We start from the raw sequence: 55,428 nt of genomic DNA on the forward strand, positions 1-55,428 counted from the left end.
GAAAGCTCATCATCCTCGCAAACGCTCTCCTCAAGGCGCAGCGAAAATGGGCCCCTCAAACCCCTTGATCAAAACGGATACTTTAGATTCTTGTTTTGATGCACGTCGTTATCGCAAAACCGCTGCACACTTTTGCGCGACATGCATTAGCGGATCTCCGCCTGTTCCTCGGCCCGGAAATGGCTGGGCGGCGATCCGATGACCCGTTTGAAGGCGCGGCTGAAGGAGGCGTCGGATTCGTAGCCGAGGCGCGCCGCGACGACGGAAATCTTGAGCCGGTCGCGGACCAGCCATTGCCGCGCCTGGTGCATCCGCACCTGCGTGACGTACTTTGCCGGTGTTTCGCCGACAATGGTGGCGAAGCGATCGGCGAAACCCGATCGCGAGGCACCCATCATCTTCGCCAGAGCGTCCACCGTCCAGTCACGGTTCGGTTCCAGGTGGATCGCGGCCAGCACCCGGCCGATCTCGCGATCCCTGACCGCCGCGATCCATCCGGAAGAGTCGCCGCAGCCGCGCTCGACCCATGAGCGGATGACGGTCGCGGCAAGCACATCGGCCAGCCGCGCCAGGATACCGCCGGAGCCGACGCGCTCCATCGTCACCTCGCGGGCCATCGCTTCCAGCAAATGTGGGATACCTGGTTCATAGGCTTCCAACTCATGTGCGCGCATCACATCCGGCATCATGCCGAGCAAGGGGTGCAAGCCATCGAGATTAAAATACATGCTGCCGAAAAACAGCAAGGTCCCCGGACGGCAGCCGGGCACGCCGTCATTCGACATGCAATAGACATTCTTGCAGATTTCCTCGACCTCATAGCCGTGGATCGGCGCCGCCTCGATACCCGGCTCGCTCGCCAGCGTGTGAGCTGAGCCGCGCGGCAACAAGGCAGCGTCGCCCGCCTTGAGCTCGACCCATTCGCCGGACGGCTGCAGCAACCAGCAGCCTTTGCGGCCGATGAAATGAAACCGTGCCGCCGCCTGAGCCGGAAAATGGATGCCCCAAGGCTCCTTCATCTCGCAACGGCCGTAATCGACGCCTTCGAGGCGCAATCCGCGCAATATGTCCGTCAGCGGATCGCCGGTTACGGGGATTTTGGACGAACGGTCAAACATAATGGTGTTTCTAGCATGGAAACTCCAGCTAGTCACTCCTTATGTTGCATTGCAGCCAAATGCTGCGCTGCAACAGACCGGAGATCCCTCATGACCGAACCCGCGACAGGCGTCATGGACGCCGTTCTCGATCCATCGGAAACTGGCGAACGATCCGAGCCCGCATGGGGGGCGGTGGTTTCCCTGGCGCTCGGAGTCTTCGGCCTGGTGACCGCAGAATTTCTGCCGGCCAGCCTGCTGACGCCGCTTGCGCAGGATCTCGGCATCACCGAAGGCGCCGCCGGGCAGGCGGTAACGGCAACGGCCGTCATTGGCGCGATTGCGGCGCCGACCATGGCTATTGTCACCAAGCGGCTGGACCGCAGGCTGGTCATGTTGGCGCTGACGGTGCTGCTTGTGCTATCAAACCTGGTGGCCGCGTTTGCGTCGTCGCTTCCTGTTCTTCTGATCGCCCGCATCATGCTCGGGATCAGTCTCGGCGGCTTCTGGTCGATGTCGGCGGCCATGGCGATGCGGCTTGTCCCAATGCGGCTGATGCCGCGCGCCATGTCGATCATCCTCACCGGCGTTTCGGTGGCGACGGTCTGCGCTGCTCCGGTCGGCGCCTATGTCGGCGACATCTGGGGATGGCGGACGGCCTTCATGATCGCCGCCGTGGTCGGCGCGCTGGCGCTTCTGGTACAGGTGGCTACCATCCCGCGACTGCCGCCGGCAGGTACAGCAGGTTTTCGCACGCTGCTGGAGGTGATGAAGCGGCCGATGATCAGAGTAGCGCTGCTGGTGGTGTTGCTGGTCGCCTCGGGACACTTTGCCGGCTTCACCTATGTCCGCCCGTTTCTCGAGAAGGTGCCCGCACTGGACATCGAGACGATCTCGCTTGTGCTGCTCGCCTACGGCATTGGTGGTTTCTTCGGCAATTTTGCCGGCGGCTTCATTGCCGAGCGCAGCCTCAAGGCAGCCGTCACTCTGGCGCCTCTGCTGATCGCGTCTTCAGCGCTCCTGCTGCTGGTGGTCGGAGGCTCACCCGTCGTGGCTGCAATAGCAGTGGCCAGCTGGGGCTTTGCCTTCGGCGCGGTGCCGGTCGGGCTGCAGACCTGGCTCGTGCGAGCCGCCCCCGATCAGGCGGAAAGCGCCGGCGGGCTGATGGTCATGACGTTCCAGGTCGCCATCGCGTTGGGCGCCGTGTTCGGCGGCCTGCTGGTCGACAATACCGGCGTTGCCAGCGCCTTCGCCTATTGCGCGGCTGCGACGTTGCTTGCGGCACTGGCGGCGTTCTTCCTTGGCCCCAAGCCGATCGACGATCCCAAGGCCTAAACGGAACGGCCGTCGAAGTCGAAGACCGGCACGGCGTCGACGTTCAACGCCTCAATACAATGAATATTGATATAGGCACTTCGCCCGCTCCCTTCGCCGACATCCTCGGCGAAGGGGTGAATGCCGCAGCTGCGGCAGAAGCGGTGCGCGATGACATGGTTGCCGAAGCTGTAGCGGCCGAGATCATCGCCCCAGGCAAGCACCCGCATGCTTCCATGCGGCACTGCCCATAGCAGTGCACCCTTGCGCGAGCAGATCGAGCAATTGCACCGTACGGCTCCGGTCAGCTCGCCTTCGACCTCGAACGCGACCTTGCCGCAGTGGCAACTGCCTTGGTAGAGCATCGGGCCTTCCTCCTTCGGTTCGACAGGTGCAAATCCGACCGTGCCGGGCTATGTCTCCTGCGGCAGTTGGGGCTGCTATCTTAGGACGTTCCAAGCGTGCGGAGTCCGACACCGAAAATGCAATCAGCCCGTGATAGCCTCGAAGCAATTCTTTCGCGTCTCGCCGTTCGCGTCGACGATGAAAGCGTTTTCGTAAAGCTCTACCCGGAAGCCGCACGGGCGGCGGCCGACGCCGCCGATGCGCGGCGAAAAGCCGGCGTCACGCTCGGGCCGCTCGATGGGGCGATCGTCTCGATCAAGGATCTGTTCGATGTCGCTGGCGAGCCGACCACGGCGGGCTCTCTGCTGCTCGCCACCGCAGCGCCGGCGCTGCGGGATGCCATTGTCGTGCGACGGCTGCGTCAGGCCGGTGCAGTCATCCTCGGCAAGACCAACATGACCGAGTTCGCCTTCACCGCGATCGGCGTCAATCCACATTACGGCACCCCCGGCAATGCAAGCGATGCCACCCGTATTCCGGGCGGCTCGTCCTCAGGCGCCGCCGTTTCGGTCGGCGAAGGCACCAGCCAAATCTCCATCGGTTCCGATACGGGTGGTTCGGTGCGCATTCCGGCATCGCTGAATGGCGTCGTCGGTTTCAAGCCGACCGCACGGCGCGTGCCGCTCGCGGGTGCGTTTCCGCTGTCGGCCACACTGGACTCGATCGGTCCGCTGGCCCGCACCGTCGCCGAATGTGCGGCGGCCGATGCAGTGATGTCGGGCGAAGACCTGGCGGCACTGTTGCCGCTTCCACTGGACGGCCTGCGCATCGGCATTGCGCGCGGCGTGCTGTTCGATGATACGCAGGAAGAGGTCGCGACGACGTTCGACTGGTGTCTTCGCAAGATGGAGCTTAGCGGCGCACGGCTTGCGGAACTGTCGATCGACGACCTGCTTGCCGAGCTGCGCGCGGCAACCAAGCGCGCCTCGATCGCGGCGATGGAAGGGGCGGAGATCCATGCCGACTGGCTGGCGACGGGAGCGGCGACGCCGGTCGACCCGCGGGTAAGCGGACCATTGTCGCGCGCCGCCGCCATTCCGGCTACGATCTATATCAGGGCAATGCGCCGCCGCGCGGCGCTGGCCGCCGCAATGGATGAGCGGCTGGCAGGGGTAGACGTGCTGGCGCTGCCGACCACGCCGGTAACGGCGCCGACGGTCGTCTCGATGACCGGCGACGAGGCCCTCTGCAACAGGATCGAGGGTCTTCTGCTGCGCAACACGCAGGTCGCCAACCAGTTCGATCTGTCAGCAATCTCGCTGCCCATGCCGGGAAAGGCCCGCCCGGCCGGGCTGATGCTGGTGGCGCGCAATGGTCATGACCACCACCTGCTGCGCATCGCAGCCGGCGTGGAGGCGCTGCTTGCAAATTGATCCGACAGCGCGTGTCAGCGCGACGAGCAGTGGCCGCGTTCGCTGTCCTTGGCGGCGCGTTCGATGCTGGTGGCAACCAGTCAAGGCAGGGTGTACCGCTTGCCGTTGAAGGTCCGGGTGCGGTTCTCGATCGATCCGACAACAACGACCTCGCCGGCATAGAGCTTGTCCGAAAGATCGAGGGCTTTGTCTTGCTGCGGCAGGCGATCGATGTCGATTGAAACGCCTTTGATGAGCTTACCAGCGAGATCGAGTGCGCTGTTCGATGGACAGGGTGCCGCCACGCAGCGCAAGCCGTTGTCGCAGAACACGTAGCTGCCCTGTCCGTTGGCGAAGACTTGCGCCGTCGCCACGCAGAAGCCAGCGGTCAGCAGGAATTTTGTGACGTTACCATGCCGGCACCATCGCCGGCGAGTTCGGGAAAATTGAGGCGCTCAGAGATCGACAGGGAACCGCCGCCGGTAGTGCTCGACCACTTCCGGGTTGCGCAGATTGACCGGTAATCTGTTGGCCAGCACCAGCAGGGCTTCGCCAGCCGCGCCGACGCCCATGCGCATCATCGACTGCTCGGTGATCCCAGCCATGTGCGGGGTGACGATGACGTTGTCGAAGCCGAAATAGGGATGGTTGGGCGGCAGCGGTTGTGTTGCAAAAACATCGAGTGCGGCGCCGCCGATGCGGCCCTTCTGCAAGGCCTCGATCAGCGCGTCGTCGTCGATCACCGGCCCGCGCGAAACATTGATCAGCAGCGCATCCGGCTTCATCCGGTCAATGCGCTCGCGGCTGATCAGCCCCCGTGTTTCGGGCGTCAGCGGGCAGCACAGAACGATGATGTCGCTCTGTTCGATCAGCGCATCGATCGACAGGAAGCCGACCCTGTCCGGCGCCGGCCGCATGCTGCGCGTCGTCGCCACCACATTCAGATCGAACCCATGTGCCGCGATGTGGCCAACCGCCTGGCCGATCGCGCCGAGGCCGACAATGCCGATCGTCTTGCCCGCTAGCTCGCTGGCCACCACCGTGTGTTCGCGGCCGGCCAGCCAGCCCTTCGCACGCAGGTCGCGGTCCAACACACGAAAGCGCCTAAGCAGCGCCAGCGCCGCGAACATCACGTATTCGGCGACGGATCGCGCGTTCACCCCCGGTACGTTCGCCACCAGCACGCCGGCCGCATTGGCCGCTTCCATAGGTACCATGTCCAGCCCGGCGCCGTGGCGGATCGCGGCCCTGAGCCTCCTCGCTCCTTCGAAAAGCGACGCAGGCAAGGGAGCGCGAACGATGATGACATCGGCGTCCCTTGCCTCGGCGGCAAGCGTATGCGCATCGAGGGCGGAAGCAACGACGAGTTCGCCGGCCCCTGTCAACATGGAAGAGGCACGGGGGTGCAGTCTGTGTGTCGACAGGATCTTGGGCATTTCAGGCCTTTTCGAGCGCTGGGCTTTGCGGTTCCGCCCCACGCCCCTCGATCAGCCCCTTCCAGTAGCTTTCGGCGCCTTGCAGATGGGCGCTCATCAGCGCCTGGGCGAGATTGCCGTCGCGGCGCAGCAGCGCCTCGTAGATCTGGATATGCTCGGCATGGGAGCGCACGCTGCGTTCGGGATCGTTGAAATAGATCGGCAGGCGCAGCTCACCCATCATGTAGTAGACGCTGCAGATATTGTGGAAGACGCTGTTCTTGGTCGCCCGCACGATCTCGAGGTGGAACTCGCGGTCTTCCCGGGCAAGGCCTTTACCGGCGGCGATGCGATCCTCGGAGGCCTTCAGGATCTCGCGCAGCCGCTCGAAATTCTCCTCGGTGGCGCGTGAACAGGCCAGTTCGGCGGCCTTGATCTCGTGGATCTTGCGCAACTCGACCGTCTCGTAGATCTGGACGGGATCGAGCGGCAGGCCCGCGCGGGCGAACAGCGCCATCGCCTCGACGCTCGCCTGCTTCGTATCGATGTAGATGCCGGATTTCGCCCGTCGCTCGACGATGCGCATCGCCTCGAGAATGGCCAGCGCCTCGCGGATCTGTCCGCGGCTGACGCTGAAATGCTCTGCCAGTTCGCGCTCCGACGGCGTGCGGCCCGTCTCCTTGTCGGAATGGGAGAACAGATAGGCGGCGAGTTCCGCGAGAAGGTTCTTTTCTTTCATGTCAGCCGTGCTGCGCGTGCGCCTCCAGGAACCGCTCCGAAATGGTGAATCCCAGCCCGGGTCTATCAGGGATCGCTACCATACCGTCCTTTGCTTCGACAGTCTCTTCGATCAGATCGTGGATCATCGGGTTGGCGCCGAGCGAATATTCGACGGTGAAGCTCGCCGGCGAAGCGGCGCAGACATGCAGCCCGGCAAAGAAGCAGGGCGCGCCGGCCCAAAGATGCGGCGCAAAGCGCAGATTGAAGGCGCTGGCGATGGTGCCGATCTTCATCGCCTCGCTGATGCCACCGCAAAAGGCCGGATCCGGCTGGAAGATATCGGCGGATTTGAGCACGGCGAGGTCGCGGAAGGCATAGCGTGTCGCCTCGCTTTCGCCGGTGGCGATCGGGATCGAACCGCAGGCGCGCACCTCGGCCATGCCGGGCTTGTCGTCGGCGATCACCGGCTCCTCGAACCAGGCGAGATCGAGGTCGCCGGCGAGATGGATGAAGCGCTTGGCTTCGGCCACCGTGTAAGTGCCGTGCGCGTCTACCATCAGGTCGATATCGGGACCGAGCGCCTGTCTTGCGGCGCGGACGCGAGCGGCCGAGATATGTGGGGCGCCGTCCATCGCGCCGACGCGCATCTTCAGCGCCTTGAAGCCGCCCTTGGCGATGTAGGACTGCAGCTGGTCGCCGATGGCTTCCGCGGTGGCCCAGCCGCCGGAAGCATAGGCCGGCATGCGGTCCAGCTTGCGGCCGCCGAGCAGCCGCCAGACCGGAACGCCGAGCGATTTGCCGAGAATGTCCCACAATGCGATGTCGACGGCGCTGATGGCAGCGATGCTCATGCCCCGTCGTGCCAGTTGCGGCATGGCATGGCCGGCGCGAGCGGCACTGTCGTGGCGCGTGCCATTATAGAGCATCTCCCAGATGACGCCGATGTCGGCCGGGTCGCGGCCGACCAGCTGCGGGCCGACCTCGTAGTTCAGCAAATGAACGAGAGCACTGTAACTGCCGGCGCTGCCGGCGGCATTCTTGCCTTCGCCCCAGCCGACCAGCCCGTCGTCGGTTTCGATGCGCAGGATAGCGGCGTCGAACGTCGCTACCTGACCGAAGTCGCTGCGGTGCTGCTTCGCGACTTCGATCGGTATGCGGACCCACCAGGCTTGGACCGTTTTGATGCGCATGTTCATCCTCGGCCCCGCCGCGGTGAGGCGGAAGGGCTCTTTCCAAACGGCTCGGCTACTTGATCAGCGGCAGCAGCGTTTCCGCGTTGATGCGCATCTGGTCGGTGTAGAATTTCTCCGTGAGCACGCTGGAGCCGTGGTCCTGAATGAACTTCAGCTGCTCCGGCGAGATGTCGACGGGGTTGCGTTCGACCATGTCGGGATAGGGAGCAGCCGGCGTGCGGTCGACGGGGGCGACGAATTCATTGGTCAGCGCGCCGTCATAGCCGATCTCCTTCAGCGTGCCGACGATTTTCGGCCAGTCGATCTGCCCGAGGCCGGCGGCGAAGCGGTTGTTGTCGGCGACATGGAAGTCGTAGAGGCGCTTGCCGACCTGCCGGATCGCGTCGTAGACGTTAAATTCTTCCATGTGGATGTGGTAGGCGTCGAGGCAGACGCCGCATTCGGGGCTGACCGCATCGGCCAGGGCCAGTGCCTGGGCGCCGCGGTTGAACAGATAAGTCTCGAAGCGGTTGAGCGGCTCAACCGCGATCTTGACGCCGACTTTCTTGGCGTGGGTGAAGCATTCCCGGGTGGCGTCGACCACCCATTTCCATTCCTCTTCCTCGGTGCCGTCCGGCACGACCTTGCCGACAGTGGCGGGAACCAGCGTGATAATCTCGCCGTCGAGCTCGCTGACCATGGTCAGCACGTCCTTGACGTACTGCACCGAGCGCTCGCGTTGGCCCTGGTCCTTGGCGGCGAGATTGCGCTCGCCCAGCATCAGCGTCACCGCTCCCCAGCAGCGAATGCCGTACTCGTTCAACAGTGCGCGCGTCTCCTTGGGCTTGTACTGTTCGGGTTCGCCCGAAATCTCGATCGACTCATAGCCGAATTTCTTGATGCGCTTGAGCGTCGTTTCCAGCGGCTCCGCCCGCATCCAATTGTGCGTCGAAAGATGCATGGTCTATCCTTCCCAGAATCGCCTGTACCAGTTTGCCTGCGGCGCACTCTGCCGAAGCCGCCGCATGATTCCTCCCCAAGGCGCCCCAGCATTTTTTTGCAAACTGGTTCGACCAATTGGGCTTGATGGGAGGTCTACAGTAATTTCATCTGGACGGCAAGAAGTGCTGCCATCAAGCGTTGGCTCCTGTCTATGCTATTGATTATACTTAAACATGTGGCTTAACTCGGCATGGTTGCAGGACTGCGGCAGCGCGTCAAATAGCTTGACCAGATTTCGGCATTTGGTAATACCAGAATAGTCGCGCTGAGCGCGCTGTGCAAAGAGACCAAAGACGCTGGCCCTGTTTTCAATCGGCGCTATGCTTGGTCGTGAAACATAGGGAGATGCCGATGCCGACGACGATGAAGGGGCCTGGTCTGTTCCTGGCGCAGTTTGCGGGCGACGCCGCGCCGTTCAATTCGCTGGCCTCGATCACCAAATGGGCGGCTGGTCTGGGCTACAAGGGCGTGCAGATCCCGACATGGGACGCCCGATTGTTCGATCTCGAGAAGGCAGCCTCCTCCAAGGCCTATTGCGACGAGGTGAAGGGCATCTGCGCCGATGCCGGCGTCGAGATCACCGAACTGTCGACGCATCTGCAGGGGCAATTGGTGGCGGTGCATCCCGCCTATGACGCGCAGTTCGACGGCTTCGCGCCGGCTGCGGTGCACAACAATCCAAAAGCCAGGCAACAATGGGCGGTCGAACAGATGAAGTTCGCCGCCAAGGCGTCGAAGAATCTCGGGCTTAAGGCGTCGGTGTCGTTTTGCGGAGCGTTGGCCTTCCCATACCTCTACCCCTGGCCGCAGCGGCCGGCGGGATTGATCGAGGAGGCATTTGCCGAACTCGGCAAACGCTGGACGCCGATCCTCGACGTTTATGACGAAAACGGCGTCGATGTCGGCTACGAAATTCATCCAGGCGAGGACGTGTTCGACGGCGCGACATTCGAGATGTTCCTCGATTCGGTCGGCGGCCACAAGCGCTGCAACATCAACTATGACCCGTCGCACTTCCTGCTGCAGCAGCTCGATTATCTCGACTTTATCGACATCTACCACGAGCGGATCAAGGCGTTCCACGTCAAGGATGCCGAATTCAATCCGACCGGGCGGCAAGGCGTCTATTCCGGTTACCAGAGCTGGACCAACCGTGCCGGGCGTTTCCGCTCGCTCGGCGACGGGCAGGTGGATTTCGGCGGCATCTTCTCCAAGCTCACCCAATACAATTACGATTCATGGGCGGTGCTGGAATGGGAATGCTGCCTCAAGCACCCGGAGGATGGTGCGGCCGAAGGCGCTCCCTTCATCCAGCACCACATCATCAGGGTGACGGAAAAAGCATTCGACGACTTCGCCGGCGGCACGACCGATAAAAAGGTGCTGCGCGGCATGATGGGGATCTAGCACAGATATTCCCTCCCCTCGAGGGGAGGGTCGATCCGCGCAGCGGATCGGGGTGGGGTCGCTGGGCGTAGGACTCGGCATGAACCGACCCCACCCGGCCCTGCGGGCCACCTTCCTCTCAAGGGGAGGGGTATTTCAATGACGAGGGAGAAAATCGTGGTTGGCGCATCGAAGACGGAAACGGGAGGCGGTCCGATCCGCTACGGCATGGTTGGCGGCGGACAAGGCGCCTTTATCGGCGCGGTGCACCGCATCGCGGCACGCATGGATAACGAGTTCGTGCTGGTTGCCGGCGCCCTCTCGTCGAATCCGGAGCGCGCCAAGGCCTCGGCGGCCGAGCTTGGGCTCGATCCGGCACGCAGCTACGGCTCCTATGCCGAGATGGCCAAGGCGGAGGCCAAGCGGCCGGATGGCATCGAAGTGGTGGCCATCGTCACGCCGAACAATGTGCACGTGCCGGCCGCCAAAGCTTTTCTCGAGGCCGGCATCCACGTCATCTGCGACAAGCCACTGGCGACGACGCTAGCCGAGGCAAAGAGGCTGGCGGCGCTGGTCGAAAGGACCGGCAAGGTGTTCGTGCTGACGCATAACTACACCGCCTATCCGATGGTGCGGCAGGCACGCGAGATGGTCGCCAAGGGACAGCTCGGCGATATCCGCATCGTGCAGTCGGAATATCCGCAGGACTGGCTGACCGAAGACCTGGCCGCCACCGGCCAGAAGCAGGCTGCGTGGCGCTCTGACCCGAAGCAGGCGGGTGCCGGCGGTGCACTGGGCGATATCGGCACGCATGCCTACAACCTTGCCCGTTTCGTCTCCGGGCTGGAGCTCGATTCGTTGTCGGCCGATCTCGATGCCTTCGTGCCGGGGAGGCTGCTCGACGACAACATCAATGTGCTGCTGCGCTTCAAGCCGGTCGGCGGGTCGCACCCGGCCAAGGGAATGATCTGGGCAAGCCAGGTGGCGCCCGGCCACGAGAACGGGTTGAAATTGCGCATCTACGGCTCGAAGGGCGGCCTCGAATGGGTGCAGGCCGACCCGAACTATCTCTGGTACACGCCGTTCGGCCAGCCGAAGCAGTTGATCACCCGTAATGGCGCCGGCGCGCTCCCCGTCGCCGGGCGCGTCAGCCGCGTTCCGCCAGGGCATCCGGAAGGCTATCTCGAAGGTTTCGCCAACATCTATCAGGAAGCCGCGCGGGCTATTCGTGCAGCGCGCCGGAAGGGCGGGAAGCCGGCCAAGGATGTCGTCTTCCCGACCGTGCAGGACGGCGTCGAGGGCATGGCCTTCATCGAGGCCTGCGTGAAGTCGTCGAAGAAGAATGGGGCGTGGACGAAGCTCTGAAGGGTGGTGGTGATAGTCAGGTGAGACCGGCCTGCAAATGGCAGTTTCCTGCGCTTCCGGTGCTCATGTACCAAAAGCACGCTCCGCTCCGGTTCTCGGAGCCCACCATTTTCGGCTCGGCCTGATCTGAATCTCACCACCCCTCCGGCGATCGAGCGAATGAAGGGAGGGGCGTCGATGAAAATCGGCATGTGCATGTTGTTGTGGACGACGAGTGTCTCGAAAAAACACGAGCCGTTGTTGAAGGACATCAAGGCGACCGGCTTCGACGGCGTCGAAATACCGGTCTTCTCCGGCACGCCGGACAACTACAGGAAACTCGGCGAGATGCTCGACCGTATCGGGCTGCAACGCACCGCCGTCTCGGCGATGGGCGATCCGGCGATGAACCTGATCTCGCCGGATGCCTCGACGCGCAAGGCCGGTATCGACTACATGAAATCGGCGATCGACTGCGCTCAGGCGCTTGGCGCGAACACCTTGAGCGGCCCGCTCCATTCGACACTCGGGGCCTTCTCCGGCAGCGGGCCGACAGCGGCCGAGAAAAAACGTTCGATCGCTTCGCAACGCGCCATTGGCGACTATGCCGGCAACAAGAGCGTCACCATCGGGTTGGAGGCGCTCAACCGCTTCGAATGCTACCTGCTCAACACGATGGACGATTTGTCGGAGCATATCGACGCGATCGACCGGCCGCACATCAAGGCGATGTACGACACCTTCCATGCCAACATCGAAGAAGCCGACCCGATCGGCGCCTATACGCGCAACCGCAAGAACATCGTCCATATCCACATTTCGGAGAACGATCGCGGGGTGCCGGGCCGTGGCCATATTCCCTGGAAGGAGACTTTCTCCGCCATCCGCAAGAGCGGCTACGACGACTGGCTGACGATCGAGGCGTTCGGGCGTTCGCTGAAGGATTTGGCCGCGGCCACCAAGGTGTGGCGCGACTTTTCCGAAGGCCCGGAAGCTGTCTACCGCGACGGCTACAGGCACATTAAGAACGGGTGGAGGAAAGCTGCATAGCGATCGGCCAGCCCGATGCCGCACCCGTCACCCCTGCTCGGCCTGTATCCTGTTGTAGTCGTGGATCGTCCTGCTCAGCCGGCGGCGCAGGAAATTGGAAATGTTGTCGAAGATGAAAACGACGAGCAGGACCAAGAGCACCATGTAGAAGACATTGGCCCAGTTGGAGTTGGTGCGCATCGCCTCCCAAAGCTTCAGGCCGATGCCACCGGCACCGACGGCGCCGATGATCGTCGCGCCCCTGGTGTTGGATTCCCACTGATAGAGTGTCTGGCTGATGAAGACCGGGATCACTTCCGGCAGCACGCCATAACGCTGCACCAGCAAGCCGTTGGCGCCGGTCGACTGGATGCCCTCGCGCGGCTTGTCGTCGATGTTCTCGAGGCCTTCCGAATAGACTTTGCCGAGCGTGCCGATCTCGGTGAAGAAGATCGCGGCGCTGCCGGCCAGCGGGCCCGGGCCGAAGGCGCGGGTGAAGAACAGCGCCCAGATCAGCATGTCGACCGAACGCATGAAATCGAAGAACCGCTTGAGCACCTGGCTGAGCAGGCCGCTCGGGGTGATGTTGCGGGCCGCGAAAAAGGCGAGCGGGAAGGCAACGATGCCGCCGAGCAAGGTGCCGAGAAATGCCATGACGATGGTCTGAAACAGCTTCGTCCAGACGTCGCCATGCTGCCACTGGGCGTTGTTCCAGATATTGTCGGCGGCCAGCGCAATGTTTGATGTGCCCGGCTTGAGCTGGGGTCCGGACATCAGCAACGAGACCACCTCGCCGGGCGACTTGCCGAAGAAGGGCGAGCGTGTGTCGAAGACGAAATTCGCCCAGCCGAGGAAGCGCTTGCGGACCTTGACGCGATCGACGGTTATGCGAACCTCGCCGGCAAAGCCCATCCGGGCGACGATTTCATCGTCATGCGCGGTGATCCAGTCCGGCACCGGGCCGGTTATCACCGGCTTGCCGCTGGTCAACGACACCGGCACCGCCTGGCCATTGGCGACAAGCGTTGCCTCGGCCTTGTCGAAGGTGACGGATTTGGCTCGGCCGTCGATCAGAACGGTGTAGGAGCCGTTGGCATTGGCGATGACCCAGTCGGGATGCGGGTCTTCGCCAAGTGCAGAAAAACGCGGGTATTTGGGGGTGATCTGAGGCTGATCGAGACGGAATTCCGGCTGCAGATCGTAGCTGATCCATTGCGTCAGGAAGAGCGGCAGGCGCTCCCAGTGCGATTGCCTCAGCACTTGCGGCAGGCTGAAGAACCACAAGGCATAGACGAGGTAGAGCAGGATGCCGGCGAACAGCACCAGCGGGCCGAAGCGTTTGTACAAGGGCCGTCGGACTACTTGGGGAAAGCGCTCCTCTATCGCCTGCATCTCATCGGCGGTCATCGCGGCCATGGGCAGTCTTCTTGTTGATTTGCCATAATCTTTTCCAAAAACCGGAATCCACTTTTTGGGATCATGGTCAGGCGCCCATCATGAAGGCCTGCTCGCCGACGAGCTTGCGGCGAAGCCAGGCGGAGAACTGGTCGACGAGGAAGATGGTGGTGAACAACAGCAGCACCAGTGCCAGCGTCTTGGCGCCAAAGCCGCGTGAGATGGAGAGCTTCAGCTCCTCGCCGATGCCGCCTCCGCCGACCGCGCCGATGATGGTCGAGATACGGACATTGATCTCGATCCTGAGCAGCGCATAGGACATGAAATTGGGCAGCACCTGCGGCAGGCCGGCGAAGCGCACGCGCTCGAACCAGTTGGCGCCGACCGCGCGCAGGCCTTCTTCGGCGCGCATGTCGGTGTTTTCGTTGATCTCATAGAAGAGCTTGCCGAGGGCGCCGATCGAATGCAGGCCGATGGCGATGATGGCCGCGACCGGGCCAGTCGAGAGGATGGCTGCGAACAGGCCGGCAATGACGATCTCGGGGAAGGCGCGAAGCAGTTCCATGAAGCGCTTGACGACGAGCCTGAGCACCGGACTGGGTGTCAAATTGCGCGCGGCGATGAACGAGAACGGCACCGCAAAGACGAAGCCGATGAAAGTGGAAACCAGCGCCACGTTGAGCGTGGTGAGCATCAGCTCGAAATATTCGGGTAGGTAAAAACCGCCCCAGAGATAGACGCGGCCAAGCGGGAAGTTGAACTCCTGGCTGCCCTTGTCGTGCGGCGATGCGATGTCGAACAGCGCCCGCCAGACGTCGTTCCAGTCTTTGGGAACAAGCCAGCTAAGGAAATCCAGTATATGCGGCAGCCGATCGAAGAAATGTCCGGCATTGGCCTCGTCGGCGAACCACATGGCTGTGCATATGGCGACAAGCAGCAAACCGATGCCGAGCGCCGTGTAGAACCGGCGTAAGGATGTCTGGCGTCGCCAGGCCTCTGCCGTCTGCCGGATCGCGTCTGAACGAATTGTGGCTGACATGGTCATGATCGGCATGCAAAAAGGGCGGCGCGGGAAACGCCGCCCTTTTCAATTGTATTCAGCCGCCGATCGCGGCTTTGCGGGCTTCGACGATGACGCTGTAGAAGTCGGGCTTCACCGGAACGTAGCCGGTGAAGTCGCCGCCTTCGATGGCCTCGAAGCAAGGCTTGTCCTTGGCCGGCAGGCTGGTGAAGAAGTTGGCGAGCTTGGCGCTCATATCGCCGCCGAGTGCGGTGCGCACGACCAGCGGGCCGTTCGGGATCAAGCCGGAGCGCCAGACTTCGACGAAATCGTTGGGGTCGACGGCGCCCTTGGCGACTTCCTTGTGGAAGGTGCCGGAGGTGTAGCCGTTCTTGAAGTCGCCAATGCCCGAGGAGTCGTCAACCGCAACATCGACCTTGCCGTCGCGAACGGCGAGGAGGTTGTTCTCGTGGCCGCCATTGAACTGGGTCGAGGCGAAGAAGGTTTCGTTCGAGGCGCCGGTGTCCTTCGGGATCTGGGTCAGCGGGATCAGATAACCGGAGGTCGAATCCGGGTCGGCATAGCCGAGCTTCTTGCCCTTTGCCGACTTGATGTCGGTGATGCCGGACGACTTCAGCGCCAGGCCGATCGAATAATAGCCGGTCGCGCCGTCGGTCTGCTGGGTGGCGAGGATCGGGGTCACGGCGTTCGGATCCTTGAGGTAGACGCTGGCATAGCCTGACGCGCCAAGCTCGGCGAAATCGAGGGTGCCGCCGAGCAGGCCCTGGATCACCCCGTCATAGTCGGCGGCCGGGAACAGCGAGACCTTCTCGAAGCCGAATTCGGACTTCAGGTGATCGGCGAGGCACTGAAAGTTGCGCAGCCGGTCCGCTTCATTTTCACCACCAAGGATGCCGATGCGAAATTCCTTGATATCCTGGGCGTGAGCGGCACTTGTTGCGATGGCGAGCAATGAAACCGCGCCAAAAACCATCTTCCTGAACATTATCTCTCTCCTGTTGGTTCCGGCTTCGCGCCGGAGCGTTCGAACTTTTGACGAGTGCCTTTGACGCGGGCGGGCGATCAGGCCGTTCTCAGTAGCCAGGGAATACGGGCTCGAGCGGTCCGGCGGATGCAGCGATTTTCTGTTTGATGGCGACGCTGGTCGAGGTGATGGCCTCGGAGATTTCGCCGCCATTGCTGTCGGCGCCGTAGACCATGCGCACGGCCTCGCGGTTGAGGTCTTCGGGCGGGCCGTCGAAGACAACCTTGCCGGCGGCCATGCCGATGATACGGCTGCAATAGTTGCGGGCCGTATCAAGCGTATGCAGATTTGTGATGACGGTGATGCCTTCGCGCAAATTGATGTCCTGCAGCGAGTCCATCACCACCTTGGCGTTGAGCGGATCGAGCGAGGCGATCGGCTCGTCCGCCAACAGCACCTTCGGCTGCTGCATCATGGCACGCGCAATAGCAACGCGCTGCTGCTGGCCGCCGGAAAGCGTGCCGGCGGGCTGCAGTACGGTGCGGGCGATGTCGAGACGCTCAAGGGCGGCAACAGCCTCGGCGCATTCACTGCGCGAGAACATGCCGAAGAGGTTGGACAGCGTCGAGCGGTGGTTGAGCCGGCCGAGCAGCACATTGGTCAGCACGTCCAGGCGCGGCACCAGATTGAACTGCTGGAAGATCATGGCGCAGTCGCGCTGCCAACGCCGGAGCGGCGAGCCGCGCAACCCGGAAACCTCGACGCCGTCGAACAGGATGGATCCCTGGCTGGGATCGATGAGGCGGTTGATCATGCGCAGAAGCGTCGATTTGCCGGCGCCGGAACGGCCGATGATGCCGACCATCTGACCGTGCGGGATCGCGATATCGACATTGCTGACGGCGGTGTTCTTGCCGAACCGGCGGGTGACGCCGCGGATTTCGAGCGTAGCTGACATGGTGCAGGCTCCAGTCCAATCGCAATTGAAGGTCTGTTAACCCTCGCTAGCGCAGCCGCATGAACCTGCGGTGTCGGAACGATGTCAGTTTTGTTACTGCCCACAGCCTGGAGCGGCGCGGCCAATCCAGCACGAGAGGCTCGAATGGTGAATGGTGATAAGAAAGGCTTTCCTGAGCCTCGAAACCTGTCCGCTGCCCCATTCACTAGTCACCATTTCACGACCGTTAGCCGCCATACTCCTCCAGGAAGGCCTCCGCTGACAGTTCCCGAAAATCATCGAGCGCGGCGCGTAGCCTTGCATGGTCCCAGTCCCACCAGGCGAGCGCCTGGTAGCGCTCCGCCGTGCGGCGGTCGAAGCGCTCGCGGATCGGCTTGGCCGGCACGCCGCCGACGATGGTGTAGGGCGCGACGTCCTTCGACACCACGGCACCCGCACCGACCGCGGCGCCATCGCCGACGGTGACGCCCGGCAGGATAGTCGAGCCGTGGCCGAGCCAGGTGTCGTGGCCGATGGTGACGCGCTTGGCGCGGCGCTGGGCGAAGAATTCGCTCTCGTGCTCGGCGTCGTCCCAATAGTCCGAGGCGCGATAGGTGAAATGGTGCAGCGTCGGCCGCCAGGTCGGATGGTTGGTGGCGTTGATGCGCACATTGGCGGCGATGTTGGCGAATTTGCCGATCGTCGCGCACCAGACGCCGCAGTCCTGCATCATGTAGGAATAGTCGCCGAGCGTGCTTTCGGAAACCCGGCAGCGCTCGGCGATCTCGGTCCAGCGGCCAAGCGTCGAGTTCTCAACTTGCGCCGTCTCGTGGATCAGCGGTGCCTCCGACAGTTTCCTCGTCATGCGGCGATTTTTCCGGCGGCGAAGGCGGTCACGTCGATGATACGGTCGGCCACCGCCTCGCGCACGTCGTGGTCGTGGAAGATGCCGAGCAAGGCGACGCCCGCCGCCTTCTTGGCGGCGATCAGGGAAATCACCACGTCGCGGTTCCGTTCGTCGAGCGAGGCGGTCGGCTCGTCTAGCAGCAGGATCGGATGCTCGGTGATGAAGCCGCGCGCGATGTTGACGCGCTGCTGTTCGCCGCCGGAGAACGTCGCCGGCGGCAGCGCCCAGAGTTTTTCCGGCAGGTTCAGCTGCGCCAGCAAGGCACGTGCCTTGCCGCGCGCGACCTCACGCTCCTCGCCGCGCTCGACCAGCGGCTCGGCGACGACATCGAGCGCCGAGACACGCGGCACGGTGCGCAGGAACTGGCTGACATAGCCGATGGTAAGCCGGCGGACGGCAAGCACGGTGCGCGGGCTGGCAGTTGCGAGATCGATGAGCCCGCCCTCGTGCTGGACGATGATCTGGCCTTCATCGGCGGCATAATTGCCGTAGAGCATTTTCAGGATCGAGCTCTTGCCGGCGCCGGACGGGCCGCCGAGCACCGAGCATTCGCCGGCCCTGATCGCGAACGAGACGCCGGCGACCACCGGCAGTTTGATGCCGTCGCGCAGATGCATGGTGAAGCTTTTGGCGACGTCGGAGACAACGAGCGGGGTTGCCATAGTCACACCTGCAGAATGGAAGAAACGAGAAGCTGGGTGTAGGGCGCGCGCGGGTCGTCGAGCACCCGGTCGGTGAGGCCGCTTTCGACGACGCGGCCGTCCTTCATCACCATCATGCGCTGCGACAGCAGACGTGCCACCGCAAGGTCGTGCGTGACGACGATGGCCGCCAGACCGAGGTCGGTGACCAGGCCGCGCAGCAGGTCGAGCAGGCGCGCCTGCACCGAGACGTCGAGGCCGCCGGTCGGCTCGTCCATGAACACCAGCCGCGGCCCGGTGACGAGGTTGCGGGCGATCTGCAGGCGCTGGCGCATGCCGCCGGAAAAGGCGCGCGGCTCGTCGTCGATGCGGCCCTCGTCGATCTCGACGCGCGACAGCCAGTCGACCGCCGTGGCTCGGATTTTTCCGTAGTGGCGGTCGCCGACCGCCATCAGCCGCTCGCCGACATTGGCGCCGGCCGACACTGTCATGCGCAGACCATCGGCGGGGTTCTGGTGGACAAAGCCCCAGTCGGTGCGCATCAAAAAGCGGCGCTCGGCCTCGCTCATGCGGTAGAGCTCGCGGAATTGGCCATCGCGCATGCGGTAGCTGGCGGTGCCGGAGCTGGGCAGTAGCCTTGTCGACAGGCAGTTGAGCAAAGTCGTCTTGCCGGACCCGGATTCGCCGACGACAGCCAGCACTTCGCCCGGCCACAGATCGAAGGTGACGTTCTCGCAGCCGACGCGCGAGCCGTAGAATTTGGACAGCGCAGAGACGCGCAGCAGCGGTTCGTCGGTCATTGCGCCGGCTCCGTTTTTTCCAGGGCAAGAGGGGTTTCAGGCGCAAGGTGGCCGCGATGGCCTTGCTCGCGCCGCTTCTCGCAGTGGTCGGTGTCGGAACAAACGAACATGTGGCGGCCATGGTCGTCGAGGATAACTTCGTCAAGATAGACGTTCTCGGCCGCGCACAGCGCGCAGGGCTGGTCGAAGGTCTGCACCTCGAACGGATGGTCCTCGAAGTCGAGGCTGACCACGTCGGTGAAGGGCGGCAGTGCATAAATGCGCTTTTCGCGGCCGGCGCCGAACAATTGCAAAGCCGGCGAACGGTGCATTTTCGGGTTGTCGAATTTCGGCGTCGGCGACGGGTCCATCACATAGCGGCCCTCGACCTTGACCGGATAGGCATAGGTGGTGGCGATACGGCCATGTTTGGCGATGTCCTCGTAGAGTTTTACATGCATCAGGCCATATTCCTCCAGCGCATGCATTTTGCGCGTCTCGGTCTCGCGTGGCTCGAGGAAGCGCAGCGGCTCGGGGATCGGCACCTGATAGACCAGCACCTGACCCGCGCTCAGCGGATGCTCGGGGATGCGGTGGCGAGTCTGGATGATGGTCGCCTTCGCCGTCTCAGTGGTGACAGCGACATTGGCGACCTTCTTGAAGAAGGCGCGGATCGAGACGGCATTGGTGGTGTCGTCGGCGCCCTGGTCGATGACCTTGAGCACATCGAGGGGGCCAATGATCGAAGCGGTGACCTGCACACCGCCGGTGCCCCAGCCATAGGGCATCGGCATTTCGCGCGAGGCGAACGGCACCTGATAGCCAGGGATGGCGATGCCCTTGAGGATCGCCCGGCGGATCATCCGCTTGGTCTGCTCGTCGAGATAGGCGAAGTTGTAGGTGGCGATGTCGGTTGGTTGTGCGGTCATTCCGCGGCCTCTCTCTTCTCTTCGGCCTTGCCGGCGTTCTCGCGGGCGTCGTGCTCGGCGCGCATGCGGCGCACGAGGTCGAGCTCGGCCTGGAAATCGACATAATGCGGCAGCTTCAGATGCTCGACGAAGCCGGTCGCCTGGACATTGTCGGAATGCGAGATGACGAACTCCTCGTCCTGGGCGGCGGCGACGACATCCTCACCCAACTCCGCCGCCCGCAGCGCGCGGTCGCATAGCGCCATGGCCATCGCCTTGCGCTCGCTCTGGCCGAAGACGAGGCCGTAGCCGCGGGTGAATTGCGGCGGCGCCTTGGCCGAGCCCTTGAACTGGTTGACCATCTGGCACTCGGTGACGCGGATACTGCCGAGCGGCACTGCGAAAGGCAGTTCCGGCACGTCGAGCTCCAGCTCGACCTCACCGATACGGACCTCGCCGACGAAGGGATGGTTGCGCGCATAGCCGCGCTGGGTGGAATAGCCGAGCGCCAATAAAAACCCCTCATCGCCGCGCGACAACGCCTGCAGGCGGATGTCGCGCGCCATCGGGAATTCGAGCGGCTCGCGGGTGATGTCGCCGGGGACATGGTCTTCAGGCATGTCGCCGTCGGATTCGATCAGGCCCTCGCGGGCGAGGATGGCCGACACGCGCGGCATGGCTTCCGGCTCGCCGGCACGCTGCTCCGGCTCGGCGACTTCGCCGCCTGCGGCAAGCTCGGGATCGAGCAGCCGGTGGGTGTAGTCGAAAGTCGGGCCGAGCAACTGGCCGCCGGGCAGGTCCTTGTAGGTCGCCGACACCCGCCGCTCGACCAGCATCGTGCCGGTGTCGACCGCCTTGGTGTAGCCGAAGCGCGGCAGCGTGGTGCGATAGGCGCGAACGAGGAAGATCGCCTCGATCATGTCGCCGCGCGCCTGGACGATGGCAAGTGCCGCCAATTCCCTGTCGTAGAGCGAACCTTCACTCATCACCCGGTCGACGCCGAGCGCCAGCTGCTCGACGATCTGGTTGAGGCGAAGTGCGGGCACGGAACGATCGCCGCGCCGGCGGTCGGCAAGCAGTTTGTGGGCGTTGCGAATGGCCGCTTCGCCACCCTTTACCGCGACATACATCCTATGCCTCCATCGTCTTGATGCGCGTCGTGCGCGGCAGGCAGGCAATTGCTTCGGATGTGGCGAGGATGATGTCGACGCCACGCGGAAAGCGCTGGTTGTTCTGCTTCCATTGCTCGACGAAATGGCGCGGCATCTGCGCCGGCGCGATCGTCGCCGTCTTCTCGATGCCCGGGCCTTCGAGCAGCAGCGGAGCGCCGGAGACAAGATCGCTGACCTCGAGGATCAGCGTCGTGGAGCGATCGGGATAATCCTGGGTGCCTTGCGAAAACCCGTCGAGCGCCATCATCTCGGCCGGCGTGGCGATCAGCGCGAAATGCGCGTCGGCCGGGGTGTTGGCCAGCGGCGCGCCGGTATGGAAGCCAAGCCAGGATTTCACCGTCGCCGAAGCCTGCAAGGCGGGGTCGAGCCAGAGCGGCGTGTCGTTATCGCACAGCGCCAGCGCAATGGCGCCCGCGGTGGCTGACAGCGGCGTCGGTGGACGGGTAAAGACCGGCAGGGGCTGCAGTGTGCCCGGCCGCGCCATCGCGTCCATCACTGCGCGGAAGACCGTCTGGGCGTCGAACACCGGATCGGCAAAGCCGCCTTCGATCGCTTGGGTTACGATGTCCATCAGTCTTCTCCGCGTACCATGGTGAAGAAATCGACCTTGGTCGCCGCCGTCTCAGCGCGGCGCTGGTCACGGGCCTCGGCCAGTGCCGCCCGCAAGGGCGCGACGAGCCTGGTCTCGACCTCGTTGCGGTGAGCCAGGTCCTGCCACAGCGCATCGGCGATTGCCGCCAGCCTTGCCTTCTGCTTGTCGCGGCCGAGCGCATAGCAGTGGCCGACCTGTCCGGAGGCGAGCCGGACGGTGGCGCGGGTGACCGTCGCCTCGCCAACGTTGAACGGCGCGCCGCCGCCACCGATGCGGCCACGCACTGTGACCAGGCCGGTTTCGGGGCCGCGCAGGAGTTCCGCCTCAAAAGGCAGGCCGGCTTCGTTCCACAGACGGACGATATCGTCGCCGGCCGATTGCGCCAGCGTTGCCATAACGGCCTTGCGCTCAGCCTGATCGCGCGCTTCCTGTCCTCGCATGGTTAACACTCCCTTGCATCGAAATTTGTCTATTGATATAGACAATTATACAAATTACACCTATTATCTAATGCGTGTCTATGACGGGTGCATGACAAGGGCGAGAAGAGAGGGGCGCAAAGGTTGGGCAGAAAATGATCGGACAAGCCAACAGCATCGAGCGGCGCAGCGGTGTCGCGCTGTGGCGGCAGATCGCCGATCAGATCCTGCATTCGATTGCCGTCGGCGATTTTCCCGAAAATGCGGCGTTGCCGCCGGAGGTGGCACTTGCCGAGCGCTATGGCGTCAACCGCCACACCGTCCGCAGCGCCATTGCAGCGCTGGTGCAGGAGGGTGTGCTCAGGGCAGAGCAGGGGCGGGGCACCTTTGTGCTGTCGCGCAGGCGGCTGTCATATCCGATCGGCGCCCGCACCCGCTTTTCGGAGGGATTGCAAGGACAGGCGTCCGAGCGGCATATCACCTTGCTTGCGTCATCGGTCGAGCCTGCCAACCGTCGTGTCGCAGAGAGCTTAGGCCTTGCAAAGGGGGCCGACGTGATACGCCTGGAAACGCGCGGCGAAGCCGATGGAATGCCAGTGTCCCGCGCTGCCGGCTGGTTCGATGCCAGGCGCTTTGCCGGCATCGATGCTGCCATGGCGGAAACCGGTTCGATCACCGCATCGCTGGCACGCTTCGGCATTGACGACTATCTGCGGCAATCGACGGTGCTGTCGGCGCGCCATGCGGATGCGGCCGACCTTGCAGACCTCGACCTGCAGCCCGGCGCCATCGTGCTGGTGACGGTCGCCGTCAACGTCACGCCCGACGGTCAGCCGATCCAGTTTTCGGAGTCGCGCTTCCCGGCCGAGCGGATCGAGCTCAAACTATCGGCGCTCTGAGATGCGCCAGCCTTGGCATCATCCGACCTGAATGACAGCCTTGATCAGGCCGGACTTCTCATGCGCCCAGCGGGCAAGATCGTGCGGCGTTTTGCCAAGCGTCGTGCGGTGCGTGACGAGCTTTGCCAACGGCACCGCGCCGTTGCGGATCGAGGCGGCGACATGGTCGAAATCGGCACGCAGCGCGTTGCGGCTGCCGATCAGCATCATCTCGCGCTTGTGGAATTCGGGATCGGAAAAGGCGATGTCGTCCTTGACGACGCTGACCAGGACCAGCGCCCCGCCATGCGCGACATGGGCGAAGGCCGACTGCACCGACTGGGTGTTACCGGTGGCATCGAAGACTATGTCAAAACCGTCGCCGTCGGTTGCTTGCCGCACCAGGTCCGCAGCAGCGCCCTGCGAGCCGTCGAGGGTCGCGAAGCCGAGTTCGCTTTGGGCGAAACCCAGCCTCTCCGCACTCATGTCGAGCAGCGTCACGTCGAGCCCGGCGATGCGGGCGAACAGCGCCGTGCCGAGCCCGATCGGGCCGGCGCCGATGACCAGCGTGCGCGCACCTGGATCAGCCAGCGAGCGCCGCACGGCATGGGCGCCGATCGCCAGGAATTCGACGGCAGCAGCATCGGCCAGCGACAGGCCGTTTGCCGGGTAAAGATTTTGCGCCGGCACCAGGATTTGCTCGCACATGGCGCCGTCGCGGTGGACGCCGAGCACCTCGATCCTGACGCAGCAATTCGGCTTGCCTTGCCGGCAGGCGATGCATTTGCCGCAGGCGAGATAGGGATTGACGACCACCGGTTCGCCGATTGCCAGATCGACGCCCTCCCCAACCTCGATCACGGTGCCGGAAACTTCGTGGCCCATGATGCGGGGATAGGCGAGGAACGGGTGCTTGCCTTCGAAGATGTGATAGTCGGTGCCGCAGATGCCGACATGGCTGACGGCGACCAGCGCCCAGCCGGCGGGCGGCGCGCCAGGCGCCGGACGATCTTCGAGGACAAGTTCGCCGGGCGAGCGGCAGACGACGGCTTTCATGCTTCAATCCAGTCGGTTCATTGCACCGCCGGCTCTGCTGTCGCGAGGCCGGCGGTTGTGGGGAGGCGGTCTATTTGCCGCGGCGGCGCAGCCCGTCGAAATAGACGATGACGATGATCAGCACACCGGTGATGATGCGCTGCCAGAAGGCGTTGACGTTGAGCAGATTGGCGCCGTTGTTGATGGTGGCAAGGATGAAGGCGCCGAGCAGCGGCCCGTGCACTGAGCCGACAGCGCCGAACAGCGAGGTGCCGCCGATCACCGAGGAGGCGATCGCCTGCAATTCCCAGCCCTCGGCCTGTGTCGGATTGCCGATGCCGATGCGCGAGGCAAGCAGCACGCCAACGAAGGCCGCGCACAGCCCCGACAGCGTGTAGGCCATGTAGATGGTGCGCTGGACGTTGACGCCTGACAGGCGCGACGCCTCGGCGTTGGAGCCGACCGAGAACAGATAGCGGCCCCAGCGGCTGTGGTGCAGGAAAATGTAGGCCGGGATGCCGACCAGGATCACCATCCAGAACAGATTGGGGACGCCGACGAAGGAACTGCGCGAGAACGTCTGGAAGGCGTCGTTGTTGATCGAGATCGAGTTGCCGTTGGTCATCAACAGACCGATGCCGCGCAGCGAGGTCAGCGTCGCCAGAGTGATGATGAAGGGTGGCAGGCCCATCTTGACGATGCCGAAGCCGTGGAACATGCCGATGGCGACGCCGACCAGCAAGGTAATCAGGATGGCCAGGAAAACCGGTGTTCCGGCGTTGATCAGCATCGCGACGATCACGGTAGCGAAGCCGACCACGGCGCCGACGGAAAGGTCGATGCCGCCGGTGATGATGACGAAGGTCTGGCCGACCGCCAGGATGGCGATCATCGACCCTTGCCGCAACAGGTTCGAGATGTTGTTGGCCGAGGCGAAGCTCGGCGTCGCCACCGACAGGATGACCCACAAAAGAACCAGCAGCGCCAGCAGTGTCAGCCCGAACAGGGCGTTGTAGTTGCGTTTCGGCCTTTCGGCAGCGATCGCCTCGGTGCTCATATCCGTCCTCCCGGTCTTTCTTGTTTCTCGGCCAGCGCCTGGGTGAGGATCTCCTCGTGATCAGCGGTCCGAAACCCGTGCGTAGCCACCAGTTTGCCGCGCCGGAACACATGCAGCGTGTCGGCGAGTTCATAGACCTCGGGCAGGTAGGACGAGATCAGGATGATGCCGGCTCCTTTGGAGAGCAGCGCGCCGAACAGGCGGTAGATCTCGGCCTTGGTGCCGACATCGACGCCAACGGTAGGCTCGTCGAAGATGAACAGCTTGGCGCCGTGGGCGAGCCATTTGCCGATGACGATCTTCTGCTGGTTGCCGCCGGACAGGCTGGAGGCCAGGGCGCTGCGTGTCGGCGTCTTGATGCGCAGGTCGGCGATCTGGCGATCGGCTTGCGCCTTTTCCTGCGCGCGCGAGATCAGCAGATTGCTCGAGATGCGCTTGTAGATCGGCAGATTGAGGTTGAGCCCGACCGGCAGGTTGAGGCAGAGGCCCTGGTCGCGGCGGCTTTCGGGGGCCAGCGCCATGCCGAGCCTGATCGCGTCATGTTCGGAATTGACCTTGACCTCCTTGCCCTCCCAGAGGATCTGGCCGGCCGATTTGCGGTGGCGGCCATAGAGCGTGGTGACGAACTCGCTGCGTCCGGCGCCGATCAGGCCATAGAGGCCGACGATCTCACCGGCACGGACGGACATCGAGACATTTTCGAAGCCCTTGCCCGACAGGTTCCTGGCTTCGACGATGGTCGCGCCGAAGGTGAAATGCTCCTTGTGGTAGACCTGTTCGATCGAGCGGTTGATCATCATCTTGACCAGCTCGGCGTCATTGGTCTCGGCAATGTTCCTGGTGCCGACCAGCGTGCCGTCGCGCAGCACCGAGACGCGGTCGGCGAGCTCGAACACTTCTTCCATGCGATGGCTGATGTAGATGATGGTGACGCCTTCGCCCTTCAGCCGGCGGATCAGCGTGAACAGCTGGTCGGCCTCCTTGCGGGTGAGATAGGCGGTCGGTTCGTCGAAGATCAGGAATTTGGTGCCGCGCACGGTGGCGCGGGCGGCGGCGATCAGCTGCTGTTGGCCGATGGTCAGGTCACCCAGCATGACATGCGCGGGCAGGTCGAAGCCTAGGTCGTCGATGATCTTCTGCGCCTGCCTGACCATCGCCCGCTGCTGCAGGATGCCGAAACGTGCATCCTCCTCGCCGAGGAACATGTTGGCGGCGACGGTGAGATGGCGGCACAGGACCACTTCCTGATGCACGGCATTGATGCCGAGCGCCATCGCCTCATGCGGCGTTGCCAATGCGGCAGGCTTGCCCTCCCAGATGACGTCGCCGGAGGTGCGCGGCATGACGCCGGTCAGAAGCTTGATCAGGGTGGATTTGCCGGCGCCGTTCTCGCCGACGATGGCGTGGATCTCGCCGGCTTTGAAGGCAAGGTCGACCGGCTTCAGCGCGTGGGTGCCGGGATAGCGTTTTTCCAGGCCGCGGAGTTCGAGGATGGTCCTGCCCGGTTCCAGCGTTGGGGCCGGATGGAGTTCCTGCGCCGTCGACATCATGACAATCCTCCCAGATTGGCCCGCCAGATGGTCTGACGATTGGCGCGAGTGGGATGTTTCCGGGGCAAAGGCCCCGGAAACAGTTCACTTGTGGCGATGCTCAGTCGAGCTTGGGGTTGAGCAGCGCGTCGATCTTCGGATCCTTCATGTTGGCTTTGGTGACCAGGTTGGCGCCGGTGTCGACATTGGCCTCGACCTTCTCGCCCTTCGAGGCGGCGAGCGCCGTCTTGATGCCGTCATAGCCCATCCGGTACGGATCCTGAACGACGAGAGCCGAAATGACGCCGTCATTGAGGAACTTGATCAGCTTCTCGTCGCTGTCGAAACCGACCAGCGCGACCTTGCCGGCAAGATTGTTCTCGGCGATCGCCTGACCGACGCCCTGCGCCATGATCAGATTGGAGGCAAAGATGCCCTTGAGGTTGGGGTTGGCGGTGATCAGGTCGGTGGCGATGTTGAGGCCGGTGGTGGCCTGGCCGTCGGCGTATTTGTCGGCGACCAGCTTGAGGCCGGGATATTTGGCGGCGAGCTGTTCCTTAAAACCCTGGGCGCGCTGTTCGAGCGAGCCGGCGCCCGGAAGCGCGGTGATCAGGGCGACGTCGCCCTCGACCTTGCCGCCATTGGCTTCGCCGATGGCTGCGGCAAGGCCGTCAGCGGCGACACGGCCGCCCTGGATGTTGTCGGTGGTCAGGAACGAGGTGAAGGCCTTGGAGTCGGCACCGGAGTCGATACCGATGATCTTGACCTTGGTGGCGGCCTCATCGATCGGCTTGCCGAGCGCCTTGGCTTCGGTCGGCGCGATCACGACGGCCGCCGGGTTGCCGGCGACGGCATTTTCAAGGATCGAGATCTGGCCGTTGACGTCTGTCTCGGCCTGGGCGCCGAGCTCCGGCACGTTGACGCCGAGATCCTTGCCGGCCTTGCGGGCGCCGGCCAGAACGATCTGCCAGTAGAAGGACGTGGTGTCCTTGACGATGATCGGAATGGTTACGTCGGCCGCGGATGCCGGAGCCGAATGCATCACGCCGGCAAGCATCGAGGCGGCTGCGAGTGCCACGAAGGCGCGGCGGTTGAGAATGCTGGTCACGAATTTCATTAGGAGTCCTCCCTAAGTCGCCCGGTGAATGTTACGGAAGCTCCATTCGGATGGCGCGGCCCAAACGGAACTTTATCAATAAAAAACATTTACCGTATTTTGATAGTGCATCATCTCGGTCGGCGCAAGCGCTGTTTGATGGCCGCTTCGAATGGCTGGATGGAAGATTTTTTCTGTCGGAACTCCGCTGCCAATCTGCTTCAATATCTCTCATGGAATATTAATTCCATCAACCAGTCAATATGGAATGTACATTCGTTTTTGGCGGTGTACGAACTGTGACACCTGGCGCTCACGTCAGGTGCTTGCGACTTCCCGGACGGTAAGGCCTAGAGCGTCGCGCCGAGATGCCACGGCACGAACTCGTTGTCGCCGTAGCCGAATTCCTCGCTCTTGGTCTTGCGGCCCGAAGCTGTCTCGACGATCATCTCGAAGATCTCGCGGCCCATACCGGCAATGGTCTTTTCGCCCGAGGCGATGACGCCGCAATTCACGTCCATGTCCTCTTCCATGGCGTGGTACATGGTCGAGTTGCTGGCGACCTTGATCGACGGCGTCGGCCGGCAGCCGAAGCAGGAGCCGCGGCCGGTAGTGAAGACGATGACGTTGGCGCCGCCCGCCACCTGGCCGGTGGCCGAGACCGGATCGTAGCCGGGCGTGTCCATGAACACCAGCCCGTGCCCGGTGACCTTTTCGGCATAGCCGAAGACGCCGTTGAGCGGCGTCTGGCCGCCCTTGGCGACCGCGCCGAGCGACTTTTCCAGGATGGTGGTCAGGCCGCCGCGCTTGTTGCCCGGTGAGGGATTGTTGTCGATGGATGCGCCATGCTTGGCGACGTGGTCTTCCCACCATTTCACATAGCCGTCGAGCTTGGCGGCGATCTCGGGGGTTGCGGCGCGATAGGCGAGCAGGTGCTCGGCGCCGTAGATCTCCGTCGTTTCGGAGAGGATGCCGATGCCGCCGACGCCGGCCAGGATGTCGACCGCGGCACCCAGCGCCGGATTGGCGGTGATGCCGGACATGCCGTCGGAGCCGCCGCATTGCAGGCCGACGACGATCTCGCTGACCGGGATCGGCTCACGCTGAAGCTTGCCGACCTCTTCGGCGATCTCGGCCAGCACGACCAGCGCGTTCTCGACCGATTTGCGCGAGCCGCCGGCTTCCTGGATGTTGAAATGACGTTTTCCCGCGGCAACGCCCTTCTGGCCATATAGGGTGAGCTGGTTGACCTCGCAGCCGAGCCCGACCATCAGCACGCCGCCGAAATTCGGATGACGGGCATAGCCGGCCAGCGTGCGATGCAGCACCATCATGCCGTCGCCGGTGGCGCTCATGCCGCAGCCCTGGCCGTGGACGATCGGGACGAAGCCGTCAATGCCGGGATATTGCGGCAGAAGCGTGCGGTTCGCCGCGTCAGCGATGGCGTGGCAGACGGTGGCCGAGCAATTGACGCTGGCGAGAATGCCGACGAAGTTGCGCGTGCCGGCGCGGCCGTCGGCGCGGCGGTAGCCCATGAAGGTGCGGGCGCGGTCGGCCTCGGTCGCATGCACCGCCTCGCTCGGCGGCACCACGGGCAAACGCCCGCTTTCGAAGACCAGATTATGCGAATGGACATGCTCGCCGGGCGCGATGTCCTGCGTGGCGCGGCCGATCGCCTGGGCATATTTGACCACGGCTTCGCCGGCCGCAATCGGCTTGATCGCCACTTTGTGGCCCGGCTCGATCAGCGCGGCGGCGACGGCGCCGCCCGGCAGCACGGTGCCGATCTCGATGCGGCCATTGGCGACCGCGACATTGTCGGCGGGAGACAGAAGAATGCTGTTTGCGGCGTTCACGGGAGCTTCCTGGGTGTGTTCCTGGGTGCGCGAGCGGATTGACACGCGGCTCTTAACATATAATGTCTTTTATCGTGAAAAAACATTTTTGCGTCAATTGTTTTTTCGCCAGAGCACGACGCGTCTTTTGGATGCGTAAAGTAGGCTCTACAACCAAAACTAGCGTTGCGCATGGTGTTTTGCGAAGCGATTCCGATTTCATGCGCGCGAAACGCTTCAAACCGGCCGCAATCGCCAATGCGCCACGGGGCAGGGGATGTCGAAGAGCAACAACGTTTACAAGGACGCTTATAATCGCGGTCTGAGGCTGCTCGACGAAACCAGGAGCCTGCCTTCGGAGCCGGAACTGGGTACGCTGCTCGGCGTCAGCCGCACGACGGTCCGCACTATCCTTGCGCGCATGGAAGAGACCGGGCTGATCGACTGGAACAAGCGCAGCAAGACCGTTCTGCGCGAGCCGCGGCCGGATGATTTCTTCCCCGAGGAAGAAACCGACACGCTGGCCGAGATCATAGAGCGTTCCTTCATGCGGCGGCTGCTTGCCAGCGGTGCCGAAGCCGGAATGCAGATCAACGAGCTCGAGCTGGCGCGCGAGATCGGCGTCGGCACCACCAGCGTGCGCGAATTCCTGATCCGCTTCTCGCGCTTTGGGCTGATCGAGAAGCGCCGCAACAGCCACTGGGTGCTGAAAGGCTTTACCCGCGCCTTCGCGCTGGAGTTGACCGAGATCCGCGAAATGTTCGAACTGCGCTCGGCCGCAGCCTTTGCCGCTCTGCCCGAGGACAGCCCGGTCTGGGCCGACCTCGACCGCCTGGAGAACGAGCATCGCCTGCTGGCGCGCGAGATCGCCGTGCGTTTCAACGAATTCTCCGAGCTCGACGAGCGCTTTCACCGGCTGATCCACCGGGCGTCGCACAACCGCTTCATCGTCGATTTCTACGACGTCATCGCCATGATCTTCCACTACCACTACCAGTGGAACAAGGCGCAGGAGCGCGAGCGCAACGAAGTCGCGGTCCAGGAGCATCTCGCCTATATCGCCGCGCTCAAATCGCGCGATCTCGCCAAGGTCGACGCCGCCTGCCGCAAGCACCTGAAATCGGCCCGCCACACGCTGCTGACGTCCATTCCCGAGGGCAGGCAGCCGCAACGCGCGTGATTGTGTTGCGTTGCCGCAGCAACGTTTTGGCGATTTTCCGGCCGCCGGCTCCGTGCTAGAGAGCTGACGTTGCTGCGTGAAGAGGCTGGTTCTTGACCATACGCCGGAGACGATGGAGCATGCCGGTCGCGTTCGTCGCGGCGTGGCTTTTCGTGCTCCAGTCGATGTTCGGCGCGTTTGCTTCAGGCGGCGAGCCGAACGCCTCGCAATTCGATGCTTTCGGCAACACGATCTGCACCCATGACGGTGCGGCGCAACTCCCCGCCGGCGATCCGCATCAGCAGCACATGCCGGCTTGCTGCATGCTTGGCTGCAACCTCGTTTCGGCGGTCTACGCGCCGCCCGATCCCGCCGGGAGCCTGGCTCGCAGCCTTTCCGTCGAAACCATCGCCTTTATCCTGCCGGCCTTCCGGCATCGCGATTTCGCCCGCGCCCGCACTCCGTCCAATCCGCGCGCACCACCGGCGACGGCCTGATCCGTTCAGGTTCGCGCCGCGTAACCCTTTGCCGGCGCGTTTATCGACATCGTTCGCGACCGGCCGTCGGCGCGGTCCCTTAAAATCCACGGAGCAATCATGTCTCACTCTTTTCGCGCTGCCGCATCCAGCCGCAGGCGCTTCGCACTGGGTCGTTTCGAGCAGCGTCTCGGCATCACCCTTTGCGTTCTTGCCTTCCTGTTCGCCAGCGCCCAGACGGTGTTGGCACACGAGTTCAAGCTTGGCGATCTTGAGATCGGGCACCCCTGGTCGCGCGCCACACCAGCCGGCGCCAAGGTGGCCGGCGGCTACTTCACCATCACCAACACCGGCAATGCGCCGGATCGCCTGCTGTCGATCACCTCCGACATTTCGGCCAAGGCCGAACTGCACGAGATGGGCGTCAGCAATGGCGTCATGACCATGCGGCCGGTCACCGGCGGCCTCGAAATCCCGGCTGGCGGCAAGGTCGCGCTGGCGCCCAACGGCTATCATTTGATGTTCATGGATTTGAAGCGGCAGCCCAAGGAGGGCGAAATGTTCTCCGCAACGCTGACCTTCGAAAAAGCCGGGCCCGTGCAGATTGAATTCGCCGTGCAAGGCATCGGCAGCGCGGCGCCGCAGGACGACCACTGACTTGGCCGCTTCGAGAGGTACCATCATGAAGAAATCTCTTTTGCCCGGCGTGTTTCTTGTCCTCGGGACCAGCGCGGCCTTTGCCCACATCACGCTCGAAACGCCGGAGGCGGCGGTAGGCTCGACCTACAAGGCGGTTCTTCGGGTGCCGCATGGCTGTGAGGGCAAGGCGACGACCGCCGTGCGCGTGCAGATTCCGGAAGGGGTGCTTTCGGTCAAACCGATGCCGAAGCCGGGTTGGACGCTGCAGGTCAAGAACGGCAAATACGAGAAGTCCTACCAGCTCTACGGCCAGGCAGTGACCAGCGGCGTCAAGGAGATCGACTGGAGCGCCGGCAGCCTGCCGGACGAATTCTACGACGAATTCGTCTTTCGCGCGACACTGGCATCCGACCTGCCGGCAGGCCAGATGCTGCATTTCCCGGTGGTGCAGGAATGTGACGGCGTTGCCGATCGCTGGATCGAGATTCCGGCGGCGGGGCAGGCTGAGGATGCGCTGGAATTTCCGGCGCCCGGCCTCAAGCTGCTGCCGCGGAAGTGAGCTCCGGCGGCGCGCCTTGGCGGAGGGGCGCGCCGCTGCTCTTGGCGGTGAGATGAGCGTGGCATCCTTCCTGCGGCAAGCTTGCATGGCCGGCAACTATTCTGGCCGGCTTGTGGCTGGCTTGCTGGCCGCCATCGTGCTGCTCGCCGCAATTGCCATGCCTGATCCCGCCTTCGCCCATGCGGCGCTGATCAAGGCCGAGCCGGCTGACGGTGCGGTGCTGGCGCAGAGCCCGTCGCAGCTGTCGCTGACCTTCAGCGAGCCGGTTTCGCCGCTGGTGCTGACGCTGGTGCGGCCCGACGGCACGTCGGTCCCGCTGAGCTCTTTCCGGCTCAGCGGCCAGACCGTCGAGATCGACAATCCGCAGGCGCTGAAATCGGGCACGCATGTGCTGGGCTGGCGGGTAATCTCCGCCGACGGGCATCCGGTCGGCGGCTCGGTGCTGTTCTCGGTCGGCACACCGAGTGCCGCGCCGGCCGCCTCCGATGCCGTCGACCGGGGGCTTCGAACGGCGATCTGGATCGGCAAGGTTTTTCTGTATATCGGCCTGTTTTTCGGTGTCGGCGGTGCCTTTGCGCAGGCCTGGCTGGCGCAAGGCGGCCGATCCGGCCACAACATGATCGCCTCTGCGATCCTGTGCGGGCTGGCCGCCGCACTCGTGTCGCTCGGTTTCCAGGGGCTGGATGCACTCGGTGCGCCGCTCGCCCGGCTGGCGCAGCCGGTCATCTGGCAGACCGGGCTCGGCACCAGCTTCGGCTGGACGGTGCTGATCGCGCTGATGGCGTTCGGCCTTGGCCTGTTGTCGCTGGTCGTGCCGCCCGCCGACGCGAAGCCGCTGGCCTTGGCCGGACTGGTTGGTGTCGGCGCAGCACTTGCCGCCAGCGGGCATGCCAGTGCCGCCGAGCCGCAATGGCTGACCCGGCCGATGGTGTTTCTGCACGGGACTGGTATCGCCGTCTGGGCCGGGGCGCTGGCGCCGCTCGGTCTTGCCTTGAAACGGCAGCCGGACAAAGCCGGGCCGTTGCTGCGCCGGTTTTCGCGAGCGATCCTGTTCGTCGTGGCCGTGCTTGCGGCAGCCGGCATCGTGCTCGCCGTTATCCAGGTGCAAACGCCGTCGGCGCTGGTCCATACCGCTTATGGCCGGCTGCTGCTGCTCAAGCTGGTGTTGCTCGTCTTTCTGTTCACGCTCGCCGCCGTCAATCGCTTCAAGCTTACGGCCCCGGCTGAAGCAGGAAATACGGAGGTCCAGCAGCGGCTGGCCCGCTCGATCTTTATCGAGCTGCTGATCGTGCTGGCGATCTTCGGCGTTGCCGCCGGCTGGCGCTTCACGCCGCCGCCGCGCGCGCTGGCGATCGCCGCGGCACAGCCCGCGTCGGTGCATATCCACACGCTGCAAGCGATGGCCGATCTCAGCATTGTGCCCGGCCATACCGGGCCTGTTGCCGCTTCGATCTTCATCATGACCGGCGATTTCGGCCCGCTCGACGCCAAGCAGGTGACGCTGGTCCTGTCAAAGCCCGATTCCGGTGTCGAGCCGATAAAACGCCCGGCGACGAAGCTTGGCGACGGCACCTGGCGCGTCGACGATCTCGTCATTCCGGTCGCCGGCCGGTGGACGGCGCGGCTCGATATCCTGGTCTCCGATTTCGAGATGGTGAAGATCGAGGCACCGATCGACATCAGGCCGAAGTGACGTGCTGATATTCAGGTGATGCCGGCCTGCAAATGGCGGTATCCTGCGCTTCCGGTGCTCACGTACTTAAGTACGCTCCGCTCCGGTTCTCGAAAACCACCATTTTCGGCGCGGCCTGACCTGAATCTCAGCACGCCTCACGCTGCAACACAATTCGGCGAGGCGGTTGACGCGGCCGCGAACCCCCGTCAATCATCGCCATCAAGAATGGGCGTCAACCCAATCGCGGGCTCAACCAACAAGATCCGAAAGCAGGGAAGAAACGATGGAAAAAGCCGAAATAGGCCTGATCGGCCTTGGCACGATGGGCTCCAACCTGGCGCTCAATATCGCCGAGAAGGGGCACCGCATCGCCGTCTTCAACCGCACGGCGGCGCGCACCGATGCCTTTGTCGAAAATGCCGGCGCGCTCAGGGATAGGGTGGTGCCCTGCTACAGCCTCGAGGAACTGGCCGCCGCGATCCGGCCGCCGCGGCCGATCATCATCATGGTGCTGGCCGGCAAGCCGGTCGACGAGCAGGTCGCAGCATTGCGCGGCGTGCTGTCGGCCAACGATATCGTCATCGACGCCGGCAACGCCAATTTCCGCGATACGATGCGGCGCTTCTCGGAGCTTACCGATTCGGGCCTGACCTTCATTGGCATGGGCGTGTCGGGCGGCGAGGAGGGCGCACGCCACGGTCCCTCGATCATGGTCGGCGGCACCGAAGAGTCCTGGAAGCGCGTCGAAAAGGTGCTGACCGCGATCTCAGCCAAGTTCAAGGACGAACCTTGCGCGGCGTGGCTTGGCACCGACGGCGCCGGCCATTTCGTCAAGACCATCCACAACGGCATCGAATATGCCGACATGCAGATGATCGCCGAGATCTACGGCATCTTGCGCGACGGCCTGGGCATGGGGCCGAAAGAGATCGCCGAGGTGTTTTCGCAGTGGAACACGGGCCGGCTCAATTCGTACCTGATCGAGATCACCGCCAAAGTGCTGGCCGCCGACGATCATAAGACCGGCAAATCGGTGGTCGACATCATCCTCGACCGCGCCGGCCAGAAGGGCACCGGCAAATGGTCGGTGATCGAGGCGCAGCAGCTCGGCATTCCGGCCACCGCGATCGAGGCGGCTGTGGCGGCCCGCGTGCTGTCGTCGATCAAGGACGAGCGGCTGACCGCCGAAAAGGTCTATGGCGGCGGCGTGAGCAGGATTTCCGGAGACAGGGACGCCCTGCTCGCCGATCTCGAGCTGGCGCTGTTTGCCGGCAAGATCGCCGCCTACGCGCAAGGCTTTGCGGTGATGAGCGGCGCGTCGAAGGAATTCAACTGGAACCTGCCGATGCCGGTCATCGCCAAGATCTGGCGGGCCGGCTGCATCATACGCTCGCAATTGCTGGATACGATGGCGGAGGCCTTCGGCGCCGGCGACGCGGCCACCAACCTGTTGATGGCGCCGGCTTTCGTCTCGTTGATGCAGGAGGCACATCCGTCGCTTCGCCGTGTCGTGGCAAGGGCGGCCGAAGCCGGCTCGCCGGTGCCGGCCCTGTCATCTGCACTTGCCTATTTCGACAGTTACCGGCAGGGCCGCGGCACTTCGAACCTGATCCAGGCGCAACGCGATTTCTTCGGCGCGCACGGCTTCGAGCGCATCGATGGGCAGGGTGCTTTCCATGGCCCGTGGGGGAGTGGGGCGGCGGGTTAGCGCCCGGTCTCGGCCGTAGAGATCGGCTTCGTAGTTTCTTGAAAGCGGACCTTGCTGGCGATCACGCTGGAGATCGTGGTTGCGCCATCAACGGACATTGATCGAGGGAACCCACGGGCATTTGCCCTCACAGCCAAAGCCTATGTCCTGACGAGAGCAAGCCGGCGATCCAAAGCTCTTTAGTCGGGAAGGCCAGCCTTGCGGTAGCCTTCGACGAAGCGCTGGAGCACTTCCTCGTCGTCGAATGGCTGCGATGTCGCCCAGTGCCTGATGCTGAAATGGGGATTGCTCATCATGAAGAACTCCGCCTCCTGACGGGCTTCATCCAGGCGTCCGAGCTGCGCGAGGGCTGCCGCAAGCATGCGCCGCGACGTGGTGCGGTAGGTTTCCGGCTTGCGTAAAGCCTCGACCGCGGATTGATAGTCGCCGAGCGCATAATAGGCTTGGCCCGCCATCCAATGGTACCACCCCGGAGGGCGCGGATTGAGCCGCAACGCCCGCTTCACGAATTCGACGCCCTTGACCGCATCGCCCCTCAAGGTGATGAGATCCGAGCGCATCGCCCAGGCATCGGCATGATTGGGATCGAGCTTGAAAGTCGCCTCGAACTCTGCATCCGATTCCGCGAAACGCCGTTCGTGACCAAGTATGATGCCCAGCACCCACCGGTTCCCGGCATCGTTAGGGTCGAGCGCCACTGCCTGCTGCGCTTCCGCGAGCGAGCGAGGTTGGTTGGTTTCCTTCGGCTCGTTCCAGAACAGCCAGCCGAGCCAAAGATTGAGGGCCAGCAAGCTATGCGCTTCGGCATAGTCGGGATCGAGTCTGATCGCCTTCTCCAGCAGCATGCGCGCTTCCTGCGCGCCTAACCCGGTCTGAAAACTGACGCCGCGGGCTTGTACACAGAGGTCATAGGCTTCGAGACTCGTCGGCCGTTTGCGCGCCGGCTGTCCGGCCAATCGGCCGACCAGGGCTTCGACGATCTTGGCCGTGACCTCGTCCTGCACTGCAAAGATATCCTCGAGGCTGCTGTCGTAGCGCTCGGCCCAGATATGATCGCCGCCGATCGCGTCGATCAGCTGCGCATTGATGCGCACGCGCCCCGCGGCGCGCCGGGCGCTGCCTTCAACCACATAGCGCACCCCAAGATCACGCGCGGCCAAACGCACATCGACCGACCGCCCTTTGTAAGCAAAGGTCGAGTTGCGTGCGATGACGAAGAGGCCGGCGCAGCGAGATAGGTCGGTGATCAGGTCTTCGGTCAAGCCGTCGACAAAGGTTTCCTGCTCCGGATCGTTGCTCATGTTGGTGAAAGGCAAGACCGCGATCGAGGGCTCGTCGGGCAATTCCAGCGATGCCAGTCGCCCGACCTGAGCGGCTCTCGGAAGCTGCAGGTTGACGCGATAGCAGTATATCGGCTCGGCTATGTTCTTCACCCGCTGCTCGCCCATAGGCTCGAACGCAAACGCCAGCTTCTGCCTGACCTCCTTGGACACCTTCTCCGAAACGCAGATGCCACCGGGCTCGGCGAGTTGTTGGAGGCGCGACGCTACATTCACGCCCTCGCCATAGCGATCGTCCCCTTCCACGATCACTTCCCCAAGGTTGATTCCGATCCGGACTTCGAAGCGCTGGTCTTCGGCGACGCTCGCGTTACGTTCCGTCATGCCGCGCTGAAGCGTGACCGCGCATTCGACCGCATCCACCACGCTACCGAACTCCGCCAGCAGGCCGTCTCCCATAAGCTTGAAGATTCGCCCGTGTCGCGTCGCGATTTCCGGCTCGAACAACTCTTTGCGGCCCCGTTTCAGCCGGTCGAAGGTGCCCGCTTCATCCACCTCCATGAGCGCCGAGTAACCGACAACATCAATGGCAAGGATGGCAGCGAGCTTCCGCTCCATGTTGAGCCTCAGTTCAGATTCGCGACACGCCAGGCGCAGGTCAGAGGCAGGTAGGACCGGCGCCTCCGGCGTGCCCTCACCGGCCTCTATACCACAGATCACGCTTCTTGAGAGTATGACTCGCGCGACGCCTTGGCTCTCCTGCGCAGCGCCACTGACGAGCGAGTCCCATCTATCCCTACCGCTTGTTCGCGGCAGTTGCCTCTCAACCGGACCCGTGACCGCTTCGGGTCAGGTCACGACGATGCCCACGCCGACCTAAATGTCCGCAATTAAAGATCTGCGGCCCGGAGCTGCCAATCCGCTTTCGGCCGCAAGGTTGACTGTCAGCAACGGGCCGCTAATTCGACCGTTCGCCTACGAACCCTTGCCGCGTGAAAGCCGACATCCCGTTGAGGACGTTAGGCGTTCCGGAACTACGGCAAGAGATCCGTCACAGCGCGCCCACTTCCGTCCATTGCCATAGGGAAGCTGGCATGTTCGTGGATGATTTTCCAAGAACCGCCGATGCGCCTTAGCACGATGGTTCGCCGGCTCCAGGAGTCGACCTCTGTGCCATCGGTCTTAATGCCAGTCATGCGCGACAGCCCGAAGGCCACTGCAAGATCGCCGTCGATCATGAGCTGCGGGTCAGCCATGTGAACGGTGACGCCGTTGCGCCAAGTTGCAAACCAAGCATTTATCCCTTCGATGTCGCGTGCCTGTTCGCCTCGATAGGCAAGCGGCGGCGGCAGATCGAAAACCACGACATCCGGGTCCATGGCATCGACGTTGGCGCGGGCGTCCCCCTTGGCAGTTGCGTCTTCCTGGCCCCGGATGACAGACAAGACTTCCTTTTCAGACATATCGTTGCTCCTTCATTTTCTGGAACGACGAGGTCGGGGCGATCAATCCGACATCGTCACTATTCGTAACAAATATGGCCGGTCCAAGCTGCTGTTGCATCGTGGTATTAAGAGTGATGAGCCCCTTAGTCCCGAAACGTGACTGCCGCGTGCTCCTACGGCCGCTCTATGGTGATCTCGTCCCCATATCGGACGGACAGCATTCGGTCCCAAGGTTGCCGTCGGCGGCGCGCATTTTCCAGCCAAGTGAAATCACTCGGCGTCGCAGAAATGCGGCTATGACAATAGATGGAGCGGGAGTTCAATTTGAACATACCCCGCCCTGGTCGGGGCGGCGATAGGCCTGGACTTCGCCCGGCTCGCTCAGGCTTTGCAGGGTGCCGGGGGCGGCGCCGCCGATCCAGCCCAGTACCGAGCGGGCGAGTTCGGCGCCGGCCAGCCGGAAGTTCTCGTTGACGACCAGCAATTCGCTGCGAAACAGGTGCAGAAGCTCCGACGATTGTTTGGACACCACATCGACATCGCGGCCGAGCTTGAGGCCGGCGTCTTCGATGCCGGCGACGATGGCGAGCGTCGCGGCGGCGGCGCTGCTGATGAAACCGTCCGGTCTGACATCGCGGCGCATCAACTGCGCCGTCCGCATTCTGATCTGCTCGATCGAATGATCGATCGAAACGGTGTTGAACGGGATCTCGCTGGCGCCGACCTCGCTCAGCGCATCGGCAAAGCCGGCGAGCGTGTGGCCGTGATAGGTCAGCTCGACCGGCGGCGCCAGCAGAGCCAGCCGGCGGCGGCCGAGGCCGGCCAGATGGCGCACTGCCTCGGCTGCGAAAGCGTAATTGTCGAAATCATGGTAGGGATGGATCAGCCCCATGTCGGTGCGGCCATGCGTGGCAAAGGGGATGCCGCGCTCCAGCATATATCGGGCCCTCGGATCGTTCGGCTGCGTGCGCGAAATGATGACGCCGTCGGCTGAACCGGTTTCCACGAGGTAACGGATCGGGTCGAGCGGATCCTGGGAGCGCGAATAGGGCGTCACGATCAAATGATAGGGCGTGTCGGCGATGACTTCCGAAACGCCGTAGATGATGTCCGAGACAAAGCTCATGATCTCGTGCTCGGTGTTGAGCACCAGGCTGATGACATTGGTCTTGCCGGTGCGCAGGCGTACGCCGGCACGGTTGGGCCGATAGCCGATCTGCTTGGCGACAAGCTGGACGCGCCGCCGGGTCTCGGCGCCGATCTCGGGGGCGTCCTTCAACGCACGCGACACGGTGGTGACGCCCAGCCCGGTCATGAAGGCGAGCGTCTTCAGTGTCGGCCGGCCCTGGCCCGACGCGTCGTCGGCCTTCTCTTTTTGATGCCTGTTCATTCGTCCCGCCCCGTCAGGCGCATAACAGTTGCCGGACAGCCCGGCAATCGGCCGGCCGCGGGTTCGCCGCGGGCCTTCACCGAATGAAACCGCTATATACTGAAACGTTACAGATTGTCACGACCATTGCCACATCACTGGTGACACGCGCGGAACGAGCGGCGCTGCAATCGGCGCAAAACCGTGATTGGAACGGACTTTTCCGATCTGTCTGGCGTCGCAGCATTGCATTTTGCAGTGCAACCTCCCTGGTTGCGATGCGGTAGGCCAGCGAGCCGCGCGATTTTATTCGCGCTTCGAAAAAACTTGATGCCACCTTCGCCTGAGGGGTTGCGCGCCTCAAGCAATTGCCGTATCGAAAATCTGTAACGTTTCAGATTCTGGGAGGAACGAAATGCGATACCAACTCATGACTGCTGCGCTGGCTGCGACGATCGCGCTGCAATTTGCCGGCCCGGCGGCCGCGACGGATCTGGAAGTCACCCATTGGTGGACCTCCGGCGGCGAGGCGGCAGCGGTCGCGGAACTTGCCAAGGCTTTCGACGCAACCGGCAATCATTGGGTGGACGGCGCTATCGCCGGTTCCGGCGGCACGGCGCGGCCGATCATGATCAGCCGCATCACCGGCGGCGACCCGATGGGCGCGACCCAGTTCAATCACGGCCGGCAGGCGGAAGAACTGGTGCAGGCCGGGCTGATGCGCGACCTCACCGATCTCGCCACCAAGGAAAAGTGGACGGAAATCGTGCAGCCGAAGAGCCTGCTCGACGGCTGTACCCTCGACGGCAAGATTTATTGCGTGCCGGTCAATATCCACTCCTGGCAGTGGCTGTGGCTGTCGAACGCCGCCTTCAAAAAGGCCGGCGTGCCGGTGCCGAAGAACTGGAATGAATATGTCGCTGCGGCGCCCGCGCTGGAAAAGGCAGGCATCCTGCCGCTTGCGGTCGGCGGCCAGCCCTGGCAGGCCTCCGGCGCTTTCGACGTGCTGCTTGCGGCGGTCGGCGGCACCGACGCCTTCCTCAAGGTCTACAAGGACAAGGACGCCGAATTCGCCGCCGGGCCCGAAGTCGCCAAGGTCTTCAAGGCCGCGGACGACGCCCGCAAGATGGCGAAGAACACCAATGTGCAGGACTGGAACCAGGCCACCAATCTGGTCATCACCGGCAAGGCGGGCGGCCAGATCATGGGTGACTGGGCGCAGGGCGAGTTCCAGGTTGCCGGCCAGACCGCCGGCAAGGACTATACTTGCCTTCCGGGCCTCGGTCTCAACGAGGTCATCGCCACCGGCGGCGACGCTTTCTACTTTCCGCTGCTGAAGGATCCCGAAAAATCGAAGGCACAGGAAGTGCTGGCCCACACGCTGCTCGATCCCAAGACGCAGGTCGCCTTCAATCTCAAGAAAGGTTCGCTGCCGGTGCGCGGCGACGTCGACCTCAAGGCGGCGAACGACTGCATGAAGAAGGGGCTCGAAATTCTCGCCAAGGGCAATGTCATGCCCTGGACCGACCAGTTGCTTTCGCAGGATACGCAGAAGCAGAAGGAGGATCTGTTCTCCGAGTTCTTCGCCAAGCAGGACATGACCGTGGAAGATGCGCAGAAGCGCTTCGCCGCCATTGTCGGTTCGGCCGATTGAGCGATCGACCAACCGCCTCACTCCCGCCCCTGCGAACGCAGGGTCGGGAGCTAGGGTCAAGGCCTCTTGACCCTCCGGCCCTTACCCGATCCAGCGCGGCTGTGCAGATGAGCAAGAGCGAACGCCCTAGCCAACTCTTTCGCAACCTCAATGCGAAAGTCGCTTCGATCCCGATGATCTTCACCGCGCTGGTGATTTTTGTCGGCGGCACCCTCTGGACGGTGCTGTATTCCTTCACAAATTCCAAGCTGCTGCCGCGGCTGCACGTCGTCGGTCTCGACCAGTACTATCGGCTGTGGGCGACGCCGCGCTGGCTGATCTCGATCGAGAACCTGCTGATCTACGGCGTGCTGTCGCTGGTGTTCTCGCTGGTCATCGGCTTCCTGCTTGCTGCCCTGCTCGACCAGAAGATTCGGTTCGAGGACACGTTCCGGACCATTTTCCTCTATCCCTTCGCCCTGTCCTTCATCGTCACCGGTCTGGTCTGGCAGTGGCTGCTCAACCCCGAATTCGGTGTCCAGGCAGTGGTGCGCAGCCTCGGCTGGACGAGCTTCAGCTTCAATCCGCTCTATGATTCCAGCATCGTCATCTACGGCATATTGATCGCCGCTCTCTGGCAAGGCACCGGGCTCATAATGTGCCTGATGCTGGCCGGCCTGCGCGGCATCGACGAGGATATCTGGAAGGCCGCGCGGGTCGACGGGATACCGACCTGGAAGACCTATCTGTTCATCATCATACCGATGATGCGGCCGGTCTTCATCACCACGCTGGTCATCGTCGCCTCCAACATCGTTCGCGTCTACGACCTTGTCGTCGCCCAGACCAGCGGTGGGCCCGGTATCGCCTCCGAAGTCCCGGCCAAATATGTCTATGATTACATGTTCTTCGCCCAGAACCTCGGCCAGGGGTTTGCCGCCTCGACGATGATGCTGCTGTCGGTGATCATCGTCATCGTGCCGTGGGCCTATCTCGAGTTCGGAGGCAAGAAGCGTGTCTGACCATACCGTTTCATTGCCCGCCATTGCCGGCGCCGGGGGGCTCGAAGGCTACGGGCCGAGCGGGCCGAAGCCGCGCCACACATTCTCGCGCCGCAACATCTTCCTCTACGGCACGCTGATCGTGGTGGCGCTCTACTATCTTTTACCGCTCTACGTGATGGTGGTGACATCGCTCAAGGGCATGCCCGAGATACGCCTCGGCAACATCTTCTCGCCGCCGATGGAGATCACCTTCGAGCCTTGGGTCAAGGCATGGTCGAGCGCCTGCACCGGGCTCAACTGCGACGGGCTGTCGCGTGGCTTCTGGAATTCGGTGCGCATCACCATCCCGTCGGTGATCCTGTCGATCGCGCTCGCCTCGGTGAACGGTTATGCACTTGCCAACTGGCGCTTCAAAGGCGCCGACACTTTCTTCATCATCCTGATCGTCGGCGCCTTCATCCCTTATCAGGTGATGATCTATCCGATCGTCATCATCCTGCGCGAAGTCGGCCTCTACGGCAGCCTCAGCGGCCTGGTGATCGTCCATTCCATCTTTGGCATGCCGATCCTCACACTTTTGTTCCGCAACTACTTTACCTCCATGCCGGAGGAGCTGTTCCGGGCAGCGCGTGTCGACGGCGCCGGCTTCTGGGGCATTTATTTCCGCATTATGCTGCCGATGTCGCTGCCGATCTTCGTCGTCGCCATCATCCTGCAGGTGACCGGCATCTGGAACGACTTCCTGTTCGGCGTCGTCTACACCCGCCCCGACACCTATCCGATGACGGTGCAGCTCAACAACATCGTCAATTCGGTGCAAGGCGTGAAGGAATACAACGTCAACATGGCAGCCACCATCCTGACCGGCCTCGTGCCGCTGATCGTCTATTTCCTGTCCGGAAAATTGTTTGTGCGCGGCATCGCCGCCGGCGCGGTGAAAGGATGATGGCGATGAACGCAAACGGCAGCGTTGCGGCAAACGGCAGCAAGGGGGCAAACGGCACCAGCGTCTCGATCCAGAACCTGTCACTGAATTTCGGCGCGATATCGGTGCTGCAGACGCTCAACCTCGATGTCGCCGAAGGCGAGTTCATCGTGCTGCTCGGCCCGTCCGGCTGCGGCAAGTCGACCTTGCTCAACTGCATTGCCGGGCTGCTCGACGTTTCCGAAGGCCGCATCTTCATCAAGGGCAAGAACGTCACCTGGGAAGAGCCCAAGGATCGCGGCATAGGCATGGTGTTCCAATCCTACGCGCTCTATCCGCAGATGACGGTGGAGAAGAACCTGTCGTTTGGGCTGCGCGTTGCCGGCCTCGCCAAGGACGAGATTGCCAAGCGCATCGCCCGGGCCGCCGAGATCCTGCAGATCGAACCGCTCTTGCATCGCAAGCCGGCGGCCCTGTCCGGCGGCCAGCGCCAGCGTGTGGCGATCGGGCGCGCACTTGTGCGCGACGTCGACGTCTTTCTGTTCGACGAGCCGCTCTCCAACCTCGACGCCAAACTGCGCGCGGAATTGCGCGTCGAGATCAAGCTACTGCATCGCAAGCTCGAGAACACCATGATCTACGTCACCCACGACCAGATCGAGGCGATGACGCTGGCCGACCGCATCGCGGTGATGAAGGGCGGCGTCATCCAGCAGCTCGATGCGCCGCAGACCATCTATAACCGGCCGGTCAACCGGTTTGTCGCTGGCTTCCTCGGCTCGCCGGCAATGAACTTTCTCGACGGCAGGCTGGAGCAGGCGGCAGGCGACTGGCACTTCGTCGCCGAGGATGTGCGGATACCGCTTGCCACCTATGCTTTCGAGAAGGACCCGGTGCCAGGGCCGGCCGTGTTCGGCATCCGCCCCGAGCACGTGGCGTTCAACAGCGGCACGGGATGGCCATTCGCAGCCACGGCAAATGTCGAGGTCGTCGAGCCCATGGGTTCCGACACGCTGGTCTGGCTGAAGCTCGCCGGCCAGAATTTCACGGTACGGGTGACAGCCGAGCGTACGCCAAACAACGCCGAGGCGGTCGGCATCGGTTTCGACCCGATGCGGGCCTCGCTGTTCGACGCCGCTACAGGTAACCGCCTCTAGAGCCTGATTTAGCCTCCCAAGACTTTTCCATTTCCCCCCAAGACTAACCATCCCCAAGAAACGGACAGAGACGATGAACTGGTCATTCCAACTTTACAGCGCGCGTAATTTCCAGCCCTGGGAGGGCGTGCTCAAAATGCTGGGCGAGCTTGGTTACAGCCAGGTCGAAGGGTTCGGCGGCGTCTATGACGATCCCAAGGCGTTCCGTGCCGAGCTCGACAAGAACGGCCTTGCCATGCCGACCGGGCATTTCTCGATCGACGCGCTCGAGAAGGATTTCGACGGCGTGCGCAGGACGGCCGATGCGCTCGGCATGACGCTGCTCATCTGCCCGTTCCTCAACGCCGAGTTCAGGCCGGCCGACGCGGCCGGCTGGCGCGGCTTCGGCGAACGCCTTGCCAAGGTCGGCGAGACGGCCAGGAAAGCCGGCTATGGTTTTGCCTGGCACAATCATGATTTCGAATTCAAGGCGCTCGCCGACGGCTCGGTGCCGCAGGACCATATCCTGTCTTCCGCGCCCGACATCGGCTGGGAGATGGACGTCGCCTGGGTGGTGCGCGGCGGCGTCGATCCGCTGCCCTGGATCGAGAAGCACGGCAAGCGCATCGTCGCCGTCCATGTCAAGGACTTGGCCAAGCCGGGCGAGGGCCTCGACGAGGACGGCTGGTCCGACGTCGGCCACGGCACCATCGACTGGCCCGGCCTGATCAAGGCGCTGCGCGCCAAAAGCGCTGCGAAATACTACGTCATGGAACAAGACAATCCCAACGACATCGAGCGCTTCGCCCGCCGCTCGATCGCAGCCGCCAAGACCTATTAGGAGCACATCAGCATGGCAACAAAACTTGGGATCGGCGTCATCGGCTGCGGCAACATCTCGAAGGCGTATTTCTCGCTGGCGCCGCTGTTTCGCGGCATCGAAATGCGCGCCTGCGCCGACATCAACATGGAAGCGGCGAAAGCCCGGGCAAAAGAGTTCAAGCTGCGCGCCGAGACCGTCGAGGGGCTGCTCAAGGCCGACGATATCGACATCATCGTCAACCTGACCATTCCGGCGGTGCATTACGAGGTGTCGAAGCAGATCCTCGACGCCGGCAAGCACGTCTATTCGGAGAAGCCCTTCGTGCTGTCGGTCAAGGAAGGGCTCGACCTGAAGAAACGTGCGGAAAGCAAGGGGCTGCGCATCGGCTCTGCCCCCGACACCTTCCTTGGCGGCGCGCACCAGCTTGTCCGCGACCTGATCGACACCGGCAGGCTCGGCAAGGTCACCAGCGGCACCTGTCATGTGATGAGCCATGGCATGGAGCATTGGCACCCCAATCCGGACTTCTTCTTCCAGCCGGGCGCCGGGCCGGTGCTCGATATCGGACCCTATTACATCACCAACCTGATCCAGCTGATCGGGCCGGTGAAGCGGGTCGCCGCCTTCGCTTCGATCCCGATGACGGAACGCATCATCAGCTCGAAGCCGCGCGCCGGCGAAAAGATACCGGTCTCCACGCCAACGACGATCCATGGCGTGCTGGAATTCGAGAACGGCGCCGTGGTGACGCTCAACACCAGCTGGGATGTCTGGAGCCACGGCCACGCGCCGATGGAGCTCTATGGCGAGGCGGGCACGGTGTTCGTGCCGGATCCGAACTTCTTCGGCGGCGAGGTGCGCTACACCGAAGCCGCCAAGCCGGTGAAGAAGCTGCCGAAATGGCCGCATCCGTTCGGCGTGCCCAACGAGATGCATTCGCAAGGCATGATGGCCAACTATCGCACCGCCGGTTTGGCCGACATGGCGATCGCGATCAGGGAAGGCCGGCCGCACCGCTGCTCGATGGAACTGGCGCTGCATGCCGTCGACGTCATGACCGGCCTGTTGCGTTCCGGCGAAACGGGAAAGTTCGTCGCCATGCAGACCAGCTGCGAGCGGCCCGCGGCACTCGGCGTCAAGGCGGCGAAGGAGCTGCTGGCGAAGAAGAAAACCAAGTAGTCGGCGCACCTCCCAAGCACCGCAAAAAGCCTCTCCCCGTTTGCGCGGGGAGAGGCTAAGGGTGGGCCGGCCTCGACTTGCCCGTCATCGCGGCGGCAGCTGTCGGCTCGTTTCGATATGAGGATTTCCCATGCCCTATGTTCCCGCCGAACACCGCTACGAAAAGATGGTCTACAATCGCTGCGGGCGGTCCGGCCTGAAGCTGCCGGCGATCTCGCTTGGGCTGTGGCACAATTTCGGCGACGACACGCCGCATAGAACCAAGCAGGCGATCACGCGCAGGGCCTTCGATCTGGGCATCACGCATTTCGATCTCGCCAACAATTACGGCCCGCCGCCCGGCTCGGCGGAGCGGGCGTTCGGCGAGATCTTGCGGACGGACTTTGCCGGTTATCGCGACGAGCTGATCATCTCGACCAAGGCCGGCTACGAAATGTGGGCAGGGCCTTATGGCGAATGGGGCGGCCGCAAATATGTGCTGGCCAGCCTCGACCAGAGCCTGAGGCGGATGGGGCTCGACTATGTCGACATCTTCTATTCGCACCGCTTCGACCCCGACACGCCGCTGGAAGAAACGATGGGCGCGCTCGATCACGCGGTGCGCTCGGGCAAAGCGCTCTATGCCGGCATTTCCTCCTATAATTCGCAGCGCACCCGCGAGGCCGCCGACATATTGAAGCAGCTCGGCACGCCTTGCGTGATCCATCAGCCGAGCTATTCGATGCTCAACCGCTGGGTCGAGGACGATGGCCTGCTCGATACGCTGGAGGGCCTTGGCGTCGGCTCGATCGTGTTCTCGCCGCTGGCGCAAGGCATGCTGACCGATAAATATCTCGGCGGCATCCCCGATGGCAGCCGCGCCAGCCAGGGCAAGTCGCTGCGCCCGGCATTCATCAACGACAAATCGATCGCCAATATCGAGGCGCTGAACGTCATCGCCCGTCGCCGCGGCCAGACGCTGGCGCAGATGGCGCTGGCCTGGGTGCTGCGCAGGGGCAGGGTCACATCGGCGCTGATCGGCGCCAGCCGGCCGGAACAGGTCGAGGATTGCGTCGGCGCGCTTGAGGCGCTCGACTTCAGCGATGCCGAGCTCGCCGAGATCGACACCTTTGCCCGCGAGTCGGACATCAACCTCTGGGCGGCATCGGCCGAGCGCAAGGGGCCGCCGAGGAAGTAGGCGACGACGGCATCCGGTGGCCGAAGGGCGACGGCTTCCGGGACGCTGAGCATGGAATGGCCGGGCAGCTGGATGGGTATTGCAAGAAGGTCGTTTCGTCCGATTCGGGGTTAGGCGATGAATCAGGAAACCCGGCTTTTTGGCGCTATTGCGGTCCGCCCCGCCATCCTAGCCCTCATACCCCAGTTCGAAACGGCCACAGGATTCACGGTTGCGGTCAGGTGGGAGCTCAATCCGACAGTAAAGAAGCAGATTGAAGCTGGGGAAGCTTTTGACCTCGTCATCACCAATCCGGACCTGGTTCAGGATCTGACTGCCTCGGGAAAGGTCAAGGCGGGGAGCCAGGTGGCGTTTGGCCGGATAGCAATGGGGGTGGCAGCCAAGGCGGGCAGTCGACCGCTCGATATCGGGTCCGTGGAAGCATTCGAACAGGCGTTGAAGAGCGCCAGATCGATCGCCTATGCCAGTGAAGGAACCAGCGGTGGCTACTTCTCCGGTTTGCTGGAACGCTTGGGGATAGCGGATGAGGTGAAGCCCAAGCTGGTGGCCATACCAGGAGGGCAGACAGCGCCCGCCGTGGGCCGTGGGGAAGCCGAGTTGGGGGTCGTTCCCGTGACTTCGATTCTCGCGGCCGCTCCCGAGGTCGTGCTTGTCGGTCGGTTTCCGGCAGAACTCCAAAGTTACGTCGACTTCACCATTGGCATCAGTGCCGGTTCAACGAACGCAGAAGCTGCCGAGCAGCTGTCGGAATTTCTGATGTCGGCAGCCGTTGACGACATGCTGGCGGCAAAGGGTGTCGAGCGCCGCTAAGAGCGTGCGATGAATCACGCCAGAGGCACGTTGGAGATTTCTCCTCAAACAGGCTCTAACTTTCGGCTGCCTTGATGTTCCGCGCGGCTTGCTCGAGCGTCGCCCTGTCGTTGCCAAGCCTGTCGATCAGCTCTTGCGCCTGATCACCGGTTATCCCGGTGCGCATCGCCAGTGCCTCGACCGTCAGAACGTCGGAACTGGCGATCGTTCCAGTGGGACCGTGCTCGGCCGCGTCATCATCAGCCTGGCCGGTCGTCGTCTCATCGTAGCCAAGCTCTTGCTTCGCCTGCTGCCAATGACGCTCATGCGCGCCATCCGGGCGGCCCTCGCGCATCCAGATTTCATAGGCTCGCTGCCGAATCTTTTCATGCCGATCGTTGTCCATGACGGTTCCTCCCTTGTGGCGTTTTCACCAACGCGGGGAGCGCCGGAACGATCCTATGTTCAGGCCGATTTCGCACACATGCCGGACAAAACCCGGTCCCTCATCGAACAAACACCGGACAGATGCGTTTTGCGGAGGAACCTAGATAGCGGGCCGGCCGTTGAGCCGAACCTGAGCAAAGGAGATTACCATGGCCGACGAACCGAACGAATCCGCAACACCGAAGATGACTCAACGTGAAGCTCAGGAAGCCCTGGAGAAGCAGGTCGCGCAGCTGAGGCGCGAGATCAGCAAGATCAATCGGACCTTGGCCGAACGCGCGGAAGAGGCGATCGAAGACGCCGGCGACTGGTATGACAGCGCTGCCGAGCGCGCCTCCCGGACGGCACAAGCCCTGCGCAACAGGGCGCAGACGGTGTCCGGGGTCGTCCAGGAGAATCCCGGCACAGTATCGTCCGCATTCATACTCGGAGCGGCCGTAGGGGCGCTACTGGGCCTCACCTTGGCCGCCACAGACCAGCGCCGCGATCGCTGGTTCTAGTCCCGACCTAAGGTTCCGGGCAGAAACGGCGGGATTGCTCCCCCCGTCATTCAGCAAATGACGCCGGTCAGGGTGTGTCTGGCTTCTGCGCCGTGCCGAGGGCTTTGGGCGCTGCAGGCGCTGCCGTCTTCATCTTCTCCTCGATCCAGCCGGTGTAATTGGCCAGCCGCGTGTAGATGCCGTAGGCGTTCTTGTGGCCGCAGGCGGTGCTGCCGTCGGCCGGACCTTCGCCCCAGCTGACGACGCCGACCTGCACCGGACCATCGGCGCCGGTCATGAACAGCGGTCCGCCGCTGTCGCCATTGCAGGCGTCGCGCTCGCCGCTGGCGGTGCCGGCGCAGATCATGTTGCCGGTCAGCGGATCGGCCATATCAGCAGCAATTGCATTGGCGGCCGCCTCGATGCTCCTTTCCGAGTAACGCATGCGGCGGGCGAGCTCGCCGAGCGCAGCCTTCAAATCACGCGCATAAATCGCCTTGATGCCGTTGTTGCAGGTTGCGTTCGGCTGGAGGTCCAGGTCGGCAACCATCAGCGCGGTGGGAAATGTTCCGTCCTGCATCTTGCCCCAGCCGGTGACCGTGGTCTTGCCGGCGTCGGGGGTCGGCTCACGGGCAATCTTGATGGTCGGGGCATCGGCCGGCTCGGCCAGCCGGATCAGGCCGAGATCGTTGTCCAGCGTCTGCTCGCTGTAGCCCTCGTTGACGATGATTTCTACCGCCTTGTTGCGCTTGCCCTCGCTGAGATCGGTGGCGCCGGTGAGCACGGTGACCACGTCAGGCGAAATCGGCTTGCCGTCGTCGTTGAGGCAGTGCGCCGCCGTCAGCACCCATTGCGGCGCGATCAGGCTGCCGCCGCAGAACTGCGCATTTGCCTGCGAGGCCGGACTTTCGTCCAGTTTGCCGGTGGTCAGCAACGCCACCTGGAACGGGTAGGCGCCCTTCTCGGCCTCTTTGCCGCCGTAGACGCGATCGGTGCCGTCGGGGTTCTCCGCCTTGGCTTTTGCCCTGGCCTCGGCCACGCGTTTCATCGGCGAGATCGCCGCCTCGGGCCGGGCGGCCGCGTCCGTGGCATGAACGGAATTGACGACCGGCAAGGCCGCCGCGATGGCAAGCAGCGAGGCGGCAGCAATCGGTCTGAACCTATGGATGATCTTCACCTCGAACCCCCTGAGATGATGTTCCGACAGATCAGCCTCGACGCGTGATCCACTGAAAGGGGAACCGGCCGGTGAGCCGATCATGCGCCGATGTGGAGCGTGATCCGTCACAAAACCGAGTACCACTTTTGCTAAATCGTGGTGTCGAGCCAAACCCGCCCAAATCTATAACCCCCACGGGCTATGTGGAAGCAATTTGTCGTTGCCAATGTTGGATTATTTTAGGCAGTATACCGTTGCGGCCATTTTTGGCGGGGACCTAAACTGGCTGCACTGAATAATGGCCTGGTAAAGGCGCCGGCAACCAAATTCATTTTTCGGCGCCACCACGATCTCGACAATATTTCTATATCTTGATCCAGTCCTTGCTGACTTTTGGGAGAGTCTCATCATGACAAAACTGACACAGTGCATTATTGCGTCTGCGTTGCTTTCCACCGCAATGTGGGCGGTTCCTGCCTTGGCTGCCGAGCCAGGTTCCGCCAATGCCGGCAACGGCGAAAGCATGCGTGACGTGACATCGGGCGATTACAAGCCTGGCCGGGCGAAACCGATCGCCCCGCCGAAACTGACAGAGGACGAGGCCAACCGTGCCGCGCCGCTCACCGACGAAGCAACGGCCGTCAAATCCTATGGCATCGTCGGCCGCTCCGCCGATGGCAAGGACATCAAGATTGATCCGAACGAGACGCTGAAGGACCTTGTCATCAACGAAATGAACGCGCCCGCCGAGGGACAGAAGTCCGAGAATTCCGGGCTGAGCGGAGGCGAAGAGGCCGGCCGCCAGGTGTTCGGGACGGACGACCGGGAGCAGATCAAGAATACCAAAACCTACCCGTTCACCGCGATCGGCTACCTCGAAGGCAAATCGAAGAGCGGCAGCTATGGCAGCTGCTCGGCGACGCTGATCGGCCCGCGCACGGTGCTCACCGCGGCGCACTGTCTCTACAGCCACGAAGACAAGGCCTGGCTGGACGATATCCTGTTCGTGCCGGCTCTCAACGGCAAGACTGCCGACGACGCACCGTTCGGCGCCTTCACCTATGAAAGCGCCTATATCGTCCAGGGCTTCATCGACAATTATCAGGGCTTTTACGGCTCGGTCGTGCCATGGGATCTCGGAATCGTCACCTTGAAGCAGGATGTCGGCACCAACCTCGGCTGGCTGGGCTATGCCAATTATGTGGATCTCGGCGACTTCACCGCCAACATCGTCGGCTATCCCGGCGACAAGCCGATGGGCACGATGTGGAAGGCGACCTGCGAAGTGCTCGCCGAACACATCGCCATCGAGTATTTCCAGTATGACTGCGACACTTATCCGGGATCGAGCGGCAGCTCGGTCTACGCCTATGACAATGGCTCCAAGCAGCGCGTCATCACCGGCGTGAACGTGGCCGAGAGCCCGGATGCCAACACCGCCGTGCGTCTGAACGCCATCAACGTCCAGTGGATCAACAGCCTGTACAAATAGGCCTGCAGAGTTCCCGCCGCGATCATCGCGGAGAACTAGCCGGCGGCGGAGCATTTCCGTCGCCGGCTTCGCATTTTTCGGGATTATCTGGACTGGGCCGAGGGTGGCGCCTGGCGGACATAGTTCTCGATCGGCTGGGCGAAAGTCGGTGAACCGGCCTTGCGCTCCTTGTCGATATAGCCGGCAAAATAGCTCCAGAAGGAAGCGGCATAGTCGCGGAAATAGGAGTCGGCGACCTCACGTGAGCACAGCCTGCCTTCGACGCAGAAGGAAAGGCGGTTGAGGAAATAGACGATGCGGTCGAAATTGTCGCTGAACTCGGCAAGCGGCATGTCGCCGCCGGTTGCGCTCATCGCTTCGATGCCGATGCGTTGTCTGAACACCTGTTCCTCGGTCGGCGTCGGATTGGCACTGAGCAGATTGCCGTATTTGGCGTTGAGCGCCGCCAGGCGTTGCTTGAGGGCCCGTTGCGCCTGCTGGTAATCCTTGCTTTCCCAGAGCTCGACCAGCGACATCGTTTGCTCGACGCGCTTCTGCTCCTGGTTCGCCAGGAACTGGTAGACCGAAAAGATCAGGGTGAAGATGATCGCCAGGCGCACCAGCAATCCGGACCAGGCATAGACGAGCATGCGCCAGTCGCGATCGGTGAATGGGTTCGCCTCCTTCTTGACCTCGTGATTGCTCACCCACGGCAGGCCTTCGACGGTTTCCGGCAGCGACACCGGCTTCTTTTGCAGTGCCGGCGCCGTCACTGCCTGCTGCGTTGCGTTGCCCCCCGCTTTCGTCATCCGCAGCTGTCCAGTTCTATGGTGGCGGACGGGTCGAGCACGATGCCCGGCGTCTCCAGCTTCTTCTTCAGGCAATCCAGCTGCGCCCGCGAAACGATGAACTGCACGTCAGGCGCCACCTGCGCCTTACCCGGCGACGGTAATGGTTCGACCACGCCGCGTGAGGTGCAGCTGCTGAGATCGACCACGACGGCGGCGTTGCCGGATTTGGCGATCTGGTCGTACTGGTCGAGAAAGCAGCTCGCCAGTTCGGAATTGATGACGATCTCCTTGGCGCAAAGGCCGCAAGCCTCATCCGCCGAAGCATTGGCGGCCAGCAACAGCCCGGCGAAAAGGCCGGCGGTTGTTGCGCGCCACGAAAATACGGTCCTGTTCACGAACGCCCTCATCCGTTCCGTTCGGCCGCCGACAACGGCGGTCGAAGAATGTTCATTATCAGCCGATTAGGCAAGAGGCCCGGCCGGGCACCTGACCCCGCCTCAGGCGCGCGGCACCGTCTCCATCGGGAAGATCATCACGGCGCCCTTCGACCCCTTGTCGTCGGTGAGCCGCATGGCCGAACGCGTCGCCGGCGCCATGCCGATATCGGCCAGCATATCGGAGAAGTTTGGTTGTCCAAGTCCGCGCGTTGCAGAGACAACGCCCTCTTGCGCCAGGAAACTCAGATCCTGCTTCTCGCTCTGCGGCGGTGCTTCGGTCAAGACGGCGATCATTCGCTCCATGCCGAAGCTGGTGTCGGTGAATTTGAACAGGCCTTCCTCGAGCACGGCGCCTTCGGTCAGGCGCTCGGCAAGAAAATGCTGGATGGAATAGTCGGAGCCGACATAGAGCACGTTGATGTCGACCAGGTTGGTCGAACCGTTCTTGGCCAGCACGTGGACCTGATCGTCGGGCGAAACACGCGGCACCGTCGACGGTTCGATCGGCTGCAGCGTGTCGCTGTCAAAACGCTTGATCCGGAACTCGACGCTGACCTCTTCCGGCCGATAATCGGAAGCGGCGGCCAGCCTCGACAGGCCGATGGCGCGGAAGATTTTCGTCAGGTTCTTGGCCGCTGCATCGACCAACTTTTCGCGGCCGTCCGGATGAATGACGATCATCGGCGGCTTGCTGCCGCCCTTGAGCGTCATGTCGCCCGAAGCCGGCAGGAACCACAGTGCCGGCGCGTCGGTGGCATCTTCGGCGGCGCCGGCAATGGCGTTCTCGCGCAGCACGGCGAGACGCAGATCTGCGCTCTTGCCCGGCTCGACCAGCGCGATGTGGAACCCTGAGTTCTCCCTGGCCGCCAGATCGTCGAGAACCGAGTTCGCCAGCGCGGCCTCTTTCTCGAGGCCTTTGGTCGCCGCCGGCCGCGCAATCACGAGCTTGTAGTCGACGGCGAGCTCGGCGAGCCGGGCATAGGCATTGGCGGGGATGTCGGCCAGCTTGAGCGCCGGCTTGCCGCCGAACTCGACCGGCTTGACCCGGCTTTCCAGGTTTTTCGCCGACTGCACCTGGAGATAGCCAAGCGCGTCCGACAGCGGCGACAGCGCCGAGGGCAATATTGCGAGCCTGCTGCCAGGGGTGAGGCGATGCAGCAGTCCGCCGCCGATCGTGGCTTTGTCGTTCTCGATGACGATCGGCCATTGCATGACCGCGTCTGTCTTGTCGGTGCCGAAGACGCGGGCGTCGAGTTCCCCTTCGAACATCGGCGTCGGCCGGGTGCGGCCGTCCGCCGAATATTGCTGCAGCACGGCCTGGCCGAGCTGGCGGTAGGTGATGTTGGGGTTCTCGGCCAGTTTCGACAGGATGGTGAAGGTGAACAGCCCGAAACGCGGCGCATCGGCCGTGCCCTTGGGCAGCGGCATCTCGGGCGTCGTCTCCACCGTCTGCGCCGCGTAGAAGGCGACCAATTTGCCTTTGGTGGTCGGCTCGGCGCCGGTCGGCGTCAGCTTGAAGGCCGGCTTGCGCTGCCCGTTCTCGTCAAAGCCGCGCGGCGCGGCCGACGCAATCTCGTCATAGGCTTTCACCGCAGCCGCCCTGGCAGCGTCGTCGCCGCCGACCAGATCGGCGAACTCGACCTTGCGTTCCAGCTCGTCGTCGACCTCGGCGGCGCGCGTCGCAGTGCCGGAATGGCAGCAGTCGAATACGGCCCAGATAAAGGCGCCCTTGTCGCGGATAGCGTCAAGCGCGGTGCCGATCTCGTTGTCGACCAGCGCATTGGGCACGCCCTGTTCGCGGTTCACCCATTTGTCGATGTCGGACGGCAAGAAAATCTCGTCGAGGCCGTCGGTCTCGTCGCCCTTGTTTGCCGCCGGCTGTTGCGCGCCGTGACCTGACAAATGCAGGTAGACGAAATCGTCACGCTGGACCCTGGCGGCAAGGTCGGCGAGTGCTGCCTTGATCGCAGCATGTGTCGGCGGTCCGTTGGCGCCTTCGACATCCTTGGCGAGCAGCGCGACGTTTTCGGCTGAAAACTTCACCGGCGCGGGCGTGTACTTCAGGAGGTAATCGCGCACCAGGCCGGCATCGTTCTTCGGTCCGATCAGCCAGTTCTTCTTCGGCAGGTTCGGATAATCGGTGCAGGCAACAAGCAGCGCATGGTAGGTGCGCGCCGCTGCGAATGCCCGAAACGGCACCAGGCCGGCAGCGGCCAGCGCGGACGTGCCGGCAAGCAGCGTCCGCCGCGTCACTTTGATCATGATTG

54 protein-coding genes are annotated in these 55,428 nt (G+C 63.2%); 22 read left to right on the top strand and 32 right to left on the bottom strand.

Annotation, left to right across the window (positions count from 1 at the left end; all coding sequences use genetic code 11):
- Positions 1–146: 146 nt before the first annotated feature.
- Positions 147–1,118, bottom strand: a complete 972-nt coding sequence (locus NKJ35_RS21785) for an AraC family transcriptional regulator (protein WP_352649491.1) — start codon at positions 1,116–1,118, stop codon at positions 147–149.
- A 90-nt stretch (positions 1,119–1,208) separates the two neighbouring features.
- Here NKJ35_RS21785 and NKJ35_RS21790 point away from each other — a divergent pair, with 90 nt between their 5' ends.
- On the top strand, positions 1,209–2,432 hold the full coding sequence (locus NKJ35_RS21790; RefSeq protein ID WP_352649492.1) for an MFS transporter: 1,224 nt from the start codon (positions 1,209–1,211) through the stop codon (positions 2,430–2,432).
- On the opposite strand, the gene NKJ35_RS21795 is transcribed toward NKJ35_RS21790, so the two are convergent.
- Positions 2,429–2,776, bottom strand: coding sequence for a GFA family protein (locus tag NKJ35_RS21795; RefSeq protein WP_352649493.1), 348 nt, complete (start codon positions 2,774–2,776; stop codon positions 2,429–2,431). The two genes, NKJ35_RS21790 and NKJ35_RS21795, sit on opposite strands and share 4 nt — an antisense overlap.
- 117 nt (positions 2,777–2,893) lie before the next feature.
- On the opposite strand from NKJ35_RS21795, the gene NKJ35_RS21800 reads away from it, so the two are divergent.
- Entirely contained in the window at positions 2,894–4,189 is a 1,296-nt protein-coding gene (locus NKJ35_RS21800) for an amidase (protein WP_352649494.1), read from the top strand.
- A gap of 80 nt (positions 4,190–4,269) precedes the next feature.
- Here NKJ35_RS21800 and NKJ35_RS21805 read toward each other — a convergent pair whose 3' ends face one another.
- The 5 genes from NKJ35_RS21805 to NKJ35_RS21825 all read right to left on the bottom strand — a co-directional run bounded on the left by NKJ35_RS21805 (position 4,270) and on the right by NKJ35_RS21825 (position 8,436).
- On the bottom strand, positions 4,270–4,542 hold the full coding sequence (locus NKJ35_RS21805) for a hypothetical protein (protein WP_352649495.1): 273 nt from the start codon (positions 4,540–4,542) through the stop codon (positions 4,270–4,272).
- Positions 4,543–4,623: 81 nt separating this feature from the next.
- Positions 4,624–5,604, bottom strand: coding sequence for a hydroxyacid dehydrogenase (locus NKJ35_RS21810; RefSeq protein WP_254816742.1), 981 nt, complete (start codon positions 5,602–5,604; stop codon positions 4,624–4,626).
- 1 nt (position 5,605) lies between these two features.
- Positions 5,606–6,322, bottom strand: coding sequence for a FadR/GntR family transcriptional regulator (locus tag NKJ35_RS21815; RefSeq protein WP_352649496.1), 717 nt, complete (start codon positions 6,320–6,322; stop codon positions 5,606–5,608).
- 1 nt (position 6,323) lies between these two features.
- The gene (locus NKJ35_RS21820) at positions 6,324–7,493 is read right to left on the bottom strand and encodes a mandelate racemase/muconate lactonizing enzyme family protein (RefSeq protein WP_352649497.1); all 1,170 of its coding nucleotides are present in this window, start codon (positions 7,491–7,493) and stop codon (positions 6,324–6,326) included.
- A gap of 55 nt (positions 7,494–7,548) precedes the next feature.
- Positions 7,549–8,436, bottom strand: coding sequence for a sugar phosphate isomerase/epimerase family protein (locus tag NKJ35_RS21825; RefSeq protein WP_023675190.1), 888 nt, complete (start codon positions 8,434–8,436; stop codon positions 7,549–7,551).
- A 392-nt stretch (positions 8,437–8,828) separates the two neighbouring features.
- On the opposite strand from NKJ35_RS21825, the gene NKJ35_RS21830 reads away from it, so the two are divergent.
- The 3 genes from NKJ35_RS21830 (at position 8,829) to NKJ35_RS21840 (ending at position 12,257) form a co-directional block, all read left to right on the top strand.
- The gene (locus tag NKJ35_RS21830; RefSeq protein ID WP_352649498.1) at positions 8,829–9,884 is read left to right on the top strand and encodes a sugar phosphate isomerase/epimerase family protein; all 1,056 of its coding nucleotides are present in this window, start codon (positions 8,829–8,831) and stop codon (positions 9,882–9,884) included.
- Between the two features lie 138 nt (positions 9,885–10,022).
- On the top strand, positions 10,023–11,228 hold the full coding sequence (locus NKJ35_RS21835; protein WP_352649499.1) for a Gfo/Idh/MocA family protein: 1,206 nt from the start codon (positions 10,023–10,025) through the stop codon (positions 11,226–11,228).
- Between the two features lie 177 nt (positions 11,229–11,405).
- Complete coding sequence (locus NKJ35_RS21840) at positions 11,406–12,257, top strand: sugar phosphate isomerase/epimerase family protein (RefSeq protein ID WP_352649500.1); 852 nt, start codon at positions 11,406–11,408, stop codon at positions 12,255–12,257.
- Between the two features lie 27 nt (positions 12,258–12,284).
- On the opposite strand, the gene phnE (NKJ35_RS21845) is transcribed toward NKJ35_RS21840, so the two are convergent.
- The 11 genes from phnE (NKJ35_RS21845) to phnG all read right to left on the bottom strand — a co-directional run bounded on the left by phnE (NKJ35_RS21845) (position 12,285) and on the right by phnG (position 21,992).
- On the bottom strand, positions 12,285–13,652 hold the full coding sequence (phnE, locus tag NKJ35_RS21845; protein WP_352649501.1) for a phosphonate ABC transporter, permease protein PhnE: 1,368 nt from the start codon (positions 13,650–13,652) through the stop codon (positions 12,285–12,287).
- Positions 13,653–13,719: 67 nt separating this feature from the next.
- The gene (phnE, locus tag NKJ35_RS21850; protein WP_352649502.1) at positions 13,720–14,676 is read right to left on the bottom strand and encodes a phosphonate ABC transporter, permease protein PhnE; all 957 of its coding nucleotides are present in this window, start codon (positions 14,674–14,676) and stop codon (positions 13,720–13,722) included.
- A gap of 52 nt (positions 14,677–14,728) precedes the next feature.
- Positions 14,729–15,637: a phosphonate ABC transporter substrate-binding protein gene (phnD, locus tag NKJ35_RS21855; RefSeq protein ID WP_352649503.1), complete on the bottom strand. Its 909-nt coding sequence runs from the start codon at positions 15,635–15,637 to the stop codon at positions 14,729–14,731.
- 88 nt (positions 15,638–15,725) lie between these two features.
- Positions 15,726–16,574: a phosphonate ABC transporter ATP-binding protein gene (gene phnC, locus NKJ35_RS21860; protein WP_352476350.1), complete on the bottom strand. Its 849-nt coding sequence runs from the start codon at positions 16,572–16,574 to the stop codon at positions 15,726–15,728.
- Positions 16,575–16,800: 226 nt separating this feature from the next.
- Positions 16,801–17,418: a DapH/DapD/GlmU-related protein gene (locus NKJ35_RS21865; RefSeq protein WP_352649504.1), complete on the bottom strand. Its 618-nt coding sequence runs from the start codon at positions 17,416–17,418 to the stop codon at positions 16,801–16,803.
- A complete protein-coding gene (gene phnL / locus NKJ35_RS21870) occupies positions 17,415–18,122 on the bottom strand; it encodes a phosphonate C-P lyase system protein PhnL (RefSeq protein WP_352649505.1) in 708 nt (235 codons plus the stop codon). Before phnL ends, NKJ35_RS21865 begins: the two co-directional genes overlap by 4 nt.
- A gap of 2 nt (positions 18,123–18,124) precedes the next feature.
- Positions 18,125–18,901: a phosphonate C-P lyase system protein PhnK gene (phnK, locus tag NKJ35_RS21875; RefSeq protein ID WP_352649506.1), complete on the bottom strand. Its 777-nt coding sequence runs from the start codon at positions 18,899–18,901 to the stop codon at positions 18,125–18,127.
- The gene (locus tag NKJ35_RS21880; RefSeq protein ID WP_352649507.1) at positions 18,898–19,809 is read right to left on the bottom strand and encodes an alpha-D-ribose 1-methylphosphonate 5-phosphate C-P-lyase PhnJ; all 912 of its coding nucleotides are present in this window, start codon (positions 19,807–19,809) and stop codon (positions 18,898–18,900) included. The genes phnK and NKJ35_RS21880 overlap by 4 nt, the downstream gene beginning before the upstream one ends.
- The gene (locus NKJ35_RS21885; RefSeq protein WP_352649508.1) at positions 19,806–20,918 is read right to left on the bottom strand and encodes a carbon-phosphorus lyase complex subunit; all 1,113 of its coding nucleotides are present in this window, start codon (positions 20,916–20,918) and stop codon (positions 19,806–19,808) included. The genes NKJ35_RS21880 and NKJ35_RS21885 overlap by 4 nt, the downstream gene beginning before the upstream one ends.
- Before the next feature lies 1 nt (position 20,919).
- Positions 20,920–21,531, bottom strand: a complete 612-nt coding sequence (phnH, locus tag NKJ35_RS21890; RefSeq protein WP_352649509.1) for a phosphonate C-P lyase system protein PhnH — start codon at positions 21,529–21,531, stop codon at positions 20,920–20,922.
- Positions 21,531–21,992, bottom strand: a complete 462-nt coding sequence (gene phnG / locus NKJ35_RS21895; protein WP_352649510.1) for a phosphonate C-P lyase system protein PhnG — start codon at positions 21,990–21,992, stop codon at positions 21,531–21,533. Before phnG ends, phnH begins: the two co-directional genes overlap by 1 nt.
- A 134-nt stretch (positions 21,993–22,126) precedes the next feature.
- Here phnG and phnF point away from each other — a divergent pair, with 134 nt between their 5' ends.
- Positions 22,127–22,870, top strand: a complete 744-nt coding sequence (gene phnF, locus NKJ35_RS21900; RefSeq protein ID WP_352476358.1) for a phosphonate metabolism transcriptional regulator PhnF — start codon at positions 22,127–22,129, stop codon at positions 22,868–22,870.
- Between the two features lie 18 nt (positions 22,871–22,888).
- On the opposite strand, the gene NKJ35_RS21905 is transcribed toward phnF, so the two are convergent.
- From NKJ35_RS21905 to NKJ35_RS21930, 6 genes are all read right to left on the bottom strand, one after another.
- On the bottom strand, positions 22,889–23,905 hold the full coding sequence (locus NKJ35_RS21905) for a zinc-binding alcohol dehydrogenase family protein (protein ID WP_352649511.1): 1,017 nt from the start codon (positions 23,903–23,905) through the stop codon (positions 22,889–22,891).
- A 70-nt stretch (positions 23,906–23,975) separates the two neighbouring features.
- Positions 23,976–24,941: an ABC transporter permease gene (locus tag NKJ35_RS21910; protein ID WP_352649512.1), complete on the bottom strand. Its 966-nt coding sequence runs from the start codon at positions 24,939–24,941 to the stop codon at positions 23,976–23,978.
- Complete coding sequence (locus NKJ35_RS21915; protein WP_254816762.1) at positions 24,938–26,491, bottom strand: sugar ABC transporter ATP-binding protein; 1,554 nt, start codon at positions 26,489–26,491, stop codon at positions 24,938–24,940. Before NKJ35_RS21915 ends, NKJ35_RS21910 begins: the two co-directional genes overlap by 4 nt.
- Positions 26,492–26,591: 100 nt before the next feature.
- On the bottom strand, positions 26,592–27,587 hold the full coding sequence (locus tag NKJ35_RS21920; RefSeq protein WP_254816763.1) for an ABC transporter substrate-binding protein: 996 nt from the start codon (positions 27,585–27,587) through the stop codon (positions 26,592–26,594).
- A 75-nt stretch (positions 27,588–27,662) separates the two neighbouring features.
- A complete protein-coding gene (locus tag NKJ35_RS21925; RefSeq protein WP_352649513.1) occupies positions 27,663–27,791 on the bottom strand; it encodes a hypothetical protein in 129 nt (42 codons plus the stop codon).
- A 125-nt stretch (positions 27,792–27,916) separates the two neighbouring features.
- Positions 27,917–29,422 carry a UxaA family hydrolase gene (locus NKJ35_RS21930; protein ID WP_352649514.1) on the bottom strand — a complete coding sequence of 502 codons (1,506 nt, stop codon included), beginning with the start codon at positions 29,420–29,422 and terminating at the stop codon, positions 27,917–27,919.
- Between the two features lie 256 nt (positions 29,423–29,678).
- Between NKJ35_RS21930 and NKJ35_RS21935 the strand changes: the two genes are divergently transcribed.
- The 6 genes from NKJ35_RS21935 to gnd all read left to right on the top strand — a co-directional run bounded on the left by NKJ35_RS21935 (position 29,679) and on the right by gnd (position 35,617).
- Positions 29,679–30,581 (top strand): GntR family transcriptional regulator, encoded by a 903-nt coding sequence (locus tag NKJ35_RS21935; protein ID WP_352649515.1) that lies wholly within the window; start codon positions 29,679–29,681, stop codon positions 30,579–30,581.
- 119 nt (positions 30,582–30,700) lie between these two features.
- A complete protein-coding gene (locus tag NKJ35_RS21940) occupies positions 30,701–31,057 on the top strand; it encodes a DUF2946 family protein (protein ID WP_352649516.1) in 357 nt (118 codons plus the stop codon).
- A 99-nt stretch (positions 31,058–31,156) separates the two neighbouring features.
- Positions 31,157–31,693, top strand: coding sequence for a copper chaperone PCu(A)C (locus NKJ35_RS21945; protein ID WP_352649517.1), 537 nt, complete (start codon positions 31,157–31,159; stop codon positions 31,691–31,693).
- 25 nt (positions 31,694–31,718) lie between these two features.
- On the top strand, positions 31,719–32,234 hold the full coding sequence (locus NKJ35_RS21950; RefSeq protein WP_352649519.1) for a YcnI family copper-binding membrane protein: 516 nt from the start codon (positions 31,719–31,721) through the stop codon (positions 32,232–32,234).
- Positions 32,235–32,286: 52 nt separating this feature from the next.
- Positions 32,287–33,927 (top strand): copper resistance CopC/CopD family protein, encoded by a 1,641-nt coding sequence (locus NKJ35_RS21955; protein WP_352649520.1) that lies wholly within the window; start codon positions 32,287–32,289, stop codon positions 33,925–33,927.
- Between the two features lie 265 nt (positions 33,928–34,192).
- Positions 34,193–35,617 (top strand): NADP-dependent phosphogluconate dehydrogenase, encoded by a 1,425-nt coding sequence (gene gnd / locus NKJ35_RS21960; protein ID WP_352649521.1) that lies wholly within the window; start codon positions 34,193–34,195, stop codon positions 35,615–35,617.
- A 179-nt stretch (positions 35,618–35,796) separates the two neighbouring features.
- On the opposite strand, the gene NKJ35_RS21965 is transcribed toward gnd, so the two are convergent.
- The 3 genes from NKJ35_RS21965 to NKJ35_RS21975 all read right to left on the bottom strand — a co-directional run bounded on the left by NKJ35_RS21965 (position 35,797) and on the right by NKJ35_RS21975 (position 39,732).
- Positions 35,797–37,515: an adenylate/guanylate cyclase domain-containing protein gene (locus NKJ35_RS21965; protein ID WP_352649522.1), complete on the bottom strand. Its 1,719-nt coding sequence runs from the start codon at positions 37,513–37,515 to the stop codon at positions 35,797–35,799.
- A gap of 416 nt (positions 37,516–37,931) precedes the next feature.
- Positions 37,932–38,360: a YybH family protein gene (locus NKJ35_RS21970; RefSeq protein WP_352476371.1), complete on the bottom strand. Its 429-nt coding sequence runs from the start codon at positions 38,358–38,360 to the stop codon at positions 37,932–37,934.
- 301 nt (positions 38,361–38,661) lie between these two features.
- On the bottom strand, positions 38,662–39,732 hold the full coding sequence (locus NKJ35_RS21975) for a LacI family transcriptional regulator (protein ID WP_352649523.1): 1,071 nt from the start codon (positions 39,730–39,732) through the stop codon (positions 38,662–38,664).
- A gap of 394 nt (positions 39,733–40,126) precedes the next feature.
- Here NKJ35_RS21975 and NKJ35_RS21980 point away from each other — a divergent pair, with 394 nt between their 5' ends.
- From NKJ35_RS21980 to NKJ35_RS22015, 8 genes are all read left to right on the top strand, one after another.
- Positions 40,127–41,365 (top strand): ABC transporter substrate-binding protein, encoded by a 1,239-nt coding sequence (locus NKJ35_RS21980; protein WP_352649524.1) that lies wholly within the window; start codon positions 40,127–40,129, stop codon positions 41,363–41,365.
- A 107-nt stretch (positions 41,366–41,472) separates the two neighbouring features.
- Positions 41,473–42,366: a carbohydrate ABC transporter permease gene (locus NKJ35_RS21985; RefSeq protein ID WP_352649525.1), complete on the top strand. Its 894-nt coding sequence runs from the start codon at positions 41,473–41,475 to the stop codon at positions 42,364–42,366.
- Positions 42,359–43,294, top strand: a complete 936-nt coding sequence (locus NKJ35_RS21990; RefSeq protein WP_352649526.1) for a carbohydrate ABC transporter permease — start codon at positions 42,359–42,361, stop codon at positions 43,292–43,294. The genes NKJ35_RS21985 and NKJ35_RS21990 overlap by 8 nt, the downstream gene beginning before the upstream one ends.
- A 5-nt stretch (positions 43,295–43,299) precedes the next feature.
- Complete coding sequence (locus tag NKJ35_RS21995) at positions 43,300–44,430, top strand: ABC transporter ATP-binding protein (protein ID WP_352649527.1); 1,131 nt, start codon at positions 43,300–43,302, stop codon at positions 44,428–44,430.
- A 73-nt stretch (positions 44,431–44,503) separates the two neighbouring features.
- Positions 44,504–45,250: a sugar phosphate isomerase/epimerase family protein gene (locus NKJ35_RS22000; protein ID WP_352649528.1), complete on the top strand. Its 747-nt coding sequence runs from the start codon at positions 44,504–44,506 to the stop codon at positions 45,248–45,250.
- A gap of 12 nt (positions 45,251–45,262) precedes the next feature.
- Positions 45,263–46,411: a Gfo/Idh/MocA family protein gene (locus tag NKJ35_RS22005; RefSeq protein ID WP_254816780.1), complete on the top strand. Its 1,149-nt coding sequence runs from the start codon at positions 45,263–45,265 to the stop codon at positions 46,409–46,411.
- A 130-nt stretch (positions 46,412–46,541) separates the two neighbouring features.
- Positions 46,542–47,588, top strand: coding sequence for an L-glyceraldehyde 3-phosphate reductase (gene mgrA / locus NKJ35_RS22010; RefSeq protein ID WP_352649529.1), 1,047 nt, complete (start codon positions 46,542–46,544; stop codon positions 47,586–47,588).
- Between the two features lie 117 nt (positions 47,589–47,705).
- A complete protein-coding gene (locus NKJ35_RS22015) occupies positions 47,706–48,398 on the top strand; it encodes a molybdate ABC transporter substrate-binding protein (protein ID WP_352649530.1) in 693 nt (230 codons plus the stop codon).
- 55 nt (positions 48,399–48,453) lie between these two features.
- Here NKJ35_RS22015 and NKJ35_RS22020 read toward each other — a convergent pair whose 3' ends face one another.
- The gene (locus NKJ35_RS22020) at positions 48,454–48,783 is read right to left on the bottom strand and encodes a DUF2934 domain-containing protein (RefSeq protein ID WP_352649531.1); all 330 of its coding nucleotides are present in this window, start codon (positions 48,781–48,783) and stop codon (positions 48,454–48,456) included.
- Between the two features lie 190 nt (positions 48,784–48,973).
- Between NKJ35_RS22020 and NKJ35_RS22025 the strand changes: the two genes are divergently transcribed.
- The gene (locus NKJ35_RS22025) at positions 48,974–49,324 is read left to right on the top strand and encodes a hypothetical protein (protein WP_352649532.1); all 351 of its coding nucleotides are present in this window, start codon (positions 48,974–48,976) and stop codon (positions 49,322–49,324) included.
- Between the two features lie 67 nt (positions 49,325–49,391).
- Here the strand turns inward: NKJ35_RS22025 and NKJ35_RS22030 are convergent, their stop codons facing one another.
- A complete protein-coding gene (locus NKJ35_RS22030; RefSeq protein ID WP_352649533.1) occupies positions 49,392–50,480 on the bottom strand; it encodes a S1 family serine peptidase in 1,089 nt (362 codons plus the stop codon).
- A gap of 391 nt (positions 50,481–50,871) precedes the next feature.
- Here NKJ35_RS22030 and NKJ35_RS22035 point away from each other — a divergent pair, with 391 nt between their 5' ends.
- Positions 50,872–51,954 carry a trypsin-like serine peptidase gene (locus NKJ35_RS22035; protein ID WP_352649534.1) on the top strand — a complete coding sequence of 361 codons (1,083 nt, stop codon included), beginning with the start codon at positions 50,872–50,874 and terminating at the stop codon, positions 51,952–51,954.
- Positions 51,955–52,037: 83 nt separating this feature from the next.
- On the opposite strand, the gene NKJ35_RS22040 is transcribed toward NKJ35_RS22035, so the two are convergent.
- The 3 genes from NKJ35_RS22040 to NKJ35_RS22050 form a co-directional block, all read right to left on the bottom strand.
- Complete coding sequence (locus tag NKJ35_RS22040) at positions 52,038–52,742, bottom strand: DUF4760 domain-containing protein (protein ID WP_352649535.1); 705 nt, start codon at positions 52,740–52,742, stop codon at positions 52,038–52,040.
- Positions 52,739–53,119: a hypothetical protein gene (locus NKJ35_RS22045; protein WP_352649536.1), complete on the bottom strand. Its 381-nt coding sequence runs from the start codon at positions 53,117–53,119 to the stop codon at positions 52,739–52,741. The genes NKJ35_RS22040 and NKJ35_RS22045 overlap by 4 nt, the downstream gene beginning before the upstream one ends.
- A gap of 102 nt (positions 53,120–53,221) precedes the next feature.
- On the bottom strand, positions 53,222–55,423 hold the full coding sequence (locus tag NKJ35_RS22050; RefSeq protein WP_352649537.1) for a caspase family protein: 2,202 nt from the start codon (positions 55,421–55,423) through the stop codon (positions 53,222–53,224).
- Between the last annotated feature and the right edge of the window lie 5 nt (positions 55,424–55,428).

Source organism: Mesorhizobium sp. M0136, assembly GCF_040322515.1.
In the GTDB taxonomy this organism is placed as follows: domain Bacteria; phylum Pseudomonadota; class Alphaproteobacteria; order Rhizobiales; family Rhizobiaceae; genus Mesorhizobium.

Bases quoted from the DNA above. Each gene is read 5' to 3' on its own strand.
- NKJ35_RS21920 (WP_254816763.1), bottom strand. From the start codon at position 27,587: ATGAAATTCGTGACCAGCATTCTCAACCGCCGCGCCTTCGTGGCACTC.
- NKJ35_RS21825 (WP_023675190.1), bottom strand. From the start codon at position 8,436: ATGCATCTTTCGACGCACAATTGGATGCGGGCGGAGCCGCTGGAAACG.
- NKJ35_RS21980 (WP_352649524.1), top strand. From the start codon at position 40,127: ATGCGATACCAACTCATGACTGCTGCGCTGGCTGCGACGATCGCGCTG.
- NKJ35_RS21790 (WP_352649492.1), top strand. From the start codon at position 1,209: ATGACCGAACCCGCGACAGGCGTCATGGACGCCGTTCTCGATCCATCG.
- NKJ35_RS22025 (WP_352649532.1), top strand. From the start codon at position 48,974: ATGGCCGACGAACCGAACGAATCCGCAACACCGAAGATGACTCAACGT.
- NKJ35_RS21955 (WP_352649520.1), top strand. From the start codon at position 32,287: ATGAGCGTGGCATCCTTCCTGCGGCAAGCTTGCATGGCCGGCAACTAT.
- NKJ35_RS22035 (WP_352649534.1), top strand. From the start codon at position 50,872: ATGACAAAACTGACACAGTGCATTATTGCGTCTGCGTTGCTTTCCACC.
- NKJ35_RS22050 (WP_352649537.1), bottom strand. From the start codon at position 55,423: ATGATCAAAGTGACGCGGCGGACGCTGCTTGCCGGCACGTCCGCGCTG.
- NKJ35_RS21940 (WP_352649516.1), top strand. From the start codon at position 30,701: ATGCCGGTCGCGTTCGTCGCGGCGTGGCTTTTCGTGCTCCAGTCGATG.
- NKJ35_RS21910 (WP_352649512.1), bottom strand. From the start codon at position 24,941: ATGAGCACCGAGGCGATCGCTGCCGAAAGGCCGAAACGCAACTACAAC.
- NKJ35_RS21915 (WP_254816762.1), bottom strand. From the start codon at position 26,491: ATGATGTCGACGGCGCAGGAACTCCATCCGGCCCCAACGCTGGAACCG.
- NKJ35_RS21810 (WP_254816742.1), bottom strand. From the start codon at position 5,604: ATGCCCAAGATCCTGTCGACACACAGACTGCACCCCCGTGCCTCTTCC.
- phnK (WP_352649506.1), bottom strand. From the start codon at position 18,901: ATGACCGACGAACCGCTGCTGCGCGTCTCTGCGCTGTCCAAATTCTAC.
- mgrA (WP_352649529.1), top strand. From the start codon at position 46,542: ATGCCCTATGTTCCCGCCGAACACCGCTACGAAAAGATGGTCTACAAT.
- NKJ35_RS21945 (WP_352649517.1), top strand. From the start codon at position 31,157: ATGTCTCACTCTTTTCGCGCTGCCGCATCCAGCCGCAGGCGCTTCGCA.
- NKJ35_RS21975 (WP_352649523.1), bottom strand. From the start codon at position 39,732: ATGAACAGGCATCAAAAAGAGAAGGCCGACGACGCGTCGGGCCAGGGC.
- NKJ35_RS21935 (WP_352649515.1), top strand. From the start codon at position 29,679: ATGTCGAAGAGCAACAACGTTTACAAGGACGCTTATAATCGCGGTCTG.
- phnF (WP_352476358.1), top strand. From the start codon at position 22,127: ATGATCGGACAAGCCAACAGCATCGAGCGGCGCAGCGGTGTCGCGCTG.
- NKJ35_RS21970 (WP_352476371.1), bottom strand. From the start codon at position 38,360: ATGTCTGAAAAGGAAGTCTTGTCTGTCATCCGGGGCCAGGAAGACGCA.
- NKJ35_RS21865 (WP_352649504.1), bottom strand. From the start codon at position 17,418: ATGACGAGGAAACTGTCGGAGGCACCGCTGATCCACGAGACGGCGCAA.
- phnE (WP_352649501.1), bottom strand. From the start codon at position 13,652: ATGGCCGCGATGACCGCCGATGAGATGCAGGCGATAGAGGAGCGCTTT.
- phnC (WP_352476350.1), bottom strand. From the start codon at position 16,574: ATGTCAGCTACGCTCGAAATCCGCGGCGTCACCCGCCGGTTCGGCAAG.
- NKJ35_RS21840 (WP_352649500.1), top strand. From the start codon at position 11,406: ATGAAAATCGGCATGTGCATGTTGTTGTGGACGACGAGTGTCTCGAAA.
- NKJ35_RS22040 (WP_352649535.1), bottom strand. From the start codon at position 52,742: ATGACGAAAGCGGGGGGCAACGCAACGCAGCAGGCAGTGACGGCGCCG.
- phnE (WP_352649502.1), bottom strand. From the start codon at position 14,676: ATGACCATGTCAGCCACAATTCGTTCAGACGCGATCCGGCAGACGGCA.
- NKJ35_RS22000 (WP_352649528.1), top strand. From the start codon at position 44,504: ATGAACTGGTCATTCCAACTTTACAGCGCGCGTAATTTCCAGCCCTGG.
- phnD (WP_352649503.1), bottom strand. From the start codon at position 15,637: ATGTTCAGGAAGATGGTTTTTGGCGCGGTTTCATTGCTCGCCATCGCA.
- NKJ35_RS21950 (WP_352649519.1), top strand. From the start codon at position 31,719: ATGAAGAAATCTCTTTTGCCCGGCGTGTTTCTTGTCCTCGGGACCAGC.
- phnG (WP_352649510.1), bottom strand. From the start codon at position 21,992: ATGCGAGGACAGGAAGCGCGCGATCAGGCTGAGCGCAAGGCCGTTATG.
- NKJ35_RS21885 (WP_352649508.1), bottom strand. From the start codon at position 20,918: ATGTATGTCGCGGTAAAGGGTGGCGAAGCGGCCATTCGCAACGCCCAC.
- NKJ35_RS21905 (WP_352649511.1), bottom strand. From the start codon at position 23,905: ATGAAAGCCGTCGTCTGCCGCTCGCCCGGCGAACTTGTCCTCGAAGAT.
- NKJ35_RS21800 (WP_352649494.1), top strand. From the start codon at position 2,894: ATGCAATCAGCCCGTGATAGCCTCGAAGCAATTCTTTCGCGTCTCGCC.
- NKJ35_RS21815 (WP_352649496.1), bottom strand. From the start codon at position 6,322: ATGAAAGAAAAGAACCTTCTCGCGGAACTCGCCGCCTATCTGTTCTCC.
- NKJ35_RS21880 (WP_352649507.1), bottom strand. From the start codon at position 19,809: ATGACCGCACAACCAACCGACATCGCCACCTACAACTTCGCCTATCTC.
- NKJ35_RS21985 (WP_352649525.1), top strand. From the start codon at position 41,473: ATGAGCAAGAGCGAACGCCCTAGCCAACTCTTTCGCAACCTCAATGCG.
- NKJ35_RS21995 (WP_352649527.1), top strand. From the start codon at position 43,300: ATGAACGCAAACGGCAGCGTTGCGGCAAACGGCAGCAAGGGGGCAAAC.
- phnH (WP_352649509.1), bottom strand. From the start codon at position 21,531: ATGGACATCGTAACCCAAGCGATCGAAGGCGGCTTTGCCGATCCGGTG.
- NKJ35_RS22020 (WP_352649531.1), bottom strand. From the start codon at position 48,783: ATGGACAACGATCGGCATGAAAAGATTCGGCAGCGAGCCTATGAAATC.
- NKJ35_RS21830 (WP_352649498.1), top strand. From the start codon at position 8,829: ATGCCGACGACGATGAAGGGGCCTGGTCTGTTCCTGGCGCAGTTTGCG.
- phnL (WP_352649505.1), bottom strand. From the start codon at position 18,122: ATGGCAACCCCGCTCGTTGTCTCCGACGTCGCCAAAAGCTTCACCATG.
- NKJ35_RS21965 (WP_352649522.1), bottom strand. From the start codon at position 37,515: ATGGAGCGGAAGCTCGCTGCCATCCTTGCCATTGATGTTGTCGGTTAC.
- NKJ35_RS21785 (WP_352649491.1), bottom strand. From the start codon at position 1,118: ATGTTTGACCGTTCGTCCAAAATCCCCGTAACCGGCGATCCGCTGACG.
- NKJ35_RS22015 (WP_352649530.1), top strand. From the start codon at position 47,706: ATGAATCAGGAAACCCGGCTTTTTGGCGCTATTGCGGTCCGCCCCGCC.
- NKJ35_RS21795 (WP_352649493.1), bottom strand. From the start codon at position 2,776: ATGCTCTACCAAGGCAGTTGCCACTGCGGCAAGGTCGCGTTCGAGGTC.
- NKJ35_RS21835 (WP_352649499.1), top strand. From the start codon at position 10,023: ATGACGAGGGAGAAAATCGTGGTTGGCGCATCGAAGACGGAAACGGGA.
- NKJ35_RS21820 (WP_352649497.1), bottom strand. From the start codon at position 7,493: ATGCGCATCAAAACGGTCCAAGCCTGGTGGGTCCGCATACCGATCGAA.
- NKJ35_RS22005 (WP_254816780.1), top strand. From the start codon at position 45,263: ATGGCAACAAAACTTGGGATCGGCGTCATCGGCTGCGGCAACATCTCG.
- gnd (WP_352649521.1), top strand. From the start codon at position 34,193: ATGGAAAAAGCCGAAATAGGCCTGATCGGCCTTGGCACGATGGGCTCC.